The sequence below is a fragment of the Mizugakiibacter sediminis genome, from assembly GCF_000953855.2.
Taxonomy (GTDB): Bacteria; Pseudomonadota; Gammaproteobacteria; order Xanthomonadales; family Rhodanobacteraceae; genus Mizugakiibacter; species Mizugakiibacter sediminis.
The window spans coordinates 1-53,608 of sequence record NZ_DF970179.1 but is presented as its reverse complement, the minus strand read 5'-3'; the positions used below and the strand labels follow the sequence as shown (position 1 = coordinate 53,608).

The following is a 53,608-nucleotide window of genomic DNA, read 5'->3' as shown; positions in this document are numbered from 1 at the left end:
CGCTTCTCCGCCGGCGGCAGCAGCGCCTTCAGCGCGGCGTAACCGTCGCGCTGGTGCACGTGCACGCGCTTGTCGTCGCGGAACAGCGCGCGCAGGGCGGCCGTTTCCTCCGGATGCAACTCGCACAGCACCGCGCGGTCCTGCGCGCGCAGCGCGCGCGCCGCCAGCAGCGGCGAACCCGGATAGACATCCAGCGCGTCGTCCGCGTTCAGCGCGCGCACGTGATCGAGATAGCGCTGCAGCAGCGGCGGCAGATCGCGCGCGGCAGCGAGCCGCAGCACGCCGGCCGCGGCCTCGCCGGTCTTGCGCGCCTGCTCGCCGCCCAGCAGGTAGCGGCCGCTGCCGGCGTGGGTGTCGAGGCAGCAGAACGGCGTCGGCTTCGCCCGCAGCGCCTCGATCAGGCCGAGCAGCACGGCATGCTTGAGCACGTCGGCGAAGTTGCCGGCATGGAAGGCGTGGCGGTAGTTCATGTGCGGCGAGGGACGGCGAAGGCGCGATTGTAATGCCGCCGCACGCGCCGATGCCTTCCTGCACGAGCGAAAGCTTGCGGGCTGGAGCCGGCTCCAGCGTTGAGCGGCACGCGGGCGGCCGCTAAGCTGGCGCGCATGACCGTCCTTGGCCGCCGCCGTCGGCTGTTCCTGCTGGCGCTGTTCGCCCTGCTGCTGCAGGCGTTCGCGCCGGTGTGGGCCGCCGCCGCGGTGCACACCGTGCTGCCGGCACAGCCGGCGCAGAGCGATGCGCCGACCGGCGCGGGCGGCGGTTGCGACGGCCATCATTTGCACGGCGCACGACACGCCCACGGCTGCTGCGATCGCGGCGGCGGCTGCCTGTCCCTGGCCGGCTGCAGTTGCGCCGCGCCTTGCGCCGCCATCGCGGTGACGGCCGCGTCGGCGATCGCGGCGCCATCGCCGGCGGATGCGTCGTTCTCGCCGGTTCCGTTCGTCCTCGCCCAGGCCCACGCCGCGCCGCCGCTGCGACCGCCGCTCGCCTGAGCGCGGCCGCGCACGCGGTCATGCCCGATCCGCCCGCATCCGCCCCGACGGCGGACTTCCGGCGCTTCCCCTGCGGCGGCCCGCCGCCAGCGTTCAGGATTCGAGTCGCGTCATGAGCTTCCGTTCCCGCATTTCCCATCCCCGCGTCGATCGCGCGCGCCGCCGTTTCGTGCAGGGCCTGGCGCTCGGCGGCGTCGCCGCCGGCCTGGCCGGCTGGCGCCTGCCGGCCTGGGCCGCGGCGCCGCGCCGCGAACTCGCCGGCACCGAGTTCGATCTCGAGGTCGGTGCGCTGCCGGTCGATTTCACCGGCCGCGCCCGCACCGCCACCGTGATCAACGGCCAGCTGCCGGCGCCGCTGCTGCGCTGGCGCGAGGGCGACACCGTCACCCTGCGCGTGCGCAACACATTGCCGACCACCAGCTCCATCCACTGGCACGGCATCATCCTGCCCGCCGACATGGATGGCGTGCCCGGCATCAGCTTCATGGGTATCGCGCCCGGCGAAACCTTCACCTACCGCTTCACGGTGAACCAGGCCGGCACCTACTGGTACCACAGCCATTCGCGCTTCCAGGAGCAGACCGGACTGTACGGTCCGATCGTCGTGGCGCCGCGCGGCGGCGAGCGTTTTCCGGCCGAGCGCGACTACGTGGTGCTGCTGTCCGACTGGACCGACACCGATCCCGAACGCATCTACGCCACGCTGAAGAAGCAGAGCGACTACTACAACTTCGGCAAGCCCACCGCCGGCGATTTCCTGCGCGATGCGCGCGCCGAGGGCCTGCGCGCGGCGCTGCACGAGCGGCGCATGTGGAACCGGATGCGCATGGACCCGAGCGATCTCGCCGACGTCTCCGGCCACGCCTACACCTACCTGATGAACGGCTGCGCGCCGGCCGGCAACTGGACCGCGCCGTTCCGCCGCGGCGAAAAGGTGCGCCTGCGCTTCATCAACGGTTCGTCGATGACGTTCTTCGACGTGCGCATCCCCGGCCTGAAGATGACCGTGGTGGCGAGCGACGGCCAGGATGTCGAGCCGGTCAGCGTCGACGAGTTCCGCCTCGGCATCGCCGAGACGCTGGACGTGATCGTGCAACCCGACGACGACCGCGCCTACACCGTGTTCGCGCAGGCGATGGACCGTTCCGGCTACGCGCGCGGCACGCTGGCGCCGCGCGAGGGCATGGCGGCGCCGGTGCCGCCGCTCGATCCGCGCCCGCGGCTCGCCATGCTCGACATGATGGGCGACATGGGCGGCATGCAGCACGCGATGCCGGGCACGCCCGGCATGAAAGGCATGGAGGGCGGCTGCGGCGCGATGGCCGGCATGGCCCACGACGCCGCGCCGGGTACGTTGACGACGGGCCCGGCCGTCGACATGCGCGTCGCGTCGCCGCGCCGCAACCTCGACGACCCCGGCGTCGGCCTGCGCGACAACGGCCGCCGCGTGCTGACCTACGCCGACCTGCACACGCTGGGCGGGCCGATCGACGCGCGCGATCCGACGCGCGAGATCACCCTGCGCCTGACCGGCCACATGGAGCGCTACGTGTGGTCGTTCGACGGCCGCAAGGCTTCCGAGGCCCCGCCGCTGCGCTTCGACTACGGCGAACGCCTGCGTCTCGTGCTGATCAACGACACCATGATGACCCACCCGCTGCACCTGCACGGCATGTGGAGCGAGCTGGAATCGGCGGACGGCGGCTTCCAGGTGCGCAAACACACCTACACCGTGCAGCCGGCGCAGCAGGTCGCCTGCCGCGTCAGCGCCGACGCGCTGGGCCGCTGGGCCTTCCACTGCCACCTGCTCTACCACATGGAGGCGGGCATGTTCCGCGAGGTGGTGGTGGCATGAGCGCGCATCGCTTGCAGCGCATCCGCGTCGCGTGGCGGGCCGGCCTCGCCGTCGCCGCGCTCGCCGTGCCGTTCGCCGGTCCGGCGCGCGCGCAGGAAGCCGATCCGCACGCGGCGCATCGGCGGCACGCGCAACACGCGCAGCACCAGCAACAAGAGCAGCACGAACGGCACGCACAGCAGCCCGCTTCGGCCTGGACGCGGCAGGCCGGCGCCGACGCGCCGCACCACGTCGCGCCGCCGCCACCCACCCAGCCACTGCCGGACGTCCCGCATGCCGAGATGAGCAAGGCGATGGAGATGCACGACGACGCCGTGCTGGCGATGTTGCGCCTCGACCGCCTCGAGCACTTCGACGGCGACGCCTCCGGCACCGCGTGGGACGCGCAAGGCTGGATCGGCGGCGACTTCGACAAGCTGTGGTTCAAGACCGAAGGCGAGCGCGCCGGCGGCCGCACCGAGGACGCGCGCGCCGAACTGCTGTGGGATCACGCCTTCGCGACCTGGTGGAACCGGCAGCTCGGCCTGCGCCGCGACTTCGGCGCAGGCCCCGGCCGCAATTGGGTCGCGTTCGGCGTCGCCGGCCTCGCGCCGTACTGGTTCGAGCTGCAGGCGACGGCCTACGTCGGCGAGCAGGGCCGCACCGCGCTGCGTTTCGAGGCGGACTACGAACTGCTGATCACCCAGCGCCTGATCCTGCAGCCGCGCCTGGAAGCGAACGCCTACGGCAAGGCGGATCCGCGGCGCGGCATCGGCGCCGGCCTGTCGGACGCCGAGGCCGGCCTGCGCCTGCGCTACGAGATCCGCCGCGAGTTCGCGCCGTATCTCGGCGTCGAGTGGGTGCGCCGGTTCGGCGCCAGCGCCGGCCTCGCGCGCGATCGCGGCGAACCGGCGATGGATCGTCGCTGGGTGGCGGGCGTGCGCGTCTGGTTCTGAGCGCGGCCGTGGAGTAGGGTGTTGCGCCCGAGACGGATCCCGTGCGGACGCAACGACGGAGGCGCGTCATGAAGCTGCTGCTGAAAGTGCTGATCGCGCTGCTGGCGCTGGTGATCGCCGGCGGCGCCTACGTGTGGTCGGGGGCCTACGACATCGGCGCGGATGCGCCGCACTGGCGGCTCACCGCGCGCGTGCTCGACGCGCTTCGCGAGCGCTCGATCGAGCGCCGCGCCGAGGACGTGCAGGTGCCGTCCGACCTGGACGACCCGAAGCTGCTCGCCGAGGGCGCCGAGCACTACGACGCCATGTGCACCGGCTGTCACCTCGCGCCCGGCATGGACGAGACCGAGATCCGCGCCGGCCTGTACCCCAAGCCGCCCAAGCTCGCCGAGGGCAGCATGGGCGATCCGCGCGAAGCGTTCTGGGCGATCAAGCACGGCATCAAGCTGACCGCGATGCCGGCCTGGGGCCAGACCCACGACGACGCCAAGATCTGGGCGATCGTCGCCTTCCTGCGCAAGCTGCCGACCTTGACGCCCGAGCAGTATCGCCAGCTCACCGGCAGCGCGGGCGAAGGCGGCGAAGACGACGAACACGAACGGCACGATGACCACGACGGGGACGCAGCGCCCGCGCCGGCCGCGAGCGCCGGGCCGGCACCGGCGGACGGCGCGCCCTGAGACGGGGACGGCGGCGGGTCTTGACTCTGGATCATGGTCCAGGGTTTAGGCTGGTCGCATGAACACGCATCCGTCCCACCTCACCATCGGTGCCGTCGCCAAACGCGCCGGCGTCGGCATCGACACCATCCGCTACTACGAGCGCGAGGGCCTGTTGCCGGCGCCGCGCCGGCGCGCCTCCGGCTACCGCGACTACGACGCGGACACGGTAGAGCGCCTGCGCTTCATCCGTCGCGCCAAGGAACTCGGCTTCAGCCTCGACGAAATCCGCGAGCTGCTGGCGCTGTCCGCCGACCGCGAACGCGGCGTGCGCGGCGTCAAGCAGCGCGCCGAGGCGCGCCTCGGCGAGGTCGAGCGCCGCATCCGCGAGCTGCAACGCGTACGCCGCGGCCTGAAGCTCTTGATCGATGCCTGTCCCGGCCACGGCGCGCTCGAGCATTGCCCGATCCTGCGCGCGCTGGGCGAGGAGCGCGATGCATGAACACGCCCCGTCATCGCCACGCGCCTCACGGCCATGGCGAAACCATGCACGGCGGCTGCCGCGGCGACCACGCCGCACCCAAGGCGGGCGACTGCTGCGCTACGTCGGCGTCGGCGCACGACCACGCGCACGGCGGCCCGCACGGTGCGTCGGGCGAGCATGCGCACGGCCACGCGCATGGCGTCGACGATCGTCGACACGGCGATGGCGACCATCGCGCGATCGACCCGGTCTGCGGCATGCGCGTCGATCCGCACACGGCGCAGCATCGCGCCGAGCACGCCGGCCGCACGTACTACTTCTGCGCGGCGCGCTGCCGCGAGAAGTTCCTCGCCGAGCCGGCGCGCTATCTCGGCGGCGCGACGGCCGAAGCCGCGCCGCCGCCGGCCGGCACGATTTACACCTGCCCGATGCACCCGGAGGTGCAGCAGGTCGGCCCCGGCCATTGCCCGAAGTGCGGCATGGCGCTGGAGCCGATGCTGCCGAGCGCGGAGGCGGAGGACGACGGCGAGTTGCGCGCGCTGGCGCGGCGCTTCTGGAGCTGCGCCGCGCTGACCCTGCCGGTGCTGGCGGCGGCGATGGGGCCGCACCTGTTCGGCGTGCACCTGTCGGCACCCTGGGACCGCTTCGCCGCATGGCTGGAGGCGCTGCCGGGCAGCGTGGTCGTGCTGTGGGGCGGCGCGGCGTTCTTCGTGCGCGGCTGGAAGTCGCTGAAGCCCTGGTCGCCCAACATGTACACGCTGATCGCGCTCGGCACCGGCGTGGCCTGGCTGTACAGCGTGATCGCGTTCGCCGCGCCGGGCGTGTTTCCGCCGGCGTTCCGCGACGCGCACGGCGCGGTCGCGGTGTACTTCGAGGCGGCGGCGGTGATCGTCACCCTGGTGCTGCTGGGCGACTTCCTCGAACTGCGCGCGCGTCGCCGCACCGGCGCGGCGCTGAAAGCCTTGCTGGGGCTGGCGCCGAAGACCGCGCGCCGCATCGACGCCGACGGCAGCGAGCACGACATGCCGGTGGCCGAGGTGCGCGTCGGCGACGTGCTGCGCGTGCGCCCCGGCGAGAAGGTGCCGACCGACGGCGTGGTGCTGGAAGGCGCGAGCCACGTCGACGAATCGATGCTGACCGGCGAGCCGATGCCGGTGGCCAAGGCGGCCGGCGACAAGCTGGCCGGCGGCACCGTCAACCAGGACGGCGCGCTGACCATGCGCGCGGAGAAGGTCGGCGGCGAGACGCTGCTGGCGCAGATCGTCGCGCTGGTGGCGCAGGCGCAGCGCTCGAAGGCGCCGCTGCAGCGCGTCGCCGACCGCGTCGCCGCCTGGTTCGTGCCGGCGGTGGTCGTCGTGGCGGCGCTGGCCTTCGCCGCCTGGGCGGCGTTCGGTCCCGATCCGAAGCTGGCGCACGCGCTGATCGCCGCGGTGTCGGTGCTGATCATCGCCTGTCCGTGCGCGCTCGGCCTGGCCACGCCGATCTCGATCATGGTCGCCAGCGGCCGCGGCGCGCAGGCCGGCGTGCTGTTCCGCGACGCCGCCGCGATCGAGGCGCTGCGCGAGGTCGACACGCTGGTGGTGGACAAGACCGGCACGCTGACCGAGGGCAAGCCGGCCTTGCGCGCGGTGCATGCGCGCGCCGGCTTCGAGGAGGCGCGCGCGCTGGCGCTGGCCGCGGCGCTGGAACGGCCCAGCGAACATCCGCTGGCGCGCGCGATCGTCGCCGGCGCCGCGGAGCGCGGCGTCGCCGTTCCCAAGGCCGAGGACTTCCTGTCGCTCGCCGGCCGCGGCGTGCGCGGCCGCGTCGACGGCCGCGCGGTCGCGCTGGGCAACGCGAAGCTGATGGACGAGCTGCACGTGACCTTCGACGCCGCCGCGCGCGAGCGCGCCGACGCGCTGCGCGGCGAGGGCGCGACGGTGATGTTTCTCGCCGTCGACGGCGCGCCGGCCGCGCTGCTCGCCGTCGCCGACCGCATCAAGCCGAGCACGCCGGAGGCGATCCGCCGCCTGCACGAAGCCGGCCTGCGCATCGTCATGTTGACCGGCGACAACGCCGCCACCGCGCGGGCGGTGGCGCGCGCGCTCGGCATCGACGAGGTGCGCGCCGACGTCTCGCCGGCGGACAAGGCCGCGGTGGTCGAGGCGCTGAAGCGCGAGGGCCGCCGCGTGGCGATGGCGGGCGACGGCGTCAACGACGCGCCGGCGCTGGCCGCCGCCGACGTCGGCATCGCCATGGGCAGCGGCACCGACGTCGCCATGGAGAGCGCGCAGGTGACCTTGGTCAAGGGCGAGCTGACCGCGATCCTGCGCGCCCGCGCGCTGTCGCGGGCCACCGTGCGCAACATCCGCCAGAACCTGTTCTTCGCCTTCGTCTACAACGCCGTCGGCGTGCCGTTGGCGGCGGGCGTGCTGTATCCGCTGTCCGGCCTGCTGCTGTCGCCGATGATCGCGGCGGCGGCGATGAGCCTGTCGTCGGTGTCGGTGGTGACGAACGCGCTGCGCCTGCGGCGGGTGTCGCTCTGAGGCAGCGGCCGGCGCCGCCGCGTGCAAATCGCGGCGCCGCTGGGCTATCGTGGGGCGATGGAGATCCGCACCTTCGCCGGCGCCGCGGTGGCGCCGCATCTGGACGCCGTCGCCGCGCTGCGCATCGCGGTGTTCCGCGACTGGCCCTACCTGTACGACGGCGACGCCGCCTACGAGGCGACCTACCTCGCCACCTACGCGCGCTCGCCGCGCAGCCTGTTCGTGCTCGCCTTCGACGGCGCGCGCGTGGTCGGCGCCTCCACCGGCATCCCGCTGGCCGACGAGACCGAGGCGTTCCAGCGGCCGTTCCGCGCGCGCGGCATCCCGCTCGGCGACGTGTTCTATTTCGGCGAGTCGGTGCTGTTGCCGGCCTACCGCGGGCGCGGCATCGGCCACGCCTTCTTCGATGCGCGCGAGGACTGGGCGCGCAAGCTGGGCGGTTTCGCGCTGACCGCGTTCTGCGCGGTGGAGCGCGCCGCCGCCGATCCGCGCCGCCCGGCGGGCTATCGCCCCAACGACGCCTTCTGGAACAAGCGCGGCTACGTGCGCCAGGACGACATGTTCTGCGAGCTCGAGTGGAAGGAAGTCGGCGCCGAGGCGCCGGTGCCGCATCGCCTGCGCTTCTGGCTGCGCCCGCTGGAGGGCGCCGCATGACCGTGAGGATCGCCCTCGCGCAGTGGCCGATCGGCGCGCCGGCATCGTTCGAGGTGTTTGCCGAACGCATCCGCCGCGAAGTGGGCGGCGTCGCCGCGCAGGGCGCGCGCATCGTCGTGCTGCCGGAGTACCTCGCGCTGGAGCTGGCCTATGCGTTCGGCCCGGAGGTGTGCGCCGACTTCGCCGCCTCGCTGGCCGCGGTCGACGGCCTGCGCGAGGCCTGGCGCACGCTGTTCGCCGAGCTCGCCCGGCGACATCGCATCCACCTACTCGCCGGCACCTTCCTGGAACGCGCCGACGGCGGCCGCTACCGCAACCGCGCCTGGCTGTTCGCGCCGGACGGCGCCGCAGGTTTCCAGGACAAGCTCACCCTGACCGGTTTCGAGAAGCAGGCCGGCATCATCGAGCCGGGCGACGCGCTGCGCGTGTTCGAAACCGGGTTCGGCCGCATCGGCATCGCGGTCTGCTACGACAGCGAATTCCCGCACTACGCGCGTGCGCAGGCCGAGGCCGGCATGCGCCTGCTGCTGGTGCCGAGCTGCACCGACACCGAGGCCGGCGCCACGCGCGTGCGCGTCGGCTGCATGGCGCGCGCGCTGGAGAACCAGATCTACGTCGCGCAGTCGGTCACCGCCGGCGTGGTGGCGTGGAGCCCGGCGCTGGACGTCAACACCGGCCGCGCGGCGGTGTACGCACCCGCCGACCGCGGCCTGCCGGACCGCGGCATCGTCGCCGAGGCGGCGCCGGGCGTGACCTGGCTGCTGGCCGATCTCGACTTCGCCCCGCTCGATGCCGTGCGCGCGATCGGCCAGGTCGCCGGCGCCGCCGACTGGGACGCGCAGCAGCGGCCCGGCGTGCTGCGCGCGGCGGTGACGCGCCTCTAGCGCGCGAAGGGCGCCCGTCGCCTCGCGCGCGCATGCCTTCCGGCCCTCCCGGCGCCGGCCTTCGCCGCCCTACGATGCCGCACGCGGCGACGGCGCCGCATCGTGGTCACGGGAGCGGGCATGAAGACGTTCTTCTGCAGGCTGTTGCCGCCGCGGGCGAGCTTTCCCGCGGACATCACGCCGGAGGAGATGCTGCTGATGCAGCAGCACGCGCAGTACTGGCGCGGCTGGATGGAGCACGGCCGCGTGGTCGCTTTCGGGCCGGTGGCCGATCCGCGCGGCAGCTACGGCATCGGCATACTCGAGGTGGAGGACGACGCCGAGCTGCAGCGTTTCATCGCCAACGACCCCGTCATCCTCGCCGGCCGCGGCTTTTCCTACGAGGCGCATCCGATGCCGCGCGGCGCCGTGCACCGGCCGTTCGCGACGGCCTGACCGCTGCGCGCGCTCACGCCGCCGCCAGCGCCGCGCGCACCGCCTGCAGCGTGAGGTCGATGTCGGCCTCGGTGGTCGACCAGTTCGCGATCGCGGCGCGCACGGCCGGGCGGCCGGTGTAGACGGTCGGCGTCATGAATGCGCGGCCGTCGGCGAGCAGGCGTTCGAGGAAGCGGTCGCGCGCGGCGGCGTCGCCCTCGCGCAGCGCGAAGCAGACGATGTTGAGGCGCACCTCGTCGAGCACTTCGATCGCCGGCAGCGCGGCCAGACCCTCGCCCAGGCGCCGCGCCAGCGCGCAGTTGCGCCGCACCACTTCGCCGATGCCCTTGCGGCCGTAGGCGGCCAGCGCGAACCAGGCGGGCAGGGCGCGGAAGCGGCGCGAATTCTCCGGCGTGTAGTGCAGCGGATCGGGCGTGTCGCCGAGATAGGCGGCGGAGGCGCGGAACACTTGCCGCTGCAGCGACGGATGGCGCGTGTACACCAGCGCGCTGTCGTAGGGCACGTTCAGCCACTTGTGCAGGTCGACAGTCACCGAGTCGGCCAGCGCGAGGCCGGCGAGCCGGCCGGCCTGCGCCGCATCCAGCGCGGCGAACAGACCGAACGCGCCGTCGACGTGCAGCCATGCGTCGTGGCGACGGCACAGCGCGGCCAGCGCGGCGATGTCGTCGAAGTCGCCGGTGTTCACCTCGCCCGCGCTGGCGACCACCAGCGTCGGCCGCTCGCCGCCGTCGGCGAGGCGCTCGGCCAGCGCGTCGGGATCGACCGCCGTGCGTCCCGGCAGGCAGCGCAGCACCTCCACGTGACGCCGGCCGATGCCGAGGATCGCCGCCGCCTTGAGGATGCTGGAGTGCGGTGCGCCGCCCAGCACGCGCAGTCGCGGCGCGCCGGCGAGGCCTTGCTCGGCGACGTCGTGGCCGCGTTGCGCGTACAGCCACTGGCGCGCCGTCGCCAGCGCGACCGTGTTCGACTGCGTCGCGCCGGAAACGAAGTAGCCCGCGAACTCCTCGCCCAGGCCGAACAGGCGCGCGTAAGCGGACGTGGTGGCCTGTTCCAGCGCGGCCGCCGCCGAGCCGATCGTGTTGGAGACGTTCTGGTCGTATGCCGAGGCCAGCCAGTCGCCGGCCAGCGCGGCCGGCGTCGCGCCGCCGGTGACGAAGCCGAAGTAGCGTGGCCCGGCGGAACCGGAGAGGCGCGGCTCGTAGTGCCTGCGGAAATGCTCGAGCGCCGCCTCGGCACCGATGCCCTCGGGCGGCGCCGGCACCTCGCCGCTGTCGACGACGCCGGCGGGCCGCGTCGGCAGGCCGTGCAGGAAGGCCAGCGCCGCGTCCAGCGCGGCGGTAAGCGCGGGACGGTACTGCGCGCGTGCAGGGAGGGATTCGCTCACGGGACGGGCTCCACGTTTCGCCGGCGGCGCGCCGGATCGACGACATGGGGATGGAACGCCGCCGCAGCAAGCGCGGACCGGAGCCATGCGCTAGATTGGTGCCGCACGTGATACGTCGAAAGGAGACAAGGATGACGACGCCGTCGACCGGGAAGTCCGTGCACGCCGCGGCCTGGCTGCTGGCGGGCATCGCCGCGCTGGGCGGCTGCCGGCGCGCGGCGGTGCGCGTCGATCCGCCCAACCGCGGCGACGTGTCCTATCGCGCGCTGATCGACCCCGCGCAGCCCCGTTACGTGCTCGAGCCGCGGCAGAGCTTCAGCAAACCCGAGCCGGTCGACCATCCCGCGCCGGTCTATCCGCCGGAACTGCTGCCGCTGCGCCTGCCGGCGCAGACGTTCGCGGCCAAGGTGATCGTCGGCGCCGACGGCCGCGTCGTCGACGTGCGCATGCTGGCCGCGCCCGGCGCATCCGCACCGCCGCATGCCGACGCGTTCGCCGCCGCGATCCGCCGCGCCGTGACGGCCTGGACCTACACGCCGCTGCGCATCGTCACCTGGGCAGAGACGGATCGCGGCGCCGAGGCGCGGCGCGTCGAGACCCGGCCGTTCAGCCTGGACTACGCGTTCACCTTCGCGGTGAAGGACGGCCGGCCGGTGGTGACGAACGACGCGAAGTGAGGCGCCGTTCGGGCCGCCCGCGCCGCCCGGAAAGTCCTCCGCAAGCTGCCGTTGGCAGGATCGGCGGGCGCGCCGGCCCGCGGCGCGACGATGTGTCCGCGAAGCCATGCCCGACCTGCCTTTCTACTGGTCCCACGTCGCAGCCTGGGTCGGCCGGCACGCGATCGCGCCGGTGCTGGCGGCGCTGCACCTGACCGGGCTGACCGACGATCCGGCCGACATCGCCGCCTCGCTGATGATTGCGACGCTGCAGCTCTGCATCATCGGCTGCCTGTTCCGCCCGCTGGAGAGCTGGCTGCCGGTCGAGCGCTGGGAGGACCGCCGCTGCGCGCGCATCGACTTCCACTACACCTGGCTGATGCTGGTCGGCGTGTTCCCGCTGTTCTCGTTCCTGATCCTGACGCCGTTCGCCAACTGGCTCGCCGGCGGCGGCGCGGGCGGCGGCGATGGCGGCGGCTTCGACCTGCAGCATCTGTTGCCCTGGCTCGGCCGGCACCGCTGGGCGCTGTTCGCCGGCTACTACCTCGCCTACGACTTCACCTACTACTGGATGCACCGCGTGCAGCACTGGATCCCGTGGTGGTGGGCGATGCACAGCATGCACCACAGCCAGCGCCAGCTGAGCTGCTGGGCCAACGACCGCAGCAACTACCTCGACGGCGCGCTGCAATCGTTCGTGCTGGCGGCGGTGGGCGTGGCGTTCGGCGTGTCCGCCGACGAGTTCGCCTGGCTGATGCTGCTCGGCGAGCTGGTGCAGAACTTCTCGCACGCCAACGTGCGCATCGGCTTCGGCCCGGTACTGGAAAAGATCTTCGTCGACCCGAAGTTCCACCGCCTGCACCACATGCGCGTCGATCCCGCGCGGCCGCGCCTGCACAACTGCAACTACGGCCAGGTGTTCGCGTTCTGGGACGTGCTGTTCGGTACCGCGCTGTACGGCGAGCCGCCGCGGCCGACCGGCGTGGCCGATCCGATGGTCGACCGCGACAACGAGCTAGGCCTGGTCGCGCTGCAGATCGAAGGCCTGAAGCGCTTTTGGGGCGCGGTGCGCAGGCTGGACGGCTGGCGGCCCGGCGAGGTCGCCTTCGGCGAGCGCTACCGGCCGATCCGCGTCGAGCATCTGGACCTGCACGCGCTGGCGGCCGCCCCCGCGCCGCCGGGCCGGATGGCCGCGACGGCGGAATAGCCGTCGCGCCGCGTCCGGCGCGACCAAACCGGGAACTGCGACGAAGCGCGCGCAAGCCGCGCCGCGACGCCCTCATGTCCGGCGCGCGCCGGCCGACACAGGGGACGAAAGCGGAAGGCCGCGCCGGATGCCCGCGGCGGCCCGCCCATCCTTGCGCGTGCAAGCAAACGGCCGCGTGCGAATCGATTGACGTGCCCGGGAGTGGAGCCGATGATTGGAAGCGACAGTCCCGCCAGGGGGCGGGTGTCGAGTGACGCGCGTGGTCGCTGACATGGCGAGGACGAGCGTGAGGCGTGGTCGCGTCGGCCATCGCCGGCGCGCGCGACCGTGCCGGGCGGGAGCATCGAAGTGAGATCCGCGCTCGCCGGCGACCTGCTCGATGCGCTGGACATGCAGGCTGCCGTGCTGGATGCGCGCGGTACCATCGTCGCGGTGAACGGGGCCTGGAAGCGCTTCGCCAGCGCCAACCAGGGCGACCGGTCGACCTACTACGTCGGCAGCAACTACCTCGATGTCTGCGAGGCGGCGGCGCGTCGCGCGAGCGGCGCGGGCGCCCAGGCCGTGCTGAACGGCATCCGCAGCGTCATGCGCGGCGAGCGGGAGCGCTGCACCATCGAGTATCCCTGCGACGCGCCGACGCAGCGCCGCTGTTTCGTCGTCCACGTGGCGCGCTTCCGGCACGAGGGGGCGGACTACATCGGCCTCGTGCACGAGGAGATCACCGCGCGCAAGCAGGCCGAGGAAAGGCTGCAGGAAGCCGAGGCCACGCTGCGCAAGGTGCTGGAGGCGCTGCCCATCGGCGTCTGGATCATGGACCGCGAGGGCCACATCATCCACGGCAATTCCGCCGGCAAGCGCATCTGGGCGGGCGCGCTCTACGTCGGCCCCGAGCAGTTCGGCGAATACAAGGGCTGGTGGCTGAGCAACGGTCGGCGCATCGCCGCGGACGAGTGGGCGGCGACGCGGGCGATCCGCAAGGGCGAAACCTCGATCGACGAGGAAATCCGCATCGAGTGCTTCGACGGCACCAGCAAGATCATCCTCAACTCGGCGGTGCCGCTGCGCGACGCGGCGGGCACGATCAGCGGCGCGATCATCGTCAACCAGGACATCACCCGCCGCAAGGCCGCCGAGGAGCAGTTGCGCCGCGCCACCGCCACGGTGGACGCGATGAACCGCGAACTGCAGGAGGTGCTGGCGCGCGAGCAGGACAACGCCCGCACCGACGAGCTGACCGGCGTCAGCAACCGCCGCCGCTTCTTCGAGCTCGCCGAGCCGATGTTCGCCGCGGCGCAGCGCTCGTGCACGCCGTTTTCCGTGCTCCTGTTCGACATCGACGACTTCAAGCGCTGCAACGACCTGTTCGGCCACCAGGTCGGCGACGCCGTCCTCAGGCGCGTCGCGGACATCGCGCGCGAACACACCCGCGGCGCCGACCTGCTCGCGCGTTACGGCGGCGAGGAGTTCGTCGTGGCGTTGCCGGAGACCGACGCCGAAGGGGCCATGACCGTCGCCGAGCACATCCGCCAGGGCATCGCGGCGTCCCGCCTGCGCGCGGGCGATCGCGAGATCGGCGTGACGATCAGCGGCGGCGTCGCCGAGATGCAGGTGGGGGACGACACGCTGGACCGGCTGATCCGGCGCGCCGACCAGGCGCTGTACGCCGCCAAGGACGCGGGACGCAACTGCATCCGCCCGCACGCCGCGGAGGATGGCGGCTGACGCGCCGGGCGCGGCGGCGCCGTTTCAGGCGAACGGCGTCGAGCCCGGCCCCAGCCACAGCGAGAGGCTGCCCAAGCCGATGCCGAGCACGGACGCGGCGAGCACGTCGCTGGGGTAGTGCAGTCCCAGCACCACGCGCGAGGCGGCGATCAGCGCGGTGAACGGCAGCAGCAGCGCGGCCAGCGCCGGGAAATAGGCCAGCGCGACGATGCTGAAGCTGACCGCGTGCAGGGTGTGGCCGGACGGGAAGCTGAACTCGTCCAGCGGCGGCACGTGCGCGACCACGCCGTCGCAGGCGCGGAACGGGCGCGGGCGCCGCGCCCAGCGCTTCAGCCCGCGGTACAGCGCCAGCGCCACCGCGCCGGTGGCCAGCATGTGCAGCGCCGCCTGCGCGCCGCGCATGCCGCCCAGCAGGGCGAACGCCAGCATCAGCGCGTACCAGAACGCGCCGTCGCCCAGCCGGCTGATCGCGCCGAAGAACACGCCGACGACGCGGCGCGCGCCCCAGCGGTTGGCGACGACGCACAGACGGCGGTCAAACCCGGGCAGCGACGACGGGGCGATCATGGCGGCGCTCCTGCGCGAGGCGGGACAGCAACGATTCGAACTCGACGATCACCGCCTCCGGCGACAACGCCGCGACCGCGCTGCGCGCGTTCCGCCGCAGCAGGTCGCGCAGTACCGCGTCGACGCCGAGGGCGAACGCCGCGGCGATGAAACCGGCGGCGTCGCCCGCGGGCACGCGCATGCCGCTGATGCCGTCGGCGAGATGCTCGCGCGCGGCGCCGTGGTCGTAGGCGACCACCGCCAGGCCGCTGGCCATCGCCTCCAGGGTGACGTTGCCGAAGGTCTCGCTGAGGCTGGGAAACAGGAACAGGTCGGCGCTGGCGTAGTGGCGCGCCAGGTCCTCGCCGCGCCGCGCGCCGGCGAAGACGAAGTCCGGGTTGGCCGCCGCCAGCGCATCGCGGCCGGGGCCATCGCCCACCCACACGTAGCGGGCGTCCGGCACGCGCGCCTGCAGGGCGCGGAATGCGCGCACGGCCAGATCGAGATTCTTCTCCGGCGCGATGCGGCCGACGTACAGCACCACCAGGCCGTCGTCGCGCGCGCCCCACGCGGCGCGCAGGGCGCCGTCGCGGCGCCGCGGATGGAACAGCTCGGCGTCGACGGCACGCCGCAGCAGGCGTACGTTGTCGATGCCGCGCGCGGCGAGTTCGTCGGCCAGCGCGCGCGTCGGCACCAGCGTGGCGGCGGCGCGGCGGTGGAAGCGTCGCAGGTGCGCCAGCACCAGCGGCGTGAGGAAGCCGAGGCCGTAATGCGCGGCGTAGTCGTCGAAGCGGGTGTGGAAGCCCGTGCAGGCGGGAATGCCGAGGCGGTCGGCGGCGTCGAGCGCCGACCAGCCCAGCGGGCCCTCGGTGGCGACGTAGACCGCGTCCGGCCGCGCCTCGCGCCAGCTGCGCCGCAGCCGCGCGCCGGCGGGCAGGCCGAAGCGCAGGCCGGGATAGCGCGGCAGCGCCATGCCGCGCACCGTCAGCGCGGCGATGCCCGCTTCGCCGCCGGTGTCCGCCGCGCGGCGCGGCCGCACCAGTTGCACCGCGTGGCCGCGTGCGGCGAGGCCGTGGGCGAGCCCGTGCACGGTCAGCGCCACGCCGTTGATCTCGGGCGGGTAGGTCTCGGTGACGATGCTGACGCGCATGCGCGACTCCGGGCCGGCTGCCGCCAGCTTGCGGAAGGCGCGTTGCGCGCGGGTGATGGCCGCATGACGCGGCGATGACGGCGCCGCCGCCGCGCGGGCGTGCGGACGCGGGTGTCCGCGCGGACCGGCGCCGGGGCGCGCCGGATGCGCGGCGCTCAGCGCCGGCGCATGCGCGTCAGCAGGCCGCGCTGGGCGCCGCCGCCGTCGTCGCCCTCGATGGCGACGTAGCCGAGCGCATGATGCGCGTTGATGAAATCGGCGACGTCCTCGACCGGCGCGCCGGAAGCCTCGGCGATCGCGGCCAACGTGCCGGCCTGCTTCATCATCGCGGTGGCGATGCGGAAGTGGCGCGGGAATTCGCGCTCGATCTGCGGCCAGCGCGTCAGCCTGTAGCTGGCCTGCGGATCGAGCGCCTTCGCCAGCGCGCCGGGCGTCGCGCCGAGCGCGGCGAGCCAGCGCAGGCGCGCCAGCGGATGCGCCTGGCCCTGGCGCGCGCGCGCCAGCGCGTCGGCGTCGATCGGCGCGAGCGCGTCCGGCGGAAGATCGAGCAACGGCTTGATCGGCTTCAGCATGGCCTCGCCGTAGTAGGCGTCGTTCTCGGGGTCGAGCACCACCGTCGTCGTCCCCGAGGTCGCGCGGTACGCGCCGTCGAGACGCTGCGCCAGCAGCAGCGCGCCGATGCTGGCGGGTGGATCCGGCTGCGTGTCCGGCGTCTCGGCGGTGTCCGCCGCTGCCGCGGCGGTCTGCGGCGCCGCCTCCGCCGGCTCGCCGGCGGAGGCGGGCGGCGCGGGTTCGGCGGCGGTCGCTGCGGGCGTCTCGGCGGCGGCCTCGCGCGCGGCGAACGCTGCTTCCGCCACGGCCTGATGCGCCGCGCGCACGCCGTCGCCGACCGGCATGCCGCGCTCGCGGGCGGCCTGCGCCAGCACCGCCGCGAACGCCTGCGGATCGAACGGCTTGGGCAGGACCAGGTCGGAATCCTTGGGCTCGGCGACGCGCGTGTAGACCGCGGTGCGCTTGCCGGTGCCGACCGCGCGCAGCCAGGCCATGTGGCCCCACACGCTGTCGGTGTCGACGACGATCAGGTCCGCCTCACCCTCGTCGGCCCACAGCCAGAGCTGCGACATCTGCGCGCCCATGCCGGCCAGCGCCTTGTGGAACAGCGCGGCGTCGTCCTCGGACACCCCCGAGAGCGCGATCTTGAGTACGTGCATCGGCCGGATTCCCCCCGCGAATTGCGCGGGGTATTGTAAGAGGATTCGATGCGAGGTCCATGTCACGAGGCGTATCATGCGGGCTTCCCCGCCCAGGAGGATCCGCGATGAAGCGCACCATGACCGCTCTCGGACTCGTCCTCGCCGCCGCGGGCGCGGCGGCGCAGACCGCCGGCACGCTGCCGCGCAGCAAAGCGCCGGAGCACGCCAGGCTCTATTTCATCAGCCCGAAGGACGGCGCCACCGTCGGCCGTGACGTGACCGTCCGTTTCGGCCTCGAAGGCATGGGCGTGGCGCCGGCCGGCGTCGACAAGGCCGGCACCGGCCACCATCACCTGCTGGTGGACGTGAAGGCGCTGCCGCCGGCCGACCAGCCGATCCCGAAGGACGAGCACCACCTCCACTTCGGCAACGGCCAGACCGAGACCGTGCTGCACCTCGCGCCCGGCACGCACACGCTGCAGCTCGACCTCGGCGACGCCAACCACATGCAGTTCGACCCGCCGCTCGTCTCGCCGAAGATCACCATCCGCGTGAAGTGAACTTCGCGGCAGCCGCGCCTCAGGCCGGCTCGGCCGCGCGCGCCGCCTGCGGGTCGCGCTGCTGCAGCGCCCACAGCGCGGCGTAGCGGCCGCCCTGCGCCAGCAGCGCGGCGTGCGTGCCGCGCTCGACGATGCGGCCGTGGTCGAGCACCAGGATCTCGTCGGCGTCGACGATCGTCGACAGGCGGTGGGCGATGATCAGCGTGGTGCGGCCGCGGGCGATCTCGGCCAGCTCGGCCTGGATCACCTTCTCGGTGCGCGTGTCGAGCGCGCTGGTCGCCTCGTCGAACACCAGGATCGCCGGCCGCTTCAGCAGCGTGCGCGCGATCGCCACGCGCTGCTTCTCGCCGCCGGACAGCTTCAGGCCGCGCTCGCCGACGGCGGTCTCGTAGCCTTGCGGCAGGCCCAGGATGAAGTCGTGGATGTGCGCCGCGCGCGCCGCCGCCTCGACTTCCTCGCGGGTGGCGCCGGGGCGGCCGTAGGCGATGTTGTAGTAGATGGTGTCGTTGAACAGCACGGTATCCTGCGGGACGATGCCGATCGCCGCGCGCAGCGAGTCCTGCGTGACCGTGCGGATGTCCTGGCCGTCGATCAGGATGCGGCCGCCGCTGACGTCGTAGAAGCGGAACAGCAGCCGCGACAGCGTCGACTTGCCGGCGCCGGTGGCGCCGACCACGGCGACGGTGCGGCCGGGCGGGATGGCGAAGTCGACGTCGTGCAGGATCGCGCGCTCGGGGTCGTAGTGGAACGACACGCGCTCGAAGCGCACCGCGCCGCCGCGCAGCTGCAGCGGCTTGGCGTCGGGCGCGTCGCGCACCTCGGCGTGGGCGTCCAGCAGGCGGAACATGTGTTCCATGTCGGTCAGGCCGCGCTTGATTTCGCGGTAGGTCATGCCGAGGAAATTCAGCGGCACGGAGAGCTGGATCAGCAGCGCGTTGACCAGCACCAGGTCGCCCAGCGTCAGGCGGCCGGCCACCACGCCCTGCGCCGCCATCGCCATCAGCGCGGTCAGGCCGACGGCGATGATCAGGCTCTGCGTGCCGTTCAGCACGCCGAGCGAGCTTTCCGTGCGCACCGCCGCTTCCTCGTAGCGGCGCAGATCCGCGTCGTAGCGCTTCGCCTCGAACTCCTCGTTGCCGAAGTACTTCACCGTCTCGTAGTTCAGCAGGCTGTCGACAGCGCGCGCGTTGGCGGTCGATTCGACCTGGTGCATCTCGCGCACCATGCGCGTGCGCCATTCGGTGATGCGCACGGTGAGGAAGATGTACAGGCCCATCGTCGTCAGCGTGATCGCGGCGAAGCGCCAGTCGAAGCGCCGCAGCAGCAGCGCGGCGACCAGCGCGATCTCGACCAGGGTCGGGATCACGTTGAAGATCGCGTAGCCGAGCAGGTTGTAGATGCCGCGCGTGCCGCGCTCGATGTCGCGGGCGACGCCGCCGGTGTGGCGGTCGAGGTGGAAGCGCAGGCTGAGCGCGTGCAGGTGGCGGAAGGCGGCGATGCCGGAAGCGCGCATGGCGTGCTGCGAGACGCGCTCGAACACCAGCTCGCGCAGCTGCGCGAACAGCGTCGCCGACAGGCGCAGCACGCCGTAGGCCGCCAGCAGCAGGCCGGGCACGGCCAGCAGCGCCGCGCGCGTATCGAGGCGGTCGACGATCGCCTTCAGCACCAACGGCACGCCGAGGTTGGCGACCTTGGCGACGATCAGCAGGGCAAGCGCCAGCGCGATCCGCCCCGGATAGGCGCGCAGGTACGGCAGCAGCATGCGCAGCGCGCGGCGCTGGCCGGTGGCGGGCAGGGGATGTGCGGCGGCGGTCATGGCGGGCTTGTCGGCATGTCGCGGACCACATGGGGACGATCCCGCGCCGCTTCCAGCGCCGGCGGGACGCGCGCGGGTCGCGCGCTGCGACTTTGATTAGACTATGCGCCTTTTCCGCCCGATTCCGCCGGCTCCGCGATGACCGTTCGCACCCGCTTCGCCCCCAGTCCCACCGGCTACCTGCACATCGGCGGCGCGCGCACCGCGCTGTACTGCTGGCTGCACGCGCGCCACCACGGCGGCCAGTTCATCCTGCGCATCGAGGATACCGACCGCGAGCGTTCCACCGACGCCGCGGTCAAGGCGATCCTCGACGGCATGCACTGGCTGGGCCTGCAATACGACGAGGGTCCCTACTACCAGACGCTGCGCATGGACCGCTACCGCCAGGTCGCCGAGGACATGGTGCGCGCCGGCAAAGCCTACCGCTGCTACTGCTCGCGCGAGCGCCTGGACAGGCTGCGCGAGGAGGCGATGGCCAAAGGCTTGAAGCCGCGCTACGACGGCCACTGCCGCACGCACGGCGAGCCGGTGCCCGGCGTCACGCCGGTGATCCGCTTCCGCAACCCGGACGGCGGCACGGTGGCGTTCGACGACAAGGTGAAGGGCCGCGTCGAGTGGTCGAACGAAGAGCTGGACGACCTGGTGATCTTCCGCTCCGACGGCTACCCCACCTACAACTTCGCGGTGGTGGTCGACGACATCGACATGAAGATCACCGACGTGATCCGCGGCGACGACCACGTCAACAACACCCCGCGGCAGATCAACATCTACCACGCGCTGGGCGCGCCGGTGCCGGCCTTCGCGCACCTGCCGATGATCCTCGACAAGGAAGGCAAGAAGCTGTCCAAGCGCACCAACGCGGTCGGCGTGATGGAGTACCGCGACGCCGGCTACCTGCCGCACGCGCTGCTGAACTACCTGGTGCGCCTCGGCTGGTCGCACGGCGACCAGGAGATCTTCTCCATCCAGCAGATGATCGACCTGTTCGACGTCGCCGACGTCAACAAGGCGGCCTCGCGCTTCGACATGGAGAAGCTGGGCTGGCTGAATCAGCAGTATCTGAAGAACGACGATCCGCTGGAGATCGCGCCGCACTTCGAGTGGCACCTGCGCGCCGCCGGCATCGATCCGGCCGGCGGCCCCGACCCGGCCGACGTGATCGTCGCGCTGCGCGACCGCGTGCAGACGCTGAAGGAGATGGCCGAGCGCGCGCGCATCTGGTACGCGCCGATCGAGCAGTGGGACGCCAAGGCGGTGGAGAAGCACCTCAGGGCGGACGGCGCCGCCGCCGTGCTGGCCGCGGCGCGCGCGCGCTTCGAGGCGCTGCCGTCGTGGACGCCGGAGAGCGTGCACAAGGCGATCGAGGCGGTGGCCGCGGAGCTCGGCGTCGGCATGGGCAAGGTGGCGCAGCCGCTGCGCGTGGCGATCACCGGCACGCAGGTGTCGCCGTCGATCGAGCACACCGTCTACCTCGCCGGCCGCCCCGGCGCGCTGCGGCGCATCGACGACGCGCTCGCGCGCGCGGCGGGCTGAGAGGGCAGGATGGGCGATCTGCTGGCGCGCGCGCTGGACGGCGTCGATCCCGACGCGCCGGACGCGGCGTGGCGGATCTTCCGCAACCTGATGGCGCTGGTGCCGTGGTGGCCGCTTTTCTGGTTCACCGTCGGCTGCGTCGCGGTCGGCGCGCTGATCGGCTGGTGGCGCGGCCGCTTCTGGCACGGCGTGCTGTGGTCGCTGCTGCTGGGACCGCTCGGCTGGATCGTGCCGCTGGCGCTGCCGAAGCGGCCGCGCGGGCGCGCCGCCTGAAGGGCGGGCTCCGCCGCGGTGCTATCATCGCGGCGAGGCCGACCGCATGAGCCATCCCGCGCGCCGTCATTCGCACCATCGCCACGCCCGCGAGCCGGATGCGGCCGGCTTCGTGCGCGAGGTCGAGCACGCCTGCGAGGACCGCGCGCTGCGCCTGACGCCGCTGCGCCGCGAGGTGCTGGAACTGGTCGCCGCGGCGAACAAGCCGGTCAAGGCCTACGACCTGCTCGACCGGCTGCGCGAGCGCCACGCCTCCGCGGCGCCGCCCACCGTCTACCGCGCGCTGGACTTCCTGCTGGAGCAGGGCTTCATCCACAAGCTCGAGTCGATCAACGCCTACGTCTCCTGCCACCATCCCGCGGAGGCGCACCAAGTGCCGTTCCTGATCTGCGACGTGTGCTCCAGCGCGGTGGAACTGTGCGACGAGGGCGAGGTGGCCGACCTGATCGAGACGCAGGCCAAGGCGCTGGGCTTCCGCGCCAAGGCGCAGACGCTGGAAGTGCACGGCGTCTGCCGGCAGTGTCGCAGCGCGTAGCGGCCGTGCCTCGGCCCTGTCGCAGGGCCATGCTGCCGCGGCGCCGTTCTCGGCGCCGGCGGTCCGGCGCCGGGGCGGTGGGGGCCCGGCAGCGCGGGCGCAGGGGCGGGTCAGAACGCCTTCTGCAGGCCGAGGTACACGCCGCGGCGCGGCCCGAACTGCGGCGCGCCGACGCCGATGCCGCTGCCGTCGCGCAACTGGTAGACGCGGTCGAAGGCATTGATCAGCGACAGGCGCGCGTCCAGCCGGCCGATCCGCGGCAGGTCGAAGCCGTGCGTCAGGCTGAGGTCGAGCTGGAAATACGACGGCAGCGAGGCGGTGTTGGCGAAGTCCTTGCGCAGGCCGCTGCCGTAGACGTAGTCGGCGCCGATGCGGGTGCTCTCGTCGATGGCGTAGGTGAAGCCGCCGGAGGAGGCGAGTTTCTGGTCGTGGTCGAGATGCACCCAGTGGGCCGCGATGTAGGCCAGTTCGTCCGCGTCGAAGTTGTACTGGCCCGACTCGATCCGCTTGCCCATCGCGCGGCTGCTGGTCAGGTTGAAGTAGGCGGTCCACGGGCCGCCGGCGTAGCTGACCGTGAACTCCGCGCCGCGCGCCCTGCCGCGCGCGTAGTTGAACGGCGAGAACACCAGCGCGGCGCCGAACTGGCCCTCGTCCTGCAGGTGCTTCACCTCGCGGTAGTAGGCGTCGAGGCCGAGCGTCAGGTGCGCGCCGACCTGCTGCTGCACGCCGACGTCGTAGTAGCTGGAGCGCTCGGACTTGACGTCGGTGTTGACGTTGCCGGGAAGCTGGTTGGTGGTGCCCTGGAACAGCGCGATGTCGGCCGGCGCGATCAGCTCGGTCGGCGGCGGCGTGAAGTAGCGGGCGAAGCCGGCGTGCAGCGTGGTGCTGTCGGTCGCCTGGTAGACCAGGCCGAAGCGCGGGCTCACCTGGCCTTCCTCGATGAAGGCGCTGACCTTGTCGGCGCGCACGCCGAAGTTGGCGGTGAGCCTGTCGCTGAGCTGCCACTCGTCCTGCACGTAGGCGCCGTACAGGTGGCCGATCTTGCGGTTGTCGTCGACGATGCGGATCGGGATGGTGCTGGTCTGGTTGCCGTCGGCGTCGGCCGGGAACACCAGCGCGTCGTTGACCGACACCGCGCGCTCCTGGCTGGCGTAGATGCCGTAGCGCAGCGTGTGGTTTTCGCCGAGCGGCGTGGACAGGTCCGCCTGCAGCGTGTTGGCGCGGTTGCTGCGGCCGACGTCGGAGGCGACGCCGTTGAACATCAGGTCGCCGATCACGTCCGGCGTGAAGTCCACGCTGGTGTAGCGCTGGCCGAGCGCGACCTGGTAATCGGTGCCGCCCAGTCTGCCCTGCAGCGAGGCGATGCCGAAGCGCGTCTTCTCGCGCTGGCGCTCGTCGAGCGTCGCCGAGTCGAAGTCGTTGATGTCGCCGTACACGAAGACCGGCCGCTGGTCGGGATTGTTCGGGATCTCGAAGCGGTTGTCGGTGATGCCGAACATGAAGCCGAGGCGGGTGGTGTCGTTCAGCAGGTACGACAGGTAGCCGAACGCCTTGGTCTGGTGCGTGCGGTCGTGGATGGCGTTGCGCGAGGGCGTCGGATTCTCGATGCCGATGTCGCTCTGCAGGTAGTTGGCGGTGAGATACCAGGTCAGGCGGCCGTCGCTGCCGTACCACTCCGCGCCGGGATTGAGCGCGCCGAACGAGCCGCCGAGCACGCCGACGCTGCCGCCGTTGCCCTGCTGCGCGCCGGATTTGGTGGTGATGTCGACGACGCCGGCGGTGCGGTAGCCGTACTGCGCGGGCAGCGCGCCGGTGAGCAGGCGCACGGAGTCGATGGTGCGCGTGTCCAGCGTCTGGCCGAAACCGCTGATGCTCTCCGGAATGATGATGCCGTTGATGCGGTACTGCAGGTTGCCGTGATCGCCGCGCACGTGCAGCTCGCCGAACGAATCCTGCACCACGCCCGGCGCCTGCAGCAGCAGATCGTTCAGCGGCGTGGCGTCGCCCAGCGGCAGTTGCTGGATCGACTTGCGGTCGAACACGTATTCGCTGCTGCCGGTGTCGGGCGACAGGCCGTTGCGCGCCAGGTCCAGCGTGCCGCTCACCTGCACGGCGTCCAGTTGCGTCGCCTTGCCCGGCGGCGGCGCCGGCTCGGCGCCTTGGCCGGCCGGCGCGGCCGGATCGGTCTGCCGGGCATGGGCGGCGGAGGCGAGCGCGGCGGTCAGGGCCAGCGCGAGCAGGGTTCGGCGCATGCGGGACTCCGGGGCCAAGGCTTGTCTTTGCAATGTTATAATGTAACATATGCGGCACGTGCCGTGCCGGAAGTCACTGCCAACGCCTGGGCCATGAACAGCGCGCCGGAAGCATCCCGTCCCGCCTTGCCGTGGTGGCGTCACGCCGACCGCGTCGGCGTGACCGCCTCGCTACTGTGCGCCTTGCACTGCGCGGCGCTGCCGTTCGTGCTGGCGCTGCTGCCGGCGTTCGGCCTCGGCTTCCTCGCCGGCCACGGCTTCGAGCGCGGTTTCGTCGTCTTCGCCTGCACGCTGGCGGCGCTGACCATGTGGAACGGCTACCGCCGCCATCGCAGCGGACGCGCCTTCGTGCTGCTGCTGCCGGGGGCGGCGCTGCTGCTGGCCGGCCTGGCCGTGGATCTCGGCCGCGCGCCGGCGTGGCACGCGGCGCTGATCGCCGGCGGCGGCGTGCTGGTCGCGCTGGCGCACGTCGCCAACCTGCGCCTGACGCAGTTGCACGCGCACGATGCGCGATGCGGCTGCGTGCCGCAGACCTGAACGCCGCCCGCCGCTGCAATTGTGTAACGGCGCGGCGGTTGTCTAGCATGCGCGACGCATGAACGCCCGTCACTCCCACGCCCACGCGCATGGGCACGACCACGCGCACGGTCGCGCGCCGACGCCGCGCGGCGAGCGCAAGCTGCTGGCCGCGTTCGCGCTGACCGTGGCGATGCTGGCCGGCGAGGCGGCCGGCGGCTGGTGGTCCGGTTCGCTGGCGCTGCTCGCCGATGCCGGCCACATGCTGGTCGACGCGGCGGCGCTGCTGCTGGCCTTCCTCGGCGCGCGTTTCGCGCGGCGTCCGGCCGACGCGCGGCGCAGCTTCGGCTACGCGCGCCTGGAGGTGCTGGCGGGCTTCGTCAACGCGCTGGTCCAGCTCGCGCTGGTGGCCTGGATCGTCTTCGAGGCGGCGATGCGCCTGCGCCAGCCGCAGCCGATCCTGTCCGGCGTGATGCTGACGGTGGCGCTGCTCGGCCTGCTGGTCAACGCGCTGGTGCTGCGCAGCCTGCACGGCCACGACGCCGACGACGTCAACGCCGCCGGCGCCCGCCTGCACGTGTTCGGCGACCTGCTCGGGTCGGTGGCGGCGATCGCCGCCGCGTTGCTGGTGCGCTATGCCGGCTGGCCGTGGGCGGACCCGCTGCTGTCGCTGCTGGTCTCGCTGCTGATCCTGCGCAGCGCGTGGAGCCTGCTGCGGCGCTCCGCGCACATCCTGCTGGAAGGCGTGCCGGAAGGCGTCGAGCCGCAGGCGCTGGCCGCGGCCCTGCATGCCGCCGATCCCGGCGTCGCCGACATCCATCACCTGCACGTCTGGCAGATCGCCTCCGGCTCGCGCATGGCGACGCTGCACGCGCGCGTGTGCGAGGGCGCCGACGCCCACAACGCCCTGCTGACGATCAAGCGCGTGCTGCGCGAACGCTACGGCATCGCCCACGCCACCGTGCAGATCGAGGCGCAGGAGTGCGTGGATCGCGACCACGCCTGTCATGAAAGCGGCCGTCGTCACTGACAGGGCCTGAACCCGTCGGCCGCGTCATGGCCGCATCCGCACGCTCCTGCATGCGCAGCCGCGGCATGACGGCCCCAGGAAGCGGCCACACCGTACATACGCGTATGGATGACCGGCAAGTGCCCGCGCGGGCGCCCCGGGCTAGGCGGCCGCGGGCTGCGCTGCTATGCTGCGCGATCCGCGCAAATACCCGAGACTTAAGGAGTTCCCATGGGCAAGGGCGACCGCAAGACCACCCGCGGCAAGATCTACGCCGGCAGCTACGGCAACGCGCGTCCGCACAAGGCGAAGACCGTCGCGGCGACCAAGACCGTGGCCGCCAAGCCTGCGGCTGCGAAGAAGCCGGCGGCGAAGAAGAAGCCGGCGGCCTGAGCGCAACGGGTCCGTCGAGGTCGAGACAAAGCCCCCGCATGCTGCGGGGGCTTTTTCGTTGGCGCGGCGGAAGCGGGAGAGGGGGCGCGCGAACCGCTTACCAGGCGATCGTCATGTACACCACGTCGCTGTACTGGCCGGCCGGCTGGTGGCTGTCGAGCTTGAGGGAGCCGTAGACCGGGATCTGCTCATCCTTGCCGTTGCCCACGCCGCGCACTTCCGCGCCGGAATTCAGCGGACCGACCGGGCGCGCGCCGGCATTGCCGGCGTACAGCTGGTAGGCGATCTGCGCGCTGCCGTTGTCCATCTGCCGCTGCATGCCTTGCGCATGGCGGCCGTAGTCGAAGCCCAGCGCGTAGGGACGGTCGCGCGAGCAGCGCAGCGTGATCGAGGTCTGGGCGCTCGCCGTGCCGGCATCCTGCGCGACGTTGCCGAAGGACAGGGTGTTGCCGGCCGACTGGATGTGGCAGGACTCGACCACGTTCACCGAGATGGTCAGTTCGGCCGTGTCCTGATTCGCGGCGGAGGCGGCCTGGATCGAGAGCAGCAGGATGGCGGCGGCGATGATGTAACGCATGGTGATGTCCCCTGTGTCGCGGGAACATGCTCTCGCCATCGCAGGCCGCGATTTGTGCGTTGACCGCCAGCGCGCATCGGCGTTGCACAACGTGACGATCTGCCTGCGCGAGTGCACAAAAACGGCGGTTTTTTCGCTGCGCTGCGCGCCGGCGCGCCGCCTTGCCCGGCAAGACCTGTGAATCAGCGCACATTCGCGCCGCGCCGCGGACGTATGGATGTCCATACCGCCCCGGCGCGAATGTGCGTCGGGTCACATTCCGCCGGCGGGCCGCCGCAGCGCCGCTCAAGGCATCCGCGCCGCGCCGCGTTCCACGCCGCCGGCGAACACGCGTCGCGCCGGACTGCCGCCGATCCAGTAGCACAGCTCGGCGGGCTGGCCGACGTCCCAGACGACGAGGTCGGCGCGCGCGCCCACCGTCAGCGTGCCGCGGTCGGCGAGGCCGAGCGCCCGTGCGGCGTTGACCGTGGCGCCGCGCAACGCCTCCTCGGGCGTCAGCCGGAACAGGGTGCAGGCCATGTTCATGGCGAGGCGCAGCGACAGCAGCGGCGAGGTGCCGGGGTTGAGGTCGGTGGCCACCGCGATCGGCACGCCGTGCGCGCGCAGCGCGGCGATCGGCGGCAGGCGCGTCTCGCGCAGCGCGTAGAACGCGCCGGGCAGCAGCACGGCGACGGTGCCGGCGCGCGCCATCGCGCGCACCGAGGCCTCGCTGGTCCACTCGAGATGATCGGCGGACAGCGCGTCGAACTCGGCGGCCAGGGCGGCGCCGCCGAGATCGGAGAGCTGGTCGGCGTGCAGCTTCACCGGCAGGCCGAGCGCGCGGGCGCGCGCGAACAGCCGGCGCGTCTCCTCGGGCGTGAAGCCGATGCCCTCGCAGAACGCGTCGACTGCGTCGACCAGCCCTTCCTCGGCCAGCGCCGGCAGCACGGTGTCGCAGGCCAGGGCGACGTAGGCCGCGCGGTCGTCGGCGAATTCCGGCGGCAGCGCGTGCAGGCCGAGGTAGCTGGTGCGCACGTCGATGCCCAGTTCCGCGCCGATGCGCCGCGCCGTGCGCAGCATGCGCCGTTCGGTGTCGGGTTCGAGGCCGTAGCCGGACTTGATCTCCAGCGTGGTCACGCCGTCGGCGAGCAGGGCGCGCGCGCGCGGCAACGCCTGCGCCAGCAGCGCGTCCTCGCCGGCGGCGCGCGTGGCGCGCACGCTGGAGACGATGCCGCCGCCGGCGCGCGCGATCTGCTCGTAGCTGGCGCCTTCCAGGCGCATCTCGAATTCGCCGGCGCGCTGGCCGCCGAACACGAGGTGCGTATGGCAGTCGATCAGGCCCGGCGTCACCCACGCGCCGTCCACCGAGTCGACCTGCGCGGCCAGCGCGTGCGGCGCGTCGGGCAGCGCGTCCATGCGGCCGATGAAGGTGATGCGGTCGTCCTTCCAGCCGATCGCCGCCTGCGCCAGCGCGCCGTAGGGTGCGCCGGTGTCGGCGAGCGTGGCGAGATGGGCGTCGAGCAGCAGATGGTCCCAGGGGCGGTTCATCGGGGCGACTCCGGGCTCGGGGTTTCGGCGGCGCGCGCGCGGGCCGTCTCGGCGGCGGCCTGTCGGCCGCGCTCGAATTCGTCGACCAGCCGCTCGGCGAACGCCTTGTAGACCGGCTTGGGGCAGGCCAGCGCCGAAGCCGCGCGCGCCAGCAGGCAGGCGGCCATGACCGGGATGATCATCGCCTGGTTGGCGGTCAGCTCCATGGCGATCACCGCCGAGGTCAGCGGCGCCTGCGTCACGCCGGCGAGATAGGCGCTCATGCCGAGCAGCGCCACCGCGGCCGGCGCCGCGTGCGGCGCCAGCGCGGCGAGGTTGTGGCCGAGGCCGGCGCCGACCGCCAGCGCCGGCGAGAAGATGCCGCCGGGGATGCCGGCCCAGTAGGAGACGACGTTGGCCAGCAGCTTGCAGACGCCGAAGCCGGCGCCAGGCGCGTCGGCCGCGCCCTGGATGATCGCGCGCGCGCCGTCGTAGCCGGTGCCGTAGACGCTGCCGTGCGCGAGATGGCCGACCAGCACCAGCGCCAGGCCGCAGCCCGCGGCGAACAGGACGGGCGCCCGCGCGCGCAGCCGCGCGACCGCGCCGAGCGGGCCGCGCTCGCCGAGCAGGATCACCCGCGCGAACACGCCGCCGGCCAGTCCGCAGACGGCGCCGCACAGCAGCACCGCCCACCAGCTCTGACCGAGCGGCAGGCTGGCGCTGACGCTGCCGAAGTAGGCGTAGTTGCCCATGATGCCCAGCGAGACGATGCCGGCGACGATCACCGCGGTCAGCAGGATGCCGCTGAAGCGGTGCTCGAAGGCGCCGGCCAGCTCCTCGATGGCGAACACCACGCCGGCCAGCGGCGTGTTGAAGGCCGCGGCGATGCCGGCGGCGCCGCCGGCGAGGATGAAGCGCGACGCCGCCTTCGGATCGCGGAAACCCATCCAGCGGCCGAACGTGTAGAACAGTCCGGCGCCGACGTGCACGGTCGGTCCCTCGCGGCCGATCGAGGCGCCGGCGGCGAGGCCGATCAGCGTCAGCAGCATCTTTCCCAGCGCGATCGGCAACGCCAGCATGCGCTGGCGGAAACCTTCCTCTTCGACGTGCAGCGTGGCGATCACCTGCGGAATGCCGCTGCCGCGCGTCGCGCGCAGGCGGCCCTCGGTCAGCCAGGCCAGCGCCGCGAATGCCAGCGGCGTCAGCAGCAGCGGCAACCAGGCGGCGCGCGCGGTCATCCAGCGGAACAAGGCAAAGGCTGCGTTGCTGGCCTGGGTGAACAGGATCGCGGCGAGGCCGACCACCACCGCGCCGCTCCACAGCGTCAGCCGGCGCTTCCAGTGGTGCGGGGCGAAGAACTCGTGGCCCAGCAGGGCCTGCAAGGGGTTGCGCGGCGGAGACGCGTCGGGGGAGGGCATCGCCGGATTATCGCAGACGCGGGCGGAGTCCTGCCGGCGCGCGACGCCGCAGCGTGCCGCGCTGGCAATGCGCGGCGCGCGTCGCTAGCCTGCGCGGCATCGCCACCGGAGCCCCGCATGTCCGACACCGTCTACCGCGCCGAGAACGCCTGGCTGCCGGCCGGCTGGTCCGCCGACGCGCGCCTCGAAATCGCCGACGGCCGCTTCGCCCGCGTCGAAACCGGACGCGCGCACGCCGACGGCACCGCGCTCGGCCGCTTCGTGCTGCCGGGCATGCCCAACCTGCATTCGCACGCCTTCCAGCGCGCGATGGCCGGGCTGGCCGAGCGCCGCGGCCGCGACGACGACAGCTTCTGGAGTTGGCGCGAGACCATGTACGCCTTCGCCGGCCGCGTCGGCCCCGACGAGCTGCGCGCGATCGCCGCGCAGCTCTACGCGGAGATGCTCGAGGCCGGCTACACGCAGGTGTGCGAGTTCCACTACCTGCACCACCGCCCCGACGGCAGCGCCTACGCGCCGCCCGAGGCGATGGCGCTGGCGCTCATCGAGGCCGCGCGCGAGGCCGGCATCGGCCTCACCCTGCTGCCGGCGCTGTACATGACCGGCGGCTTCGACGGCCGCGCGCTGTCGGAGCGGCAGCGCCGCTTCGGCCATACGGTCGACGCGTTCCTCGCGCTGGTCGAACGCCTGCGCAAGCTGGAAGGCCCGATGCTGCGCGTCGGCATCGCCCTGCATTCGCTGCGCGCGGTGCCCGAGGCCGCGCTGCACGAGGTGCTGGCGGCGGAGGTCGCCCGCGAGGGGCCGATCCACATCCACATCGCCGAGCAGCTCGGCGAAGTGCAGGACTCGCTGGCGGTGCGCAACGCGCGGCCGGTGGAGTGGCTGCTCTATCACGCGCAGGTGGATGCGCGCTGGTGTCTCGTGCACGCCACGCACATGACCGAGCAGGAGACGCGCCGCCTGGCCGCCTCCGGCGCGGTCGCCGGGCTGTGCCCGACCACCGAGGCCAACCTCGGCGACGGCCTGTTCCGTCTCGGCGAATATCTCGACGCCGGCGGCCGGCTCGGCATCGGCTCCGACTCGCACATCTCGGTGTCGCCGGTCGAGGAGCTGCGCTGGCTGGAATACGGCCAGCGCCTGCAGACGCGTCACCGCAATGTCGCCGCGCGCAGGACCGGCGCCAGCGTCGGCGAGACGCTGTGGACGGCGGCGCTGGACGGCGGCGCCGCCGCGTCCGGCGCGGCGCTCGGCGCGCTCGTCGCCGGTGCGCGCGCCGACCTGCTGGTGCTGGACCACGACGCGCCGTTGCTGGCCGCGCGCGACGCCGCCAGCGCGATGGACAGCTTCGTGTTCGCCGGCAACGTGCCGCTGGTGCGCCACGTGATGTGCGGCGGCCGCTGGGTGGTGCGCGACTTCCGCCACTGCGACGCCGCGGCGATCGCCGCGCGCTATCGCGACGCGGTGCTGCGCCTGCGCGCCGCCTGAGCGCCGGCCGGCGCCTGCGCGCGTGCGGCGGCCGCCTGCGCCTCCAGCCGCGCGCGCAGGAAGGCGATGAACACGCGCAGCTTGGGCGGCACCTGGAAGCGGCTCGGGTAGTAGAGATAGAAACCATCGTAGGGCGGCAGCCAGTCGTCGAGCACGGTCTGCAGCCGCCCGGCGGCGATGTGCTCGCGCGCGTACACCTCCATCGTGTGCAGCAGGCCGAGCCCGTCCAGCGCGGCGCGCGAAGCCAGCGCGATCTCGTTGGTGACCAGGTTGCCGTCGACGTCGATCTCGAACCAGCGGCCGCGGTTGGGGCCGTCGGGATGGGCGAACTCCCAGCGGTAGATCGCGCCGGTGCGCGAGAAACGGAAGCGCAGGCAGTTGTGCGCCTGCAGCTCGCGCGGATGCTGCGGGCGGCCGTGCCGCGCGAAGTAGTCCGGCGATCCCACCAGCACCGAACGCTGCGGTCCGCCCAGCGGCACCGCCACCATGTCGCGCTGCACCTTCTCGCCGAGGCGGATGCCGGCGTCGAGCCCCTCGGCGACGAGATCGTTCAGCGCGCTGTCGACGCGCACGTCCAGGCGGATCTGCGGATAGGCGCGCAGGAAGTCGGCGAGCATCGGCTCCAGCATCGAGGCGACCGCCACCAGCGGCACGGTGATGCGCAGCGTGCCGGTGGGGCGGTCGCCGAACTGGCGCAGCGCCTCCACGGCGTCGTCGATCGCCGCCAGCGCCGGCGCGGTGCGCGCGAGGAACAGTTGTCCGGCCTCGGTCAGGCCGACGCGGCGCGTGGTCCGCTGCAGCAGGCGCACGCCGACGCGCTGTTCGAGCTGGCGCATGGTCTGGCTGAGCGCGGAGGCGGTCACCTCCAGCTCGGCGGCGGCGCGGGTGAAGCTGCCGTGGCGGACGATGGTGTGGAAGGCCCGCAGCAGGCCGGCGTGGTCGTCGCGCATTGATTAGCTCCGCTTAACAGCGCATCAAGATGCTGCGGATTTTTCCCTGCAATCGCAAGGCGCAGACTGCGCGCCGTCCGCTCGCAGAGGAGATCCGTCATGGCACTGGACCAGTATTTCACCCTCGGCCGTTCCGGCCTGCGCGTCAGCCGCCTCGCGCTCGGCACGATGACCTTCGGCGACGACTGGGGCTGGGGTGCGGCGGAGGGCACCGCGCACGCGATGTTCGACCGCTACCTCGCCGCCGGCGGCAACTTCATCGACACCGCCGACATGTACACGGAAGGCACCAGCGAGCGCCTGCTCGGCAAGTTCATCGCCGACGCCGGCGTGCGCGACCGCGTGGTGCTGGCCACCAAGTTCGGCTACAACGCCGAGCCCGGCAATCCCAACGCCGGCGGCAACGGCCGCAAGAACATCCTGCGCGCGGTGGAAGGCTCGCTGCGCCGCCTGCGCACCGACTACATCGACCTCTACCTGCTGCACACCTGGGACCGAATCACGCCGGCGGAGGAAGTGGTGCGCACGCTGGACGACCTGGTGCGCGCCGGCAAGATCCGCTACGCCGGCCTGTCGGACGTGCCGGCGTGGTACGCCGCGCGCGCGCAGACTTACGCCGAGGCGCACGCGCTGTCGCCGCTGGTCAACCTGCAGCTCGAGTACTCGCTGGTCGAGCGCCACATCGAGCACGAGTACGTGCCGCTGGCGATCGAACTCGGCATGGGCATCACCGCCTGGAGCCCGCTGGGCATGGGCCTGCTGTCCGGCAAGTACCGGCCGAGCGAGGGCGGCGGCAGCGGCGACGGCCGCCTGGCCAAGGTGTCCGGCCGCCCCGGCTTCGACCGCTTCACCCAGCGCAACTGGCGCATCGTCGCCGCGCTGGAGGCGGTGGCCAAGGAACTCGGCAAGCCGATGGCGCAGGTGGCGCTGAACTGGGTGGCGACGCAGCCGGGCCTCGCCTCGGTGATCGTCGGCGCCACCACGATCGCGCAGCTCGACGACAACCTCGCCGCGCTCGACTTCACCATCCCGCCGGCATCGCGCCGGCGCCTCGACGAGGCCAGCGCGCCCGAGACGCCGTTCCCGTACTACATGTTCGTCGACATGCAGCAGGCGCGCCTGCACGGCGGCGCCGCCGTGGGCAGCAAGCCGGCCGGCTACGCGCCGCCGGTGTGGGTCGACCGCGTCGAGCCGCGCGAGGCGCGGGCCGCGCGCTGATGTCACAAGCGGGTCGTTGTGGACGTCGTACCGAAGGCCCATATCGAAAACGCCGTCGCGGCGTCGCCGTCGCCGACGTCGCCGCGGCGGACCATCCTCCCCCTGCACGAGGAACCTCGCATGCAACACCGCACCCTGGGGCCGGAAGGCCCGACCGTTTCCGCCCTCGGCCTCGGCTGCATGGGCATGAGCGAGTTCTACGGCGCGCACGACGATGCCGAGTCGATCGCGACGATCCATTACGCGCTCGACCATGGCGTGAACTTTCTCGACACCGCCGACATGTACGGCGCCGGCGCCAACGAGGCGCTGGTCGGCCGCGCCATCCGCGACCGCCGCGGCACGGCGTTCCTGGCCACCAAGTTCGGCTTCGTGCGCGACCCGGCCAATCCCGCCGCGCGCAAGGTCAACGGCCGCCCCGAGTACGTGCGCCAGGCCTGCGACGCCAGCCTGAAGCGTCTCGGCGTCGACTACATCGACCTCTACTACCTGCACCGCGTCGATCCCGAGGTGCCGGTCGAGGACACGGTGGGCGCGATGGCCGAGCTGGTGCGCGCCGGCAAGGTGCGCCACCTCGGCCTGTCGGAGGTCTCGCCGCAGACGCTGGAGCGCGCGCACGCCGTGCACCCGATCACCGCGCTGCAGAGCGAGTATTCGCTGTGGACGCGCGATCCGGAGCAGGGCGTGCTGGAAGCCTGCGCGCGGCTCGGCGTCGGCTTCGTGCCCTACAGCCCGCTGGGGCGCGGCTTCCTCACCGGCGCGATCCGCAGCCCGGACGACTTCGACGCCGACGACTACCGCCGCACCAACCCGCGCTTCCAGGGCGAGAACTTCGCCAGGAACCTGGCGCTGGTCGACAAGGTGCGCGAGCTGGCGGCGGCGAAGGGCTGCACGCCGGCGCAACTCGCGCTGGCGTGGGTGCTGTGGCAGGGCGAGCACATCGTGCCGATCCCGGGCACGCGCCGCGTGCGCAACCTGGACGACAACCTCGGCGCGCTGGCGGTGGAGTTCAGCGGCGACGAACTGGCCGCGATCGAGGCGGTGTTCCCGGCGGGCAGCGCGGCGGGCGCGCGCTACCCGGAGCGGATGATGGCGCTGACCAACGCCTGAGGGCGCCGGGCGGCGGGCGCGGCCCGCCGCCGTCCGTTCAGCGGTGCATCGCGGTGGCCGGCATCGCCAGCGCCCCGCGCAGCGGCGTCAGATCGCCGTCGTTGGGTTGCGGGCGGATGCCGAGCAGATGCGCCAGCAGCGGATAGACGTCGACGTTGGGGAACTCCGGCAGCACCACGCCGCGGCGGAAGTCCGGGCCGTGCGCGACGAACAGCGCGCGCATGGCCGGATCGTCGTTGTCGTAGCCGTGCTCGCCCAGCAGCGCGCGCTTGCGCTTGGCTTGCCTGGCGTGCGTGGAGACCAGCCAGCCGTCGTCGGGGATGCAGACGATCGCCGCCACGCGCGGGTTGCCGCCGTAGTGCAGGCGCGCCGGGAGTGCGTCCCGGGCGTAGCAGCGCAGGTGCGGATGCGGCGCCAGCAGCGCGCGCGCGACCGCGGCGGCGTGCTCGGGTTTCGGGTTCAGCTCCGCCGGCACGTCGTAGGTGACCACGTCGACGTCGCTGAGGTCGATCAGGTCGTCGAGGTAGATCGTCTGCGCCGGCGGCGTCGCCGTCATGCCGTGATCGGAGACGATCACCAGGTTGACGCGATCGTACAGGCCGCGCCGGCGCAGGCCGTCGACCAGCCGCGCCAGCGCGGCGTCGGTGTCGCGCAGTGCGGCGTTCAGCTCGGGCGAGTCGGGACCGTGCCAGTGGCCGGCGCCGTCGACCGCGTCGAAGTAGAGCGTGATGAAGGCCGGGCGTTGCGTCGCCGGCAGGTCCAGCCAGGCCAGCACCTGGTCGACGCGCGTCCGCGGCGCGACGTCGCCGTCGTAGGGATGCCAATGGTCTGGACGCACGCCGTGGATCGCCGCTTCCGAGCCGGGCCAGAACATGGTGGCGGTGTGCAGGCCCTGTTTCTCCGCCGTGACCCAGATCGGTTCGCCCTCCGCCCACCAGCGCCCGTCGCCGACGGCGGCGCGGTTGCCCAGCGCGAAGCGCCCCAGCGCGGGGTCCTGCATCGTGTTGTGCACGATGCCGTGGTGGTCGGGGTAGAGGCCGGTGACCAGCGTGTAGTGGTTCGGGAAGGTGATCGACGGGAACGAGGGCTGCATCGCTTCGGCGTGCACGCCGTCGGCGGCGAGCGCGGCCAGCGTCGGCGTCAGCCCGCGCTGCAGGTAGTCGGCGCGAAAGCCGTCGATCGAGATCAGGATCAGCGGCGCGCGCGCCGCGGCGTCGTCGCGCGGCGGCGCCTCGGAACAGCCGACGAGGGCGGGCAGCGCGAACGCCAGCAGCCAGGCGAGGATTCTCGTCATGCAGAGCAAAAGTGGTCCGGTGAACCGAGGGAGTATGACGCGGCTTTCTTGCGCGCGGCTGTACCGGAGGTCACGCCGCGGCGACGCGCCGCTTGCCGGCACAGGCTAGCGGCCCCATGTTGCAGGCGTGCGCGCCGGCCGTGTCCGGATGCGTGGCGTTTGTTGCCCATCGGAGGCGTCCATGTCCTTGCGTGCCCCAGCCTTCGGCGTGCCGCTCGTCCTCGCGTCCCTCGCCGGGCTGGCGCAGACCGCGCCGCGCGGTCCGCTGCCGCCGGCCGCCGCGACGCAGCCTTCGCCGGCCGTGCAGCGCGCGCAGAAGGCGGCGCTGCTGCGCGACGCCATGCAGAAGGACGCGTTGCAGCGCAGTTTCGATCACGCGTCCAAACAGTCGATTCGCGATCGGACCAGCGATCCCGCCACCGCGCGCCAGGTCGACGCCGCCGACCAGGCCGAGCAGCGCGCCTACGAGGACCGCCAGCGCCGGCGCGCGCAGGACCTGATCCTGCTCGAAAACGGCGCGCCCGCACCCGCAACCAGCACCGGCGATGGCGGTCCGCGGTAAGCCCGCCGATGCCGCCGACGCGCGCCGCGACCCGTGGCGGCGCCGCTCTCCTGATCTTCCCCTCTCCCCCGGCAGGCGGAGGCAGGGCGAGGGGACGCGCAGCGCGCACTTCCTCGCGCTTCCGCGACGCGCGCACCGGCTCGGCGCGCTCGCCGCACGGTCCGCCGAGCGGCGCGCACGTGCGGCTTGCGGGTATGGCCACCCGCCCGCTAGCGTGACCGCACGGGCGGCGGTCCCGGTCCGCCCCGCGCCGAGGTCGATGCCATGCGTGTGCCTGTTTCGAGGGTAATCCTCCTGCTGCTGCTGTCCACGGCCGTCCTCGCCGCGCCGCCCCCCGCGCCGGGGCCGGCGCCGATGAGCGCGGAGGAATGCGCGGTGTGGGCGCGCGAGCTGAGCTTCGCGCAGTCGGTGGAGCACCACGACGCCATGGCGTTCGCCGAGCACGTGCATCCCGGCGCGGTGTTCCTCGGCGGCGCGCCGCTGCGCGGGCGCGAGGCGGTGGTCAAAGGCTGGGCGGAGATCGTCGCCGGCAGCGGCACCCGGCTGCATTGGCATCCGCGCGAGGTCGCCATCGGCGGCGATCCGCGCCTCGCCGTGTCGCGCGGCCCGTACTGGGTGGAGGACCCCTCGCCGCAGGCGAAGCACCGCTACCTGCTCGGCACCTTCACCTCGTTCTGGGTGAAGGGCGACGACGGCGTCTGGCGCGTGATGTTCGACGCCGGCAGCGGCGTGCGTCCCGCCGCCGACAAGGCCGAGGTCGACCGCGTGATGGCCAGCGCGCCGGACACCTGTCCGCGCGCCTGAGCGGGGCCGCGGCCGGGCCGCGCGCCGCGGTGCCTATAATGGCGGCCTCGCCATCGTGAGGCCCGCCATGAACGCCCCCACCCGCATCGACACCTCCCGCATCGTCCGCGCGCCGCGCGGCGGCACGCTCACCTGCAAGAACTGGCTGGCCGAGGCCGCGTTCCGCATGATCCAGAACAACCTGGATCCGGACGTCGCCGAGAAGCCGAGCGAGCTGGTGGTGTACGGCGGCATCGGCCGCGCCGCGCGCAACTGGGAGTGCTTCGACGCGATCCTGCGCTCGCTGCGCGAGCTGAATGACGACGAGACCCTGCTGATCCAGTCCGGCAAGCCGGTCGGCGTGTTCCGCACGCACAAGGACGCGCCGCGCGTGCTGCTCGCCAACTCCAACCTGGTGCCGGCATGGGCGAATTGGGAGCACTTCAACGAGCTGGATCGCAAGGGCCTGATGATGTACGGCCAGATGACGGCCGGCTCGTGGATCTACATCGGCTCGCAGGGCATCGTGCAGGGCACCTACGAAACCTTCGTCGAGATGGGCCGCCAGCACTACGGCGGCAACCTCGCCGGCAAGTGGATCCTCACCGCCGGCCTCGGCGGCATGGGCGGCGCGCAGCCGCTGGCGGCGAGCCTGGCCGGCGCCTGCTCGCTGATCGTCGAGTGCCAGCAGAGCCGCATCGACATGCGCCTGCGCACCCGGTACGTCGACGAGCAGGCCAGGGACCTCGACGACGCGCTGGCGCGCATCGCCACGTACACCCGGGAAGGCAAGGCCGTCTCCATCGCCCTGCTCGGCAACGCGGCGGAAGTGCTGCCCGAGCTGGTGCGCCGCGGCGTCAGGCCGGACGCCGTCACCGACCAGACCAGCGCGCACGATCCGGTCAACGGCTATCTGCCGATCGGCTGGACCGTCGAGCAGTGGTTCGAGCGCCGCAAGAGCGACCCGAACGGCGTGCGCGACGCGGCGAAGCAGTCGATGCGCGTGCACGTCGAGGCGATGCTGGCCTTCCAGAAGATGGGCGTGCCCACCTTCGACTACGGCAACAACATCCGCCAGATGGCCAAGGACGAAGGCTGCACGAATGCCTTCGATTTCCCCGGCTTCGTGCCGGCCTACGTGCGCCCGCTGTTCTGCCGCGGCGTCGGCCCGTTCCGCTGGGTGGCGCTGTCGGGCGACCCCGAGGACATCTACAAGACCGACGCCAAGGTGAAGGAGCTGATCCCCGACGATCCGCACCTGCACCGCTGGCTGGACATGGCCGAGCAGCGCATCAGCTTCCAGGGCCTGCCGGCACGCATCTGCTGGGTCGGCCTCGGCCAGCGCCACAAGCTCGGCCTCGCCTTCAACGAGATGGTGCGGAAGGGCGAACTGAAGGCGCCGATCGTGATCGGCCGCGATCACCTCGATTCCGGCTCCGTCGCCAGCCCCAACCGCGAAACCGAGGCGATGCGCGACGGCTCGGACGCCGTCTCCGACTGGCCGCTGCTGAACGCGCTGCTCAACACCGCCAGCGGCGCCACCTGGGTCAGCTTCCATCACGGCGGCGGCGTCGGCATGGGCTACAGCCAGCACAGTGGCGTGGTGATCGTCTGCGACGGCTCGGACGCCGCCGACCAGCGCCTCGCCCGCGTGCTGTGGAACGACCCCGGCACCGGCGTGATGCGCCACGCCGACGCCGGCTACGACCTCGCCATCCAGTGCGCGAAGGCGCAGGGCCTGAAGCTGCCGATGGTGTGAGCCGCCGCGGCACGTGCGCGTGCCTACGGCATTGCCGTATATCCGGCAATGCCGTACAGTGCGTCGGGGACGGAAGGGAGTCTGTCCATGTTCGAGTTCATCGAATCGCCGCTGTTCGAAAGGCTGGTGTACGACTACCTCGACGACGAGAGCTACGCGGCGATGCAGGTGGCGTTGGCGCGGTGGCCCGAGGCCGGCGACCTGATCCCCGGCTCAGGCGGATGCCGCAAGTTGCGCTGGCGGCTTCCCGGACGCGGCAAGCGTGGCGGCGCCCGCGTCATCTACTACGTGAAACTGAGGGACGGGCGCATCTGGCTGCTTGCCATCTACGGCAAGGGCGCTACGGACAACATTCCGGCGCACCTGCTCAAAGCCTGGAAGGAGGCATGTGTCCATGAAGAAGCGAATGACTGAAGCCCGGCTGATGGCGCGCGACAGCAAGCGCAACATCGGCGAGGAAGTGCTGCAGGCCATCAAGGACATCAAGGCCGGCAGGACCGGTCGCATCTTCCGCGTCGAAGTGAGCAAGGCTACCGAAGCACGCCTGAAACTCGGCCTCTCGCAGGCGGATTTCGCCGCCATGCTCGGCGTCTCCGTGCGCACGCTGCAGGATTGGGAGCAGGGCAGGCGCGAACCGAGCGGAGCCGCCAAGGCGCTGCTGAAGGTCGCGGTCGCTGCACCCAGGACCGTCAAGAAGGTGCTGGACGCAGCGTGAGCCGGTAGGGTGGGTGGATCGCAGCGAAACCCGCCGATTCGCGCGACGGGAAGCGGCCGCGATGCGCCTCACATCGTTCAGGCACCCAGGGCCAACCACATGACCCGCGACAGCGACGCCGCCGACACCTGCGCGAACTGCGGCGCCGTGCTCGTCGGCCGCTACTGCCACGCCTGCGGCCAGAAGCGCTTCGTCGAATCCGACCGCCGCCTCGGCCATCTGCTGCACCAGTTCGTCGAGAGCGTCACCGACCTCGACGGCCGCGTCTGGCGCACGGTGCGCGCGCTGCTGTTCGCGCCGGGCCTGCTCTCGCGCGAGTACATCGCCGGCCGGCGCGCGCGCTGGCTGCCGCCGCTGTCGCTGTTCTTCGCGGTCAGCGTGCTCTATTTCCTCGCGCCGATCCGCGGCGGCGACCTGACGCTGCGGTTCATCCAGCAGGTGTCGCCCGAGCTGCGCGCGCAGGCGCTGGAGCCGGGCGAGACGTTGACCGCCGCACAGCGCGCGGCGAGCGGGCAGTGGTATTCGGCCTACGCCTCGCGCCGGATCGAGCAGCGCGTCGTCAGGCGCGACGCGGCGGCGCGCGCGGCGTCGAACGGCGCGGTCGGCTACACGGTGCGCGACTATCGCGCGGCCTACGAAGCCAGGGCCGACGACGTCAGCAAGGCGCTGGTGATCCTGCACGTGCCGCTGGCGGCGCTGGCGCTGATGCTGCTGTTCCGGCGGCAGCGCCATTACTACGCCGAGCACGCCGTCGTCGCGCTGCACTACTTCGCGTTCTGGATCATCGCGCTGGAACTGATCGCGCAGGCCATCCACCTAATCCACTGGCTGCCGCCGGCCTGGCAGCCGCCCGATGCGACCTACGACTGGCTCATGCGCGCGCTGCTCGCGATCTACGCCGTGCTCGCCCTGCGCCGCGCCTACGCCGTCGGCTGGCCCAAGGCCTTCGTCGCCGCCGCCTCGCTGATCGCCTCGATCGTGCTGTTCAACCTCTACATCTACCGCGCCGTGCAGTTCGCGGTGACGTTCGCACTGACCTGAAGGCCGCGTAGGGTGGGTTGAGCGCAGCGAAACCCGCCGTGGCTGCGTTGCGCGTGGTGTTTCGCCACGCGCAATCCAACCTGCGGCGCTACAGCTGGCACACTGGCGTGGTGATTGTCCGTGGGGATTCGGACGCGGCCGACCAGCGTGTCGCCCGCGTAGCGTGGAATGCCCCCGGATCCGTCTGATCCGCCATGCCGGCCCCGGTCACGACAACGCCATCCGTTGTGTAAGGCATTGGGTATGGCCGGCACCCAAGAGCATGCTCTACACAAAGTCCTACCCACAGGGTAAGCTTAGCCGGCAGGCAAGCGCAGGGATTGTAGAGGTCGCCGGAAGGCGGCAGCCCGAATGGGTGGGATCCTCGAACCTGGGGCCTGTCACACATGACGCTCGAATGCCGCGAGGTGCTCGAGCGTTTTTCTTTGCGTTGCCAGATCATCCGGCCAGAACTTCAACCCGTAGCCGAGGACCTGTCGCTTATAGCGATAAAAAGTAGGCGAGAGAAATTCCAGGTATCGAGGCTCGGCATCCCCATACGGGTTCAGGTTCACTGCGCAATAAAGCCCGGAAGCTACTGCGTCCGCGATTTGCAACCCAGCTAACTTTTCGTGATTTATCGCGCTCACCGCAGCAGAGTCGATAAATCTCCAGTCCACTCGACAGTCCCCCGCTTTCAGCCGCGCAAGGTAACCCCTGAGTGCCTCGTAAGACATCGCACTCCTGTTTGAAAAAATAAGCTCGGTTTTCAAACGTTCGGGCGGCAGTTTGGCGGAATCACGGCACAGCCAAGACACCCGCTCTAGCAACAGACGGCAGGCATAGCGGTAGAGCCGATGGGCCTCCGCGGCAAAGGTTTCGGGCTCAGCGATTCTCTGCTTGTTTATGAGGACAGAGACGGTCCGCATTGGTGTGCGGCCTATCGCTCGTACGTAGGGAACGCGCTGCTCGTGTTTCATTGAGCGGAAGTGCAATGCTTTGTTCGCAGGCTTACCCAGCAACTCGCGCACATCGCGCATCATGGAAACCGCCATGTGGTCGTTTTCCCTGCGAAATACGGCAGCAGATAAGACTAGCCAGCGCGAACTCCCCCTTTCGCCCTGTAGAAAGTGGAAGCCTTCGTCCCCGGATTCATCTATGTAAACGCGAAAGCCTGTCACTGGTATCGCCCGCCAATTGAGAGGACACGACGATACCAAAAGCGCCCCGGTCGTCGGTTCCGCCCGATTTTGGGGACGGAGGCAATTAAGTAGGCTGGGCCGGCAAGCCCAGCGCTCTCGTTGACCGACGAAGCCGGGCTTTGCAGCCCAGCCCCGGTCGGTCCGCCGCCACCATCACCCCCGCCGCGCCGCCTCGATCGCGGCGATGTCGATCTTGGTCATCTCCATCATGGCCTCGAACGCGCGCTTGGCGGCGGCGGGGTCGGGGTCGGTGATCGCCGCCGTGAGCGCGCGCGGGGTGATCTGCCACGACAGGCCCCACTTGTCCTTGCACCAGCCGCAGGCGCTGGGCTGGCCGCCGTTGGCGATGATGGCGTTCCACAGGCGGTCGGTTTCGGCCTGGTCGTCGGTCGCCACCTGGAACGAGAACGCCTCGCTGTGGCGGAACGCGGGGCCGCCGTTGAGCCCCAGGCACGGAATGCCCATCACGGTGAACTCCACCGTCAGCACGTCGCCCTGCTTGCCCGAGGGGTAGTCGCCCGGCGCGCGATGCACGGCGCCCACGCGGCTGTCCGGAAACGTCGCCGCGTAGAACGTCGCCGCCTCCAGCGCGGCGCCGTCGTACCAAAGACAGATCCTGTTCTTGTCGAGCATGTCGATTCTCCGGTGGCGGGGCCGCGGGTGGCCCCTCATGCCTTCGACGAAGGGACGGGGCGCGAATCGACACGCCGTGTGATTTGCGGGCCCATCCCATGGCCGGAGGAGCCAGGCCCGGCTCTCGCCGCTACAGTTCGAGGAACGGCTTGAAGCCGCCCCAGAACATGCGCATGCCGTCGAACGGCAGCTTCTTCGGGTCCATCATGTCGGCGAGGCGCGGGTCGGCCATCACCTTCCTGTTGGCGCGGTCGCGCGCGGCGCGCGACTTGTAGACGATCCACGAGAACACCACCACTTCGCCCGGCTTCAGCTTCACCGCCTGCGGAAACGAGGTGACCTTGCCGGGCTTGACGTCGTCGGCGACACACTCGACGTAGTGCTGCGCGCCGTGCTCGAGCCAGATCCTGCCGGCGCGCCGCGCCAGGCGGCGGTAGGCCGCGAGGTTTTTCTTCGGCACCGGAACCACGAAACCGTCGACGTAGCTCATACATCCTCCCGTCAGGGTTGGAGGGACATGGGCGCGGCGCGCGGCCGCGCCGCCATCACGGCATCGCCGCCTCGGCTTCGCCCGAGGACGGCGCCGCCACGCGGAACAGCACGCCGCCGGCCACCGCCGCGATCACGGCGAAGCAGGCGCCGATCAGGAACGCGACGTGGTAGCCGCCGGTGATCGCGGCGAGGCGGTCGGCGCCGAAGGCGAGCAGCGCGTCGCTGCGCGCGGCGGCCAGGCTGGCCAGCACGGCGAGGCCCAGCGCGCCGCCCATCATGAATGCGGTGTTGACCACGCCCGAGGCCAGCCCGGACTCGGTGGGCGCGACGTCGCTCATCGCCGCCAGCAGCAGCGGATTGAAGGCGATGCCGGCGCCGAGGCCGAGCAGGGTCATGCCCGGCAGCACGTGCACGACGAAGCTGCCATCCACCGGCGCCTGCGCGAACAGCGCCAGCCCGGTCGCCGCCAGCAGCATGCCGGCGACGAACGGGAGGCGGATGCCGAAGCGCATCACCAGCTTGGCCGACAGCCCCAGCGAGAACGCGGCCATCACCAGGTTGGCGGGCAGGAAGGCCAGGCCGACCTGCATCGGTCCGTAGCCCAGCACCAGTTGCAGATAGAGCGCGGACAGGAAGAACCAGGCGAACATCGCGCCCGCCCACAGCACGCCGACCACGTTGGCGGTGGCGACGTTGCGCAGGCGGAACATGCCGAGCGGCATCAGCGGCGCGCGCGCGTGCGACTCGATCTGCAGGAAGATCGCCAGCAACGCCAGCGCCAGCGCGAGCAGGCCGAGCGTGCGCGTCGACATCCAGCCGGCCTCGTTGCCGTTGACGATGGCGTAGGTGGCGATCATCAGCGAGGCGGTGACGGTGACCGCGCCGGCGACGTCGAGGTGCCGCGTGGCGGACGCGCCGCGCGCCGCCGGCAGCAGCCGCAGCGAGGCGGCGATCACGCCGATGCCGATCGGCAGGTTCACCAGGAAGATCCAGTGCCAGCTCAGCGTGCTGGTGAGCAGGCCGCCCAGCAGCACGCCGATGCTGCCGCCGGCGGAGCAGACGAAGCCGTACACGCCCATCGCCTTGGCGCGGTCGGCGGGCTCGGTGAACAGATCCATGATCAGCGACAGCGCCACCGCCGAGACGACGGCGCCGCCGAGGCCCTGCACGCCGCGCGCGGCGATCAGGAAGCGCTGCGTCTCCGCCATGCCGCAGGCCAGCGAGGCCAGCGTGAACAGCGCGATGCCGGCGAGGAACAGGCGGCGATGGCCGTACAGGTCGCCGAGGCGGCCGCCCAGCAGCAGGAAGCCGCCGAAGGTGAGCATGTAGGCGTTGACCACCCAGGCCAGCGAAGCCTCGCTGAAGCCGAGCGAGGCGCGGATCGAGGGCAGCGCGACGTTCACGATGGTCGTGTCGAGCACGATCATCAGCACGCCGAGGCAGAGCACGATCAGCGCGGCCCAGCGATGGTCGCGGTGCGGCGCTGCGGGACTTGCAAGTTCGTGGTGCGTCACGGGGAGGCTCCTTGCAGGGGAATCGGAGCGTGGCGGGGCGCGGCCCCGCCATGCGTCAACTGTCCTTCAGCGCTTCGACCTGGATGCTCAGTTTGACGCTCATGTCGAAGCCGTAGTCCTTGCCGGCGTCCAGGCCGAACGCGTCGCGGCGGAACGTCGCCTGCGCGTCGGCGCCGCACAGCTCGCGCTTGAACAGCGGATGCGGGATGCACTTGAAGCGGTCGATGGCGAGCTCGACCGGACGGCTGACGCCGTGCAGCGTCAGCATGCCCTCGACCCGCGTCGGCGCGCCGTCCACGAAGCCGGCGAGCTTACCCGTGTAGGTGGCCTTCGGGTACTTCGCGGTATCGAAGAATTGCGGGCTCTTCGCCCAGTCGTTCAGCTCGGCCAGGCCGTAGTCGATGCTGTCGAGATCGATGCTCAGGTCCACCGTGCCGGTGCCCGCGGCCTTGTCCAGCGTCACTGTGCCGGTGGTGCGGTTGAACTTGCCGCGCCAGTAGGAGATGCCCATGTGGTCGGCCTCGAAGCTGGGGTAGGTGTGCATCGGATCGACGGTGTAGGTCGCCGGGGCGGCCATGGCCGTGCCGGCGGCCGCCGCCAGCAGCGCGGCGGCGAGCGATGCCGGCACGCGCACGGCCCCGCGGGCCGCTCGAAGCGCCGAAAGGCGGGAGGTCGTGGGGCGGGTACGCATGTTCGGGTCTCCTTGCAGGGCTGGAAGGTCGAGGGCCGGTCCCGTTTCGGCGGCCGGCTCTTCCTCCCGACGACGAACGGCGAGGCGCCGGATCGACACGCCGCGCCGACGGAAATCGGCCGGAGCCCGGCGGCGTCCGCAGGGCGCGCGCCTCGGATGCTCCGCTGAACGCCGCGGCGGGCCGCCCGCGCAGCACCGGCGAATATGCCTGCGGCCGGGCGAATCGTGCGTCTCGGATCTTGCGGAGTTGCCGATGCGGTCGCCGGCGGCGCGGCGGTGCCGTCCGCCCCTACGCGTCGGCAGCGTCCCGCCCGTCGATCGCGATGCGCAGCCGCGGCTGCGGCGTGCGCTCGACGAACTCGCGGCGCACATGGGCGAACAGCTCGCGCTGGCCGCCGAACGGCAGCAGCGGCATCGCTTCCTCGAAGCCCAGCCAGCGGAACGCGTCGTGCTCGTGGTTCAGGCGCACGGCCGCGTCGGCGGCGACGAAGGCGACGAACGACGGCACCACCGCGATGCATTCCTCGCGCGGGTCGTAGAACTGCTCGCAGCGGTTGGCGGAGTAGAGCGCGGTCGGCGTCAACCCCGTTTCTTCCGCCAGCTCGCGCAGCGCGCACTGCCAGGCGCGCTCGCCCGGTTCCAGGTGGCCGGCGACGTAGCCCCACACGCCGCGCAGGTACGGGCTGGCGCGGCGCAGCAGCAGCACGCGCGCCTCGTCCGCGGCGCCGCGCAGTGCGACCACGGAAGCCATGGTGCAGCGGATCGGAGTTTCCGCCATCGCAGCTCCCAACGCCCTTGATGTACCCGAAACCAGCCTAGACACACGTACGTCGCCGCGCCAGCGGTACGTGCGCCGGCGCAGCCCCGTCAGTGGTGTGGTTTGGCCAGGATCTCGCTGGCGCTCTGGCCGACGGTTGGAACTGCGTTCGTGCTCTGCACCAGCTTCCACATGCCGTGTTCTCGGCGCCACACGGTGGCGAAGCGTACCTGCAGAGGCGGTTGCGAGCCGACACTGAACGAGATGTCGAAGAACAGCGTGGCCAGATTGCGCGTGCGTATCGTCGAGACATGACTCATCTCGCCAAACTTCGCCTTGCCGCCCCATAGCTTCTGATCGGCCTCGAACATGCGCTCGAATGCGGCGGGATCGGCGGCGACCTCCGATATATCGGTGCCGTAAACGTGGATGTCGTGTGGGTCGACCATCGACATCACGGTTGCCTTGTCGCCGCGTGCGTAGGCGTCGAGCAAGGTGCGCGCAGCTTCGGACGGCGTCGACGCGGCAGCCGATGCCGAGGTTGCGGCAAGCAGGGCGGCGAGAGCGAACCCGCAAATGGGATGGCGCATGGGAGCTCCGGGTATGGGAACCGCCCTTTGCTATCGCAGGAGCCTATGTCGTGGGAGTGCCGTTCGTAAGGGGCGGGCGGGGCGCTTTGACGGGCATTGCCGCAACGACTTCTGCAGGCCTCACGGCCCATGCGGTACTGCCGACTTGCGCAGCGCCGCCACCGTGGCGCGGATGCCCTCGGCGTAGGGCGTCGGCGCGAAGTAGCGGCCGGCGAACTTGCTGCTGTCGAAGAGATACGGGTGCGTGTTCTGGTACAGCATTTCCAGCGACTCGCGCACCAGCGGATTGAACAGTCCGACCACGCGCAGCAGCCACGGCTTCAGCACGTAGTGGCGTGGCGCGACGCCGCAGGCGGCGGCGACCGCGGCGACGAAGGCGCGGCCGTCCGGCGGATCGGCGGCGGTCGGCAGGTGCCAGACCTGGCCGGAGACGTTGGCGCCGTTGCCGAGCAGGGCGGTGGCGCGCGCGGCGTCGGGCGTGTAGGTCATCGAATGCGGCACCGCGTCGTTGCACAGCCAGGCGGCGCGCTCGCCGCGCAGCAGCTTGGCGAACACCATCGGGTGCACGAAGGTGTGGGTGGCGTCCGGGCCGTAGAAATCGGCCGAACGGGCGATCAGCGCGTCGACCTCGCCGCAGGCCGCGGCGTCCAGCAGGCGCTCGGCGAGGCGCGCGCGCACCTCGCCCTTGCGGCTGACCGGCCGCATCGGCGTCGCTTCGGTCATCGGCCCGTCGACCCGGCCGTAGCAGTAGACGTTGTCGAAGAACACCAGCCGGCAGGCGTGGCGCGCGCAGGCGGCGATGGCGTTGCCCAGCACGCGCGGCCACTGCGCTTCCCACACGCGCGCGTCGTAGGCGAGACCGGCGACCAGATAGGCGACGCGGCTGCCGGCGACCGCGCGCGCGACCTGCGCGAGGTCGAGCAGATCGGTGGGCGCGCATTCGTCGTCGGGATTGACGGCCGCCGGGTGCCGGCTGGCCAGACGCACGCGCGCGCCGTACGCCGGCAGCTCGCGGGCCAGACCGCGGCCGATCACGCCGCCGGCGCCGAGGATGGTCTGCACGGACATCGGGTTCGCTCCGCGGTCGGGAGCCGACAGCGTAGCAGGCGCGGTCGCGCGCCGATCAGGCCGGCGCGGCGGCCGCCTTGCCGGTGACGGCGACCAGGCGGAACGGATCGTCGGCGCGCGGCGCGTCGACGAAGCGCGCGCCCAGCGCGTGCAGCGCGGCCAGGCTGTCGATCGAGGCGGTGAGCAGCCGCCACTGCGTGGGTTCGGCGAGCTGCTCGGGCGAGGCGTCGCGGGCGACACGCAGCGCGGCGAGCAGCGGTCCGCGCGCGGGCGCGTACACGACGAAGCCCTCTTCGGCGAGCGCGGTGACTTCGATGCCGAGCAGCCGGCACAGCGCCTGCTTGAGCGGGGCGTCGTCGTGGTCGGCCTGGCGGCGGCGCTCGACGAGGGCCAGGGTGTCGGCGTCGACCAGGCGGCCGCCGGCGATCAGCGGCGCGCCTTGCGTCCAGGCTTCGGACGGGCAGGCCTTGCCGGACGGATCGAGGGCGAGGAACGGATTGAGTTCGGCCGGATAGATGCGGCAGACCATCGGCCGCCGCGCGTAGATGCCGCAGCGCATGTCCGCGCGCAGGTGACGGCAGGCGCCGGCGATCACGCCGACCAACAGCACGGTGACGCGCAGCGGGCAGGCGCCGCTGCGCGCCGCGAACGAGCGCCGTCGCCGGTGCGCCGCGCGCAGGTCGTCGGGCGGCGGCTCCATCGGCCACGGCGCCGCCTCGCAGAACACCTGCACGTCGCCGCCGTCCTCCAGCCAGCCGATCGCCTCGTGCAGGGTCAGCGGCAGGTTGTGGTGGTGGCAGCAGCGGCCGCACTGGGTGCAGGCGAAACGCAGGTCGGGCATGGGACGGCGGACTCCGGTGCGGCGGCGGACGACGTGGACGACGGACCGCCGATCCGTCCGCGGGCTTACGCACGCCGTCGCGCCGGTCTGCTTCAGAGATAGCTCATCCACCTGGCGTGGCGCTGACGCTTGAGCCGCGCGTACCAGCGCGACGCCGGATACAGCGCCGCCAGCACCGCCAGCCAGATCGCGTAGACGACGGGCAGGCCGAAGCCCCAGTGCAGCGCCACCAGGCGGCTGGGGTCGGCGATGAAGTTGCGGAACGCCGAGGCGGGTACGCCCGTCGCCATGCCGATCGCCATCGCCAGGCCGTGCACCAGGTAGATGTGCAGCAGGTAGGTGAACAGCGGCGTGCGCCCGTAGGCGAGCAGCGCGTCCGCCAGCGGGCCGCGCAGGCGCTCCAGTCCGAGCGCGAGCAGCAGCGAGGTGCCCAGCATGACCAGCACGTACAGCAGCGACGGCGGGTATTTGCCGACGTCGAAGAACGCCAGAGCGGTGCGCCAGCCCTCGGCCTGCGCGTGCCATGGCGACGGATCGCCGTAGCCGTTGACGAAACGCAGCACGACGAACAGCGCGAGGCAGCCGACGCCGAGCAGCGCCGTCAACCGCCGCCGCTGCCCGGCGGGGCGCAGGAAGACCGGACCGAGGCCATAGCCGAGGCAGAGGATGCCGAACCATGGCACGAAGGGATAGGCAACGAAACCCGTGCCGAACGGCGCCGGGCCGAGCGCCATCGCCAGCGTCCACAGCGGCGCGAAGGCGCCGAGATCGCCGGCGCGCACCGAATCGAGCGCATCGTGGCCGGCGACGATCAGCGCGCCCAGCGCCAGCACGGCGGCGCGGGGCAGGCGCGTCAACGCGGCCATCGCCACCATGCCGAGACCGATCGCCCAGATCACCTGCAGGAACGCGAACGGCCAGGCGAAGTTGAAGCCGAAGCCCACCACCGTCAGTTCGAGCGCGATCAGCCACAGGCCGCGCGTCAGCAGGAAGCGCGAGAGTTCCGCCGGCGTCTTGCCGTTGGCGCGCTGCAGTTCGATGGACACGCCGGCGAGGAACACGAACGTCGGCGCGCACAGGTTGGCCGCCCAGCGCGTCAGGTACAGGACCAGGGTGGTGCGTGCCGGGTCGGTGGGATTGAGCGTGAACGCCTGGGCGTGGAAGAAATCGCGCGTGTGGTCGAGCACCATCAGCGCAATCACCAGGCCGCGCAGCAGATCCACGGCATCGAGCCGCGGCCGGCGCGCGGCCGCAGGCGCATCCGCGCGCGCGAAGGTGGCGGTTTCGACGACGGTCGACATGAGCGCGGTCTCCTCCGGCGCGGTGGGCCGGCACCACGGCGGCAGCGGCTGGGCCCGGGCAAGTCTAGGGCGCATTGCGCCGCGCGTCCGGCCGGATGCGCATGCCCGCAATTTCCGGGACGTCGCGCGGGCGCCGATGCACTCGGGCGTGGCGGCTACGCATCGCTGCCGCGGCGGGGCGCGCGGCGGCATTTCCGCGCGCGCGTTCGGTGCGGCGAGAGGGCGACGGTTGGAGGCATGCGCGACGTCCAGCTCAGGCGCCGTCGCGGCGGCGCAGATCGCCTAGCGACACCGCCAGCGCGGCGAGGCCGAGCGCCGCGCCGAACGCGCAGGTGAGGTCCCAGCCGCCCAGCGACCAGGCCGCGCCGGCCGCCGCGGAGGCGCAGGCGCCGCCGACGAAGAAGCCGCCGGTGTACAGGCCGTTCAGGCGACCGCGCGCTTCGGGGCGGATCACGTTCACCGCGCGGCGGCCGAGCGTCTGGTCGCCGACCACGCCGAGGTCGAGCAGCAGCGAGGCCGCGATCAGCAGGACGATGCCCAGCGCCGGCGCGTGCGGAACGGCGAAGCCGAAGCCGCCGCCGGCCACGCCGGCGAGCAGCATCGCGGCGATGATAAGCAGGTGCATCGCCACGCTGGCCGTGCGGGTATGCCCGCCGTCGCCGAGGCGGCCGGCGACCGGCGCGCTGACGATGCCGCCGACGCCGGCGAGCGCAAAGGCGGCGATGCCGCGCTGGTCGAAATCGAACGGCGGTTGCGCGAGCCGCAGCGCGACGACCGTCCAGAACGCGTTGAACGCGCCGAACGACAGGATCGCGCTCAGCGTGCGCCGGCGCAGCACGCGCTCCTCGCGGACCAGCGGCCACAGCGAACGCACCAGCGCGCCGTAGCGCAGGCCGGCGGCGGGCCGCAACGTCGGCAACGCGCGCCGCAGCACCGGCAGCAGCGCGGCGATCATCAGCGCGGACAGCGCGAACACGCCGCGCCAGCCGAACGTACGTTCGCCCAGGCTGGCCAGCGGCCGCGCCAGCATGATGCCGACCATCACGCCGCTCATCACGTTGCCGACCACGCGGCCGCGCCGCGACTCGGGCGCCAGCGCGGCGACCATCGGCACCAGCATCTGGATCGTGGCGGTGGTCGCGCCGACGGCGACGGCGGCCAGCAGATAGACGATCGCGCTCGGCGCCAGCGCCGACACCAGCAGCGACGCCGCGTTCGCCGCCAGCATGCGCAGCACCAGCCGGCGGTTCTCCACCAGGTCGGTCAGCGGCACCAGGAACAGCATGCCGAGGCCGTAGCCGAGGAAGGTGGCCATGGTCACCAGGCCGGAGGCACCGAGATCGAGGCCCAACGCCGGCGCGATCACGCCGACCAGCGGCTGCGGCGCGGACAGGTTCATGCCGATGACGCCGCAGGCGAAGGTCATCAGCGGGACGAGGTCGCGCTGCGCGGCGGATTGGGCGCGGTCGAAGGGACGGGTGGGGTCGATGGCACTCATGGCTGTTATGCATTTGAAGCAATACGGCATTTCAATGTATGCTTTACATGCAATATCAGTCCAATCAAATATGCGCATCTTCGTTATGCGAGACCGTCATGAACACGCGTGATCTCGAAGCCTTCGTCGCCGTCGTCGACAGCGGCTCGATCCTCGCCGCCTCGGCAAGGCTGCACCTGACTCAGCCCGGCGTGACCCGCCGCATCCAGAACCTGGAGAGCGCGCTCGGCGTCGAATTGCTGGACCGCCAGTCGAAACCGCTCAGGCCGACGCCGGCCGGCCGCGAGGCCTATCAGCTCGGCCGCCGCGTTCTCGCCGCGCTGGAGGATCTGCGCAGCGGCGTCTCGACGGAGCAGGAAGTGCGCGGCGAGTTCCGCTTCGGCATCACGCCGTTCCTCGCCGACATCGCGCTGGTCGAGCCGCTGTGCGAGCTGCGCAAGGCGTTCCCGCGCCTGCGCACCAGGGTCTCGACCAAATGGGCGGGCGAGCTGCTGGCCGATCTCGACGCCAACCGTATCGACGCGGCGCTGGTCTACCTGCCCGGCGGCAACGAGCCGCCAGCGAGCCTCGAGAGCGAGGCGCTGTGCGCCATCCCCGTGCGCGTCGTCGTGCCGCGCACGCTGACGCTGCCGAAGCGCGTGACTCTGCGCGAACTCTCCGAGCACGCCTGGGTGCTGAGCCAGGACGGTTGCGGTTTCCGGCACGTGCTGCGCCGCGCGCTGGAGAAGGCGGGGCTGCCGTTCGACGTCGCCGTGGAAGCGCTCGATCCGCTGCTGCGGCATTCGCTGGTCGCGCGCGGCGTCGGCATCGGTCTGACCGCCGGCGTGATGCTGAAGAACAGCCCGTATCGCAAGGATCTGCGCGTGATCGAGGTGCCCGAGTTCAAGGCCGAGGTGCGCGCCTGGCTGGTGCACCGCGTGACCGGCGGCCGGCTGGAAGCGCCGGTGCAGCGCCTGCGCGAGGCGCTGCGGCGCGCGCTGCACGCGTTCCGCTAAGGCGGATCAGCGCGGCTGGCGTCGGCAGCGCAGGGCGAACAGGCGCGGGATCGCGGGCGTGGCGGCGGGCGCTTCGTCGCGCCATTCGTGCGCGGCGACGATGCGCAGGCCGGCGCGGATCGCCGCGTTCACGTAGTCCGAGACATCGTGCGGGAACGCGGCGACGCGCACCGTCTCGCCGGTCTCGGGATGGACGAAGCGCGCCTGCTTGCCCAGCAACTGGCGATACGGGTGCAGCTCGCAGAAGTAGCATTCGCCGCCGTCGCGCAGCGCGCGGGCGGTTTCGGCGAACACGCCGTCCAGCGCCTCCACGTGCTCCAGCACCAGGTTGCCGATCGCGAAGTCCGCGCTGCCGTCGGCCACCGGCCACGGCTCGCGCACATCGTGATGCACGAAGCGGACGTGCGGCGCGGCGATGCGCCGCCGCGCCTGCGCCAGCATGCCGGCGGAGAAGTCCATGGCGACCACGCTGCGCGCGCGCTCGGCCAGCCAGACGGTGTTCTTGCCGGTGCCGCAACCGATCTCCAGCACGTCGCGATCGCGCAGGTCGAAGTCCAGGCGGCGCAGCATCGCCGCGTCGAGATCGCGGGTCGGGTTCTCGTCGGCGTCGTAGACCTGCGACCAGTGGTCGTAGGCGCCGGCTACGTCGCCGGGCTCGTCGGAGGCGGGGAGCGTCATCGCGGCTGTTCCGGTTCTGCGGCGATCGCGTGTGCGGTCACGGCGCCGCGCGCACGCGGATCGTCACGCCGTCCACTTCGACGATCTGCCCCGCGCGGATCTTGCGGGTCTTGCGCAGCTCGACCGCGCCGTCCACGCTCACCGCGCCGCCGGCGACGATCGCCTTGCCGGCGCCGCCGCTGTCGCACAGGCCGACCAGCTTGAGCAGCTGGTTCAGCTCGACGTGGTCGCGGTCGAGGTCGAAGTCGATGGCGTGCATGGGTTGCGCGGCGAGGCGATCGTGAGCATGGGCAGAGGGGTCGCGCCAAGCTTAGCGGCCGTCCGGACGCGGCGCCATCTGTTGACCTGCATCAGCGTACGCCCGCGCGCGGCGCCTAGGCTGGCGCCATCGGTTGCGGGGCGGAGCGATGGACGTCATGCAGGCCATTCGCGCGCGGCGGGCGGTGCGCGCGTTCACGGACGAAGCGGTCGACCGCTCCGTGGTCGAACGTCTGGTCGAGGCCGCCGTGCAGGCGCCCAGCGCGATGAACCTGCAGCCATGGACCTTCGTCGTCGCGCTCGGCCGCGCCTGCGTCGGCGACATCGCGCGGCGCGCGAAGGCGCATCTGGTCGCTTCGCTGGAGGTCAGTCCCGCCGACGCGCACCGGGCCGAGATGCTGCACGATCCGCACTTCGACATCCTGTACGGCGCGCCCGCGCTGATCGTCGTCTATGCCACGGGGTCGGATGCGCCTGCCGCGCTGGTGCGCCCGGACCAGGACTGCTGCCTGGCCGCGC

The 53,608-nt window shown here is 72.0% G+C and carries 56 protein-coding genes (1 of these 56 cut by a window edge); 31 read left to right on the top strand and 25 right to left on the bottom strand.

What is annotated here, in order from left to right:
* Window positions 1–470, bottom strand: the 5' portion of a protein-coding gene (locus MBSD_RS06630) for a 23S rRNA (adenine(2030)-N(6))-methyltransferase RlmJ (RefSeq protein ID WP_062536225.1). The gene continues 379 nt to the left of window position 1, outside the view; the window shows 470 of its 849 coding nt (coding positions 1–470); the start codon lies at window positions 468–470; the stop codon falls past the left edge of the window.
* 135 nt (window positions 471–605) lie between these two features.
* Here MBSD_RS06630 and MBSD_RS06625 point away from each other — a divergent pair, with 135 nt between their 5' ends.
* The 9 genes from MBSD_RS06625 to MBSD_RS06585 all read left to right on the top strand — a co-directional run bounded on the left by MBSD_RS06625 (window position 606) and on the right by MBSD_RS06585 (window position 9,423).
* Window positions 606–992: a hypothetical protein gene (locus tag MBSD_RS06625; RefSeq protein WP_062536223.1), complete on the top strand. Its 387-nt coding sequence runs from the start codon at window positions 606–608 to the stop codon at window positions 990–992.
* A 112-nt stretch (window positions 993–1,104) separates the two neighbouring features.
* Window positions 1,105–2,847: a copper resistance system multicopper oxidase gene (locus MBSD_RS06620; RefSeq protein WP_062536221.1), complete on the top strand. Its 1,743-nt coding sequence runs from the start codon at window positions 1,105–1,107 to the stop codon at window positions 2,845–2,847.
* A complete protein-coding gene (locus tag MBSD_RS06615) occupies window positions 2,844–3,782 on the top strand; it encodes a copper resistance protein B (RefSeq protein WP_062536219.1) in 939 nt (312 codons plus the stop codon). Before MBSD_RS06620 ends, MBSD_RS06615 begins: the two co-directional genes overlap by 4 nt.
* Before the next feature lie 68 nt (window positions 3,783–3,850).
* Window positions 3,851–4,462 (top strand): c-type cytochrome, encoded by a 612-nt coding sequence (locus tag MBSD_RS06610; protein ID WP_082306529.1) that lies wholly within the window; start codon window positions 3,851–3,853, stop codon window positions 4,460–4,462.
* A gap of 58 nt (window positions 4,463–4,520) precedes the next feature.
* Window positions 4,521–4,943 (top strand): heavy metal-responsive transcriptional regulator, encoded by a 423-nt coding sequence (locus MBSD_RS06605; protein ID WP_062536217.1) that lies wholly within the window; start codon window positions 4,521–4,523, stop codon window positions 4,941–4,943.
* Complete coding sequence (locus tag MBSD_RS06600; protein WP_082306528.1) at window positions 4,940–7,450, top strand: heavy metal translocating P-type ATPase; 2,511 nt, start codon at window positions 4,940–4,942, stop codon at window positions 7,448–7,450. The genes MBSD_RS06605 and MBSD_RS06600 overlap by 4 nt, the downstream gene beginning before the upstream one ends.
* A 57-nt stretch (window positions 7,451–7,507) precedes the next feature.
* Window positions 7,508–8,104 (top strand): GNAT family N-acetyltransferase, encoded by a 597-nt coding sequence (locus MBSD_RS06595; RefSeq protein WP_062536215.1) that lies wholly within the window; start codon window positions 7,508–7,510, stop codon window positions 8,102–8,104.
* Window positions 8,105–8,106: 2 nt separating this feature from the next.
* The gene (locus MBSD_RS06590) at window positions 8,107–8,988 is read left to right on the top strand and encodes a carbon-nitrogen hydrolase family protein (protein WP_062536246.1); all 882 of its coding nucleotides are present in this window, start codon (window positions 8,107–8,109) and stop codon (window positions 8,986–8,988) included.
* Window positions 8,989–9,108: 120 nt separating this feature from the next.
* The gene (locus tag MBSD_RS06585; RefSeq protein WP_062536213.1) at window positions 9,109–9,423 is read left to right on the top strand and encodes a YciI family protein; all 315 of its coding nucleotides are present in this window, start codon (window positions 9,109–9,111) and stop codon (window positions 9,421–9,423) included.
* 13 nt (window positions 9,424–9,436) lie between these two features.
* Here the strand turns inward: MBSD_RS06585 and MBSD_RS06580 are convergent, their stop codons facing one another.
* On the bottom strand, window positions 9,437–10,807 hold the full coding sequence (locus tag MBSD_RS06580; protein WP_062536212.1) for a pyridoxal phosphate-dependent decarboxylase family protein: 1,371 nt from the start codon (window positions 10,805–10,807) through the stop codon (window positions 9,437–9,439).
* A 131-nt stretch (window positions 10,808–10,938) separates the two neighbouring features.
* Here MBSD_RS06580 and MBSD_RS06575 point away from each other — a divergent pair, with 131 nt between their 5' ends.
* The 3 genes from MBSD_RS06575 (at window position 10,939) to MBSD_RS06565 (ending at window position 14,392) form a co-directional block, all read left to right on the top strand.
* Window positions 10,939–11,484, top strand: a complete 546-nt coding sequence (locus tag MBSD_RS06575) for a hypothetical protein (RefSeq protein ID WP_062536210.1) — start codon at window positions 10,939–10,941, stop codon at window positions 11,482–11,484.
* 106 nt (window positions 11,485–11,590) lie between these two features.
* On the top strand, window positions 11,591–12,670 hold the full coding sequence (locus MBSD_RS06570; protein ID WP_062536207.1) for a sterol desaturase family protein: 1,080 nt from the start codon (window positions 11,591–11,593) through the stop codon (window positions 12,668–12,670).
* A gap of 348 nt (window positions 12,671–13,018) precedes the next feature.
* A complete protein-coding gene (locus MBSD_RS06565; protein WP_062536205.1) occupies window positions 13,019–14,392 on the top strand; it encodes a sensor domain-containing diguanylate cyclase in 1,374 nt (457 codons plus the stop codon).
* A 24-nt stretch (window positions 14,393–14,416) separates the two neighbouring features.
* On the opposite strand, the gene MBSD_RS06560 is transcribed toward MBSD_RS06565, so the two are convergent.
* The 3 genes from MBSD_RS06560 to MBSD_RS06550 all read right to left on the bottom strand — a co-directional run bounded on the left by MBSD_RS06560 (window position 14,417) and on the right by MBSD_RS06550 (window position 17,299).
* On the bottom strand, window positions 14,417–14,959 hold the full coding sequence (locus MBSD_RS06560) for a phosphatase PAP2 family protein (RefSeq protein ID WP_062536203.1): 543 nt from the start codon (window positions 14,957–14,959) through the stop codon (window positions 14,417–14,419).
* A complete protein-coding gene (locus MBSD_RS06555) occupies window positions 14,928–16,088 on the bottom strand; it encodes a glycosyltransferase family 4 protein (protein WP_062536201.1) in 1,161 nt (386 codons plus the stop codon). Before MBSD_RS06555 ends, MBSD_RS06560 begins: the two co-directional genes overlap by 32 nt.
* A gap of 155 nt (window positions 16,089–16,243) precedes the next feature.
* Entirely contained in the window at window positions 16,244–17,299 is a 1,056-nt protein-coding gene (locus MBSD_RS06550) for a hypothetical protein (protein ID WP_062536199.1), read from the bottom strand.
* Between the two features lie 107 nt (window positions 17,300–17,406).
* Between MBSD_RS06550 and MBSD_RS06545 the strand changes: the two genes are divergently transcribed.
* The gene (locus MBSD_RS06545) at window positions 17,407–17,841 is read left to right on the top strand and encodes a DUF4399 domain-containing protein (protein ID WP_062536197.1); all 435 of its coding nucleotides are present in this window, start codon (window positions 17,407–17,409) and stop codon (window positions 17,839–17,841) included.
* Between the two features lie 19 nt (window positions 17,842–17,860).
* Here the strand turns inward: MBSD_RS06545 and MBSD_RS06540 are convergent, their stop codons facing one another.
* A complete protein-coding gene (locus tag MBSD_RS06540) occupies window positions 17,861–19,657 on the bottom strand; it encodes an ABCB family ABC transporter ATP-binding protein/permease (protein ID WP_062536196.1) in 1,797 nt (598 codons plus the stop codon).
* Window positions 19,658–19,795: 138 nt separating this feature from the next.
* Between MBSD_RS06540 and gltX the strand changes: the two genes are divergently transcribed.
* From gltX to MBSD_RS06525, 3 genes are read left to right on the top strand one after another with little or no spacing between them, the layout of a single operon-like run.
* Complete coding sequence (gene gltX / locus MBSD_RS06535) at window positions 19,796–21,196, top strand: glutamate--tRNA ligase (RefSeq protein ID WP_062536193.1); 1,401 nt, start codon at window positions 19,796–19,798, stop codon at window positions 21,194–21,196.
* A 9-nt stretch (window positions 21,197–21,205) separates the two neighbouring features.
* A complete protein-coding gene (locus MBSD_RS06530; protein ID WP_062536191.1) occupies window positions 21,206–21,469 on the top strand; it encodes a hypothetical protein in 264 nt (87 codons plus the stop codon).
* Window positions 21,470–21,515: 46 nt separating this feature from the next.
* Window positions 21,516–22,004 carry a transcriptional repressor gene (locus tag MBSD_RS06525; protein ID WP_062536189.1) on the top strand — a complete coding sequence of 163 codons (489 nt, stop codon included), beginning with the start codon at window positions 21,516–21,518 and terminating at the stop codon, window positions 22,002–22,004.
* 110 nt (window positions 22,005–22,114) lie between these two features.
* Here MBSD_RS06525 and MBSD_RS06520 read toward each other — a convergent pair whose 3' ends face one another.
* Complete coding sequence (locus MBSD_RS06520) at window positions 22,115–24,256, bottom strand: TonB-dependent receptor (protein ID WP_062536187.1); 2,142 nt, start codon at window positions 24,254–24,256, stop codon at window positions 22,115–22,117.
* A 63-nt stretch (window positions 24,257–24,319) separates the two neighbouring features.
* Here MBSD_RS06520 and MBSD_RS06515 point away from each other — a divergent pair, with 63 nt between their 5' ends.
* From MBSD_RS06515 to MBSD_RS06505, 3 genes are all read left to right on the top strand, one after another.
* On the top strand, window positions 24,320–24,793 hold the full coding sequence (locus MBSD_RS06515) for a MerC domain-containing protein (RefSeq protein WP_336603253.1): 474 nt from the start codon (window positions 24,320–24,322) through the stop codon (window positions 24,791–24,793).
* Window positions 24,794–24,851: 58 nt separating this feature from the next.
* Entirely contained in the window at window positions 24,852–25,802 is a 951-nt protein-coding gene (locus tag MBSD_RS06510) for a cation diffusion facilitator family transporter (protein ID WP_062536186.1), read from the top strand.
* Window positions 25,803–26,012: 210 nt separating this feature from the next.
* Window positions 26,013–26,174 carry a 30S ribosomal protein THX gene (locus MBSD_RS06505; protein ID WP_082306526.1) on the top strand — a complete coding sequence of 54 codons (162 nt, stop codon included), beginning with the start codon at window positions 26,013–26,015 and terminating at the stop codon, window positions 26,172–26,174.
* Between the two features lie 97 nt (window positions 26,175–26,271).
* On the opposite strand, the gene MBSD_RS06500 is transcribed toward MBSD_RS06505, so the two are convergent.
* Window positions 26,272–26,751, bottom strand: coding sequence for a Csu type fimbrial protein (locus tag MBSD_RS06500; protein WP_062536184.1), 480 nt, complete (start codon window positions 26,749–26,751; stop codon window positions 26,272–26,274).
* On the opposite strand from MBSD_RS06500, the gene MBSD_RS15380 reads away from it, so the two are divergent.
* Complete coding sequence (locus tag MBSD_RS15380; RefSeq protein ID WP_187300568.1) at window positions 26,750–26,932, top strand: hypothetical protein; 183 nt, start codon at window positions 26,750–26,752, stop codon at window positions 26,930–26,932. The two genes, MBSD_RS06500 and MBSD_RS15380, sit on opposite strands and share 2 nt — an antisense overlap.
* A gap of 104 nt (window positions 26,933–27,036) precedes the next feature.
* On the opposite strand, the gene hutI is transcribed toward MBSD_RS15380, so the two are convergent.
* On the bottom strand, window positions 27,037–28,278 hold the full coding sequence (gene hutI, locus MBSD_RS06495; RefSeq protein WP_062536182.1) for an imidazolonepropionase: 1,242 nt from the start codon (window positions 28,276–28,278) through the stop codon (window positions 27,037–27,039).
* Window positions 28,275–29,675 (bottom strand): chloride channel protein, encoded by a 1,401-nt coding sequence (locus MBSD_RS06490; protein WP_082306524.1) that lies wholly within the window; start codon window positions 29,673–29,675, stop codon window positions 28,275–28,277. The genes hutI and MBSD_RS06490 overlap by 4 nt, the downstream gene beginning before the upstream one ends.
* 117 nt (window positions 29,676–29,792) lie before the next feature.
* Between MBSD_RS06490 and MBSD_RS06485 the strand changes: the two genes are divergently transcribed.
* Entirely contained in the window at window positions 29,793–31,160 is a 1,368-nt protein-coding gene (locus tag MBSD_RS06485; protein ID WP_062536180.1) for a formimidoylglutamate deiminase, read from the top strand.
* Here the strand turns inward: MBSD_RS06485 and MBSD_RS06480 are convergent.
* Window positions 31,124–32,110, bottom strand: a complete 987-nt coding sequence (locus MBSD_RS06480; RefSeq protein ID WP_062536172.1) for a LysR family transcriptional regulator — start codon at window positions 32,108–32,110, stop codon at window positions 31,124–31,126. The two genes, MBSD_RS06485 and MBSD_RS06480, sit on opposite strands and share 37 nt — an antisense overlap.
* Before the next feature lie 99 nt (window positions 32,111–32,209).
* On the opposite strand from MBSD_RS06480, the gene MBSD_RS06475 reads away from it, so the two are divergent.
* A complete protein-coding gene (locus MBSD_RS06475) occupies window positions 32,210–33,328 on the top strand; it encodes an aldo/keto reductase (protein ID WP_062536171.1) in 1,119 nt (372 codons plus the stop codon).
* Between the two features lie 120 nt (window positions 33,329–33,448).
* On the top strand, window positions 33,449–34,438 hold the full coding sequence (locus MBSD_RS06470; protein WP_062536169.1) for an aldo/keto reductase: 990 nt from the start codon (window positions 33,449–33,451) through the stop codon (window positions 34,436–34,438).
* 37 nt (window positions 34,439–34,475) lie between these two features.
* Here the strand turns inward: MBSD_RS06470 and MBSD_RS06465 are convergent, their stop codons facing one another.
* Complete coding sequence (locus tag MBSD_RS06465; protein WP_062536167.1) at window positions 34,476–35,732, bottom strand: alkaline phosphatase family protein; 1,257 nt, start codon at window positions 35,730–35,732, stop codon at window positions 34,476–34,478.
* A 127-nt stretch (window positions 35,733–35,859) separates the two neighbouring features.
* On the opposite strand from MBSD_RS06465, the gene MBSD_RS06460 reads away from it, so the two are divergent.
* From MBSD_RS06460 to MBSD_RS06435, 6 genes are all read left to right on the top strand, one after another.
* On the top strand, window positions 35,860–36,294 hold the full coding sequence (locus tag MBSD_RS06460; protein WP_187300567.1) for a hypothetical protein: 435 nt from the start codon (window positions 35,860–35,862) through the stop codon (window positions 36,292–36,294).
* A 264-nt stretch (window positions 36,295–36,558) separates the two neighbouring features.
* The gene (locus tag MBSD_RS06455; RefSeq protein WP_114693211.1) at window positions 36,559–37,098 is read left to right on the top strand and encodes a YybH family protein; all 540 of its coding nucleotides are present in this window, start codon (window positions 36,559–36,561) and stop codon (window positions 37,096–37,098) included.
* Window positions 37,099–37,165: 67 nt separating this feature from the next.
* Window positions 37,166–38,836: a urocanate hydratase gene (gene hutU / locus MBSD_RS06450; RefSeq protein WP_062536161.1), complete on the top strand. Its 1,671-nt coding sequence runs from the start codon at window positions 37,166–37,168 to the stop codon at window positions 38,834–38,836.
* An 87-nt stretch (window positions 38,837–38,923) separates the two neighbouring features.
* Complete coding sequence (locus MBSD_RS06445) at window positions 38,924–39,250, top strand: type II toxin-antitoxin system RelE/ParE family toxin (RefSeq protein ID WP_062536159.1); 327 nt, start codon at window positions 38,924–38,926, stop codon at window positions 39,248–39,250.
* Entirely contained in the window at window positions 39,231–39,551 is a 321-nt protein-coding gene (locus MBSD_RS06440; protein WP_237071758.1) for a helix-turn-helix domain-containing protein, read from the top strand. The genes MBSD_RS06445 and MBSD_RS06440 overlap by 20 nt, the downstream gene beginning before the upstream one ends.
* Before the next feature lie 99 nt (window positions 39,552–39,650).
* Window positions 39,651–40,592, top strand: a complete 942-nt coding sequence (locus MBSD_RS06435) for a DUF3667 domain-containing protein (RefSeq protein WP_062536154.1) — start codon at window positions 39,651–39,653, stop codon at window positions 40,590–40,592.
* Between the two features lie 380 nt (window positions 40,593–40,972).
* Here the strand turns inward: MBSD_RS06435 and MBSD_RS06430 are convergent, their stop codons facing one another.
* From MBSD_RS06430 to MBSD_RS06380, 11 genes are all read right to left on the bottom strand, one after another.
* Window positions 40,973–41,752 carry a DUF3800 domain-containing protein gene (locus tag MBSD_RS06430; protein WP_082306523.1) on the bottom strand — a complete coding sequence of 260 codons (780 nt, stop codon included), beginning with the start codon at window positions 41,750–41,752 and terminating at the stop codon, window positions 40,973–40,975.
* Between the two features lie 174 nt (window positions 41,753–41,926).
* Complete coding sequence (locus MBSD_RS06425; RefSeq protein WP_062536151.1) at window positions 41,927–42,406, bottom strand: VOC family protein; 480 nt, start codon at window positions 42,404–42,406, stop codon at window positions 41,927–41,929.
* Between the two features lie 130 nt (window positions 42,407–42,536).
* Window positions 42,537–42,896 (bottom strand): DUF1428 domain-containing protein, encoded by a 360-nt coding sequence (locus tag MBSD_RS06420; protein ID WP_062536150.1) that lies wholly within the window; start codon window positions 42,894–42,896, stop codon window positions 42,537–42,539.
* 55 nt (window positions 42,897–42,951) lie between these two features.
* Window positions 42,952–44,412, bottom strand: coding sequence for a DHA2 family efflux MFS transporter permease subunit (locus MBSD_RS06415; RefSeq protein ID WP_062536148.1), 1,461 nt, complete (start codon window positions 44,410–44,412; stop codon window positions 42,952–42,954).
* Window positions 44,413–44,467: 55 nt separating this feature from the next.
* On the bottom strand, window positions 44,468–45,040 hold the full coding sequence (locus tag MBSD_RS06410; RefSeq protein ID WP_425478099.1) for a YceI family protein: 573 nt from the start codon (window positions 45,038–45,040) through the stop codon (window positions 44,468–44,470).
* 352 nt (window positions 45,041–45,392) lie between these two features.
* Window positions 45,393–45,854, bottom strand: a complete 462-nt coding sequence (locus MBSD_RS06405) for an NUDIX hydrolase (protein WP_237071757.1) — start codon at window positions 45,852–45,854, stop codon at window positions 45,393–45,395.
* Between the two features lie 116 nt (window positions 45,855–45,970).
* Window positions 45,971–46,450: a nuclear transport factor 2 family protein gene (locus MBSD_RS06400; protein ID WP_062536144.1), complete on the bottom strand. Its 480-nt coding sequence runs from the start codon at window positions 46,448–46,450 to the stop codon at window positions 45,971–45,973.
* 120 nt (window positions 46,451–46,570) lie between these two features.
* Entirely contained in the window at window positions 46,571–47,518 is a 948-nt protein-coding gene (locus MBSD_RS06395; RefSeq protein WP_062536143.1) for an NAD-dependent epimerase/dehydratase family protein, read from the bottom strand.
* A gap of 55 nt (window positions 47,519–47,573) precedes the next feature.
* The gene (locus MBSD_RS06390) at window positions 47,574–48,359 is read right to left on the bottom strand and encodes a YkgJ family cysteine cluster protein (RefSeq protein ID WP_062536141.1); all 786 of its coding nucleotides are present in this window, start codon (window positions 48,357–48,359) and stop codon (window positions 47,574–47,576) included.
* Between the two features lie 92 nt (window positions 48,360–48,451).
* Complete coding sequence (locus MBSD_RS06385) at window positions 48,452–49,660, bottom strand: acetyltransferase domain-containing protein (RefSeq protein WP_062536139.1); 1,209 nt, start codon at window positions 49,658–49,660, stop codon at window positions 48,452–48,454.
* A gap of 253 nt (window positions 49,661–49,913) precedes the next feature.
* Window positions 49,914–51,158, bottom strand: a complete 1,245-nt coding sequence (locus tag MBSD_RS06380) for an MFS transporter (RefSeq protein WP_082306521.1) — start codon at window positions 51,156–51,158, stop codon at window positions 49,914–49,916.
* Window positions 51,159–51,256: 98 nt separating this feature from the next.
* On the opposite strand from MBSD_RS06380, the gene MBSD_RS06375 reads away from it, so the two are divergent.
* Window positions 51,257–52,153: a LysR family transcriptional regulator gene (locus MBSD_RS06375; RefSeq protein ID WP_062536138.1), complete on the top strand. Its 897-nt coding sequence runs from the start codon at window positions 51,257–51,259 to the stop codon at window positions 52,151–52,153.
* Between the two features lie 6 nt (window positions 52,154–52,159).
* Here MBSD_RS06375 and MBSD_RS06370 read toward each other — a convergent pair whose 3' ends face one another.
* A complete protein-coding gene (locus tag MBSD_RS06370; RefSeq protein ID WP_062536136.1) occupies window positions 52,160–52,831 on the bottom strand; it encodes a class I SAM-dependent methyltransferase in 672 nt (223 codons plus the stop codon).
* A 37-nt stretch (window positions 52,832–52,868) separates the two neighbouring features.
* On the bottom strand, window positions 52,869–53,090 hold the full coding sequence (locus tag MBSD_RS06365) for an RNA-binding S4 domain-containing protein (protein ID WP_062536134.1): 222 nt from the start codon (window positions 53,088–53,090) through the stop codon (window positions 52,869–52,871).
* A 157-nt stretch (window positions 53,091–53,247) separates the two neighbouring features.
* Here MBSD_RS06365 and MBSD_RS06360 point away from each other — a divergent pair.
* On the top strand, window positions 53,248–53,608 hold a 361-nt coding region (locus MBSD_RS06360; RefSeq protein WP_187300566.1), incomplete at its 3' end, for a nitroreductase family protein.

What these genes read in the sequence shown, in the direction of transcription:
- MBSD_RS06520 (WP_062536187.1), bottom strand. Translation starts at nt 24,256, where the DNA reads ATGCGCCGAACCCTGCTCGCGCTGGCCCTGACCGCCGCGCTCGCCTCC.
- MBSD_RS06625 (WP_062536223.1), top strand. Translation starts at nt 606, where the DNA reads ATGACCGTCCTTGGCCGCCGCCGTCGGCTGTTCCTGCTGGCGCTGTTC.
- MBSD_RS06560 (WP_062536203.1), bottom strand. Translation starts at nt 14,959, where the DNA reads ATGATCGCCCCGTCGTCGCTGCCCGGGTTTGACCGCCGTCTGTGCGTC.
- MBSD_RS06555 (WP_062536201.1), bottom strand. Translation starts at nt 16,088, where the DNA reads ATGCGCGTCAGCATCGTCACCGAGACCTACCCGCCCGAGATCAACGGC.
- gltX (WP_062536193.1), top strand. Translation starts at nt 19,796, where the DNA reads ATGACCGTTCGCACCCGCTTCGCCCCCAGTCCCACCGGCTACCTGCAC.
- MBSD_RS06490 (WP_082306524.1), bottom strand. Translation starts at nt 29,675, where the DNA reads ATGCCCTCCCCCGACGCGTCTCCGCCGCGCAACCCCTTGCAGGCCCTG.
- MBSD_RS06530 (WP_062536191.1), top strand. Translation starts at nt 21,206, where the DNA reads ATGGGCGATCTGCTGGCGCGCGCGCTGGACGGCGTCGATCCCGACGCG.
- MBSD_RS06575 (WP_062536210.1), top strand. Translation starts at nt 10,939, where the DNA reads ATGACGACGCCGTCGACCGGGAAGTCCGTGCACGCCGCGGCCTGGCTG.
- MBSD_RS06465 (WP_062536167.1), bottom strand. Translation starts at nt 35,732, where the DNA reads ATGACGAGAATCCTCGCCTGGCTGCTGGCGTTCGCGCTGCCCGCCCTC.
- MBSD_RS06385 (WP_062536139.1), bottom strand. Translation starts at nt 49,660, where the DNA reads ATGTCGACCGTCGTCGAAACCGCCACCTTCGCGCGCGCGGATGCGCCT.
- hutU (WP_062536161.1), top strand. Translation starts at nt 37,166, where the DNA reads ATGAACGCCCCCACCCGCATCGACACCTCCCGCATCGTCCGCGCGCCG.
- MBSD_RS06395 (WP_062536143.1), bottom strand. Translation starts at nt 47,518, where the DNA reads ATGTCCGTGCAGACCATCCTCGGCGCCGGCGGCGTGATCGGCCGCGGT.
- MBSD_RS06570 (WP_062536207.1), top strand. Translation starts at nt 11,591, where the DNA reads ATGCCCGACCTGCCTTTCTACTGGTCCCACGTCGCAGCCTGGGTCGGC.
- MBSD_RS06595 (WP_062536215.1), top strand. Translation starts at nt 7,508, where the DNA reads ATGGAGATCCGCACCTTCGCCGGCGCCGCGGTGGCGCCGCATCTGGAC.
- MBSD_RS06505 (WP_082306526.1), top strand. Translation starts at nt 26,013, where the DNA reads ATGGGCAAGGGCGACCGCAAGACCACCCGCGGCAAGATCTACGCCGGC.
- hutI (WP_062536182.1), bottom strand. Translation starts at nt 28,278, where the DNA reads ATGAACCGCCCCTGGGACCATCTGCTGCTCGACGCCCATCTCGCCACG.
- MBSD_RS06540 (WP_062536196.1), bottom strand. Translation starts at nt 19,657, where the DNA reads ATGACCGCCGCCGCACATCCCCTGCCCGCCACCGGCCAGCGCCGCGCG.
- MBSD_RS06485 (WP_062536180.1), top strand. Translation starts at nt 29,793, where the DNA reads ATGTCCGACACCGTCTACCGCGCCGAGAACGCCTGGCTGCCGGCCGGC.
- MBSD_RS06500 (WP_062536184.1), bottom strand. Translation starts at nt 26,751, where the DNA reads ATGCGTTACATCATCGCCGCCGCCATCCTGCTGCTCTCGATCCAGGCC.
- MBSD_RS06610 (WP_082306529.1), top strand. Translation starts at nt 3,851, where the DNA reads ATGAAGCTGCTGCTGAAAGTGCTGATCGCGCTGCTGGCGCTGGTGATC.
- MBSD_RS15380 (WP_187300568.1), top strand. Translation starts at nt 26,750, where the DNA reads ATGGTGATGTCCCCTGTGTCGCGGGAACATGCTCTCGCCATCGCAGGC.
- MBSD_RS06545 (WP_062536197.1), top strand. Translation starts at nt 17,407, where the DNA reads ATGAAGCGCACCATGACCGCTCTCGGACTCGTCCTCGCCGCCGCGGGC.
- MBSD_RS06620 (WP_062536221.1), top strand. Translation starts at nt 1,105, where the DNA reads ATGAGCTTCCGTTCCCGCATTTCCCATCCCCGCGTCGATCGCGCGCGC.
- MBSD_RS06510 (WP_062536186.1), top strand. Translation starts at nt 24,852, where the DNA reads ATGAACGCCCGTCACTCCCACGCCCACGCGCATGGGCACGACCACGCG.
- MBSD_RS06365 (WP_062536134.1), bottom strand. Translation starts at nt 53,090, where the DNA reads ATGCACGCCATCGACTTCGACCTCGACCGCGACCACGTCGAGCTGAAC.
- MBSD_RS06390 (WP_062536141.1), bottom strand. Translation starts at nt 48,359, where the DNA reads ATGCCCGACCTGCGTTTCGCCTGCACCCAGTGCGGCCGCTGCTGCCAC.
- MBSD_RS06380 (WP_082306521.1), bottom strand. Translation starts at nt 51,158, where the DNA reads ATGAGTGCCATCGACCCCACCCGTCCCTTCGACCGCGCCCAATCCGCC.
- MBSD_RS06445 (WP_062536159.1), top strand. Translation starts at nt 38,924, where the DNA reads ATGTTCGAGTTCATCGAATCGCCGCTGTTCGAAAGGCTGGTGTACGAC.
- MBSD_RS06405 (WP_237071757.1), bottom strand. Translation starts at nt 45,854, where the DNA reads ATGGCTTCCGTGGTCGCACTGCGCGGCGCCGCGGACGAGGCGCGCGTG.
- MBSD_RS06585 (WP_062536213.1), top strand. Translation starts at nt 9,109, where the DNA reads ATGAAGACGTTCTTCTGCAGGCTGTTGCCGCCGCGGGCGAGCTTTCCC.
- MBSD_RS06400 (WP_062536144.1), bottom strand. Translation starts at nt 46,450, where the DNA reads ATGCGCCATCCCATTTGCGGGTTCGCTCTCGCCGCCCTGCTTGCCGCA.
- MBSD_RS06470 (WP_062536169.1), top strand. Translation starts at nt 33,449, where the DNA reads ATGCAACACCGCACCCTGGGGCCGGAAGGCCCGACCGTTTCCGCCCTC.
- MBSD_RS06435 (WP_062536154.1), top strand. Translation starts at nt 39,651, where the DNA reads ATGACCCGCGACAGCGACGCCGCCGACACCTGCGCGAACTGCGGCGCC.
- MBSD_RS06375 (WP_062536138.1), top strand. Translation starts at nt 51,257, where the DNA reads ATGAACACGCGTGATCTCGAAGCCTTCGTCGCCGTCGTCGACAGCGGC.
- MBSD_RS06605 (WP_062536217.1), top strand. Translation starts at nt 4,521, where the DNA reads ATGAACACGCATCCGTCCCACCTCACCATCGGTGCCGTCGCCAAACGC.
- MBSD_RS06480 (WP_062536172.1), bottom strand. Translation starts at nt 32,110, where the DNA reads ATGCGCGACGACCACGCCGGCCTGCTGCGGGCCTTCCACACCATCGTC.
- MBSD_RS06615 (WP_062536219.1), top strand. Translation starts at nt 2,844, where the DNA reads ATGAGCGCGCATCGCTTGCAGCGCATCCGCGTCGCGTGGCGGGCCGGC.
- MBSD_RS06600 (WP_082306528.1), top strand. Translation starts at nt 4,940, where the DNA reads ATGAACACGCCCCGTCATCGCCACGCGCCTCACGGCCATGGCGAAACC.
- MBSD_RS06420 (WP_062536150.1), bottom strand. Translation starts at nt 42,896, where the DNA reads ATGAGCTACGTCGACGGTTTCGTGGTTCCGGTGCCGAAGAAAAACCTC.
- MBSD_RS06370 (WP_062536136.1), bottom strand. Translation starts at nt 52,831, where the DNA reads ATGACGCTCCCCGCCTCCGACGAGCCCGGCGACGTAGCCGGCGCCTAC.
- MBSD_RS06525 (WP_062536189.1), top strand. Translation starts at nt 21,516, where the DNA reads ATGAGCCATCCCGCGCGCCGTCATTCGCACCATCGCCACGCCCGCGAG.
- MBSD_RS06425 (WP_062536151.1), bottom strand. Translation starts at nt 42,406, where the DNA reads ATGCTCGACAAGAACAGGATCTGTCTTTGGTACGACGGCGCCGCGCTG.
- MBSD_RS06550 (WP_062536199.1), bottom strand. Translation starts at nt 17,299, where the DNA reads ATGCACGTACTCAAGATCGCGCTCTCGGGGGTGTCCGAGGACGACGCC.
- MBSD_RS06440 (WP_237071758.1), top strand. Translation starts at nt 39,231, where the DNA reads ATGAAGAAGCGAATGACTGAAGCCCGGCTGATGGCGCGCGACAGCAAG.
- MBSD_RS06455 (WP_114693211.1), top strand. Translation starts at nt 36,559, where the DNA reads ATGCGTGTGCCTGTTTCGAGGGTAATCCTCCTGCTGCTGCTGTCCACG.
- MBSD_RS06475 (WP_062536171.1), top strand. Translation starts at nt 32,210, where the DNA reads ATGGCACTGGACCAGTATTTCACCCTCGGCCGTTCCGGCCTGCGCGTC.